63 protein-coding genes and 1 tRNA gene (2 of these 64 running past the window's edge) are annotated in these 52,843 nt (G+C 70.8%); 22 read left to right on the top strand and 42 right to left on the bottom strand.

Features of this window, described 5'->3' with window-relative positions; translation table 11 throughout:
• Positions 1–516: 516 nt before the first annotated feature.
• The 10 genes from AB0J53_RS40985 to AB0J53_RS41030 all read right to left on the bottom strand — a co-directional run bounded on the left by AB0J53_RS40985 (position 517) and on the right by AB0J53_RS41030 (position 6,456).
• Positions 517–1,014 (bottom strand): hypothetical protein, encoded by a 498-nt coding sequence (locus AB0J53_RS40985; protein WP_364182735.1) that lies wholly within the window; start codon positions 1,012–1,014, stop codon positions 517–519.
• Positions 1,011–1,490, bottom strand: a complete 480-nt coding sequence (locus AB0J53_RS40990; RefSeq protein WP_219508846.1) for a hypothetical protein — start codon at positions 1,488–1,490, stop codon at positions 1,011–1,013. Before AB0J53_RS40990 ends, AB0J53_RS40985 begins: the two co-directional genes overlap by 4 nt.
• Before the next feature lie 156 nt (positions 1,491–1,646).
• Positions 1,647–2,039 carry a 50S ribosomal protein L7/L12 gene (rplL, locus tag AB0J53_RS40995; protein WP_219508761.1) on the bottom strand — a complete coding sequence of 131 codons (393 nt, stop codon included), beginning with the start codon at positions 2,037–2,039 and terminating at the stop codon, positions 1,647–1,649.
• Positions 2,040–2,107: 68 nt separating this feature from the next.
• Positions 2,108–2,632, bottom strand: a complete 525-nt coding sequence (gene rplJ, locus AB0J53_RS41000) for a 50S ribosomal protein L10 (RefSeq protein WP_138689471.1) — start codon at positions 2,630–2,632, stop codon at positions 2,108–2,110.
• 246 nt (positions 2,633–2,878) lie between these two features.
• Complete coding sequence (locus tag AB0J53_RS41005; RefSeq protein ID WP_364182739.1) at positions 2,879–3,706, bottom strand: LppX_LprAFG lipoprotein; 828 nt, start codon at positions 3,704–3,706, stop codon at positions 2,879–2,881.
• A gap of 181 nt (positions 3,707–3,887) precedes the next feature.
• The gene (gene rplA / locus AB0J53_RS41010) at positions 3,888–4,607 is read right to left on the bottom strand and encodes a 50S ribosomal protein L1 (RefSeq protein WP_219508763.1); all 720 of its coding nucleotides are present in this window, start codon (positions 4,605–4,607) and stop codon (positions 3,888–3,890) included.
• Between the two features lie 58 nt (positions 4,608–4,665).
• The gene (gene rplK, locus AB0J53_RS41015) at positions 4,666–5,097 is read right to left on the bottom strand and encodes a 50S ribosomal protein L11 (RefSeq protein WP_219508764.1); all 432 of its coding nucleotides are present in this window, start codon (positions 5,095–5,097) and stop codon (positions 4,666–4,668) included.
• Positions 5,098–5,212: 115 nt separating this feature from the next.
• Positions 5,213–6,001 carry a transcription termination/antitermination protein NusG gene (gene nusG, locus AB0J53_RS41020; protein WP_219508766.1) on the bottom strand — a complete coding sequence of 263 codons (789 nt, stop codon included), beginning with the start codon at positions 5,999–6,001 and terminating at the stop codon, positions 5,213–5,215.
• Positions 6,002–6,066: 65 nt separating this feature from the next.
• On the bottom strand, positions 6,067–6,306 hold the full coding sequence (gene secE / locus AB0J53_RS41025; protein WP_219508767.1) for a preprotein translocase subunit SecE: 240 nt from the start codon (positions 6,304–6,306) through the stop codon (positions 6,067–6,069).
• Between the two features lie 77 nt (positions 6,307–6,383).
• Positions 6,384–6,456, bottom strand: a tRNA-Trp gene (locus tag AB0J53_RS41030).
• A 157-nt stretch (positions 6,457–6,613) separates the two neighbouring features.
• On the opposite strand from AB0J53_RS41030, the gene AB0J53_RS41035 reads away from it, so the two are divergent.
• Both AB0J53_RS41035 and AB0J53_RS41040 read left to right on the top strand, forming a co-directional pair.
• On the top strand, positions 6,614–7,822 hold the full coding sequence (locus AB0J53_RS41035; protein ID WP_219508769.1) for a pyridoxal phosphate-dependent aminotransferase: 1,209 nt from the start codon (positions 6,614–6,616) through the stop codon (positions 7,820–7,822).
• 40 nt (positions 7,823–7,862) lie between these two features.
• Complete coding sequence (locus AB0J53_RS41040) at positions 7,863–8,882, top strand: adenosine deaminase (RefSeq protein ID WP_357593909.1); 1,020 nt, start codon at positions 7,863–7,865, stop codon at positions 8,880–8,882.
• Here AB0J53_RS41040 and AB0J53_RS41045 read toward each other — a convergent pair.
• Positions 8,871–9,809 (bottom strand): hypothetical protein, encoded by a 939-nt coding sequence (locus tag AB0J53_RS41045; RefSeq protein ID WP_364182746.1) that lies wholly within the window; start codon positions 9,807–9,809, stop codon positions 8,871–8,873. The two genes, AB0J53_RS41040 and AB0J53_RS41045, sit on opposite strands and share 12 nt — an antisense overlap.
• Positions 9,796–10,335 (bottom strand): RNA polymerase sigma factor, encoded by a 540-nt coding sequence (locus AB0J53_RS41050; protein WP_364182749.1) that lies wholly within the window; start codon positions 10,333–10,335, stop codon positions 9,796–9,798. Before AB0J53_RS41050 ends, AB0J53_RS41045 begins: the two co-directional genes overlap by 14 nt.
• 114 nt (positions 10,336–10,449) lie before the next feature.
• Between AB0J53_RS41050 and AB0J53_RS41055 the strand changes: the two genes are divergently transcribed.
• Positions 10,450–11,160 (top strand): class I SAM-dependent methyltransferase, encoded by a 711-nt coding sequence (locus tag AB0J53_RS41055; protein ID WP_308125935.1) that lies wholly within the window; start codon positions 10,450–10,452, stop codon positions 11,158–11,160.
• Here the strand turns inward: AB0J53_RS41055 and AB0J53_RS41060 are convergent, their stop codons facing one another.
• The 5 genes from AB0J53_RS41060 to AB0J53_RS41080 form a co-directional block, all read right to left on the bottom strand.
• The gene (locus AB0J53_RS41060; RefSeq protein WP_364182752.1) at positions 11,161–12,048 is read right to left on the bottom strand and encodes a carbohydrate ABC transporter permease; all 888 of its coding nucleotides are present in this window, start codon (positions 12,046–12,048) and stop codon (positions 11,161–11,163) included.
• Positions 12,045–12,929, bottom strand: a complete 885-nt coding sequence (locus tag AB0J53_RS41065) for a sugar ABC transporter permease (RefSeq protein WP_246645798.1) — start codon at positions 12,927–12,929, stop codon at positions 12,045–12,047. Before AB0J53_RS41065 ends, AB0J53_RS41060 begins: the two co-directional genes overlap by 4 nt.
• A gap of 70 nt (positions 12,930–12,999) precedes the next feature.
• Complete coding sequence (locus tag AB0J53_RS41070; protein WP_308125936.1) at positions 13,000–14,349, bottom strand: extracellular solute-binding protein; 1,350 nt, start codon at positions 14,347–14,349, stop codon at positions 13,000–13,002.
• A 105-nt stretch (positions 14,350–14,454) separates the two neighbouring features.
• On the bottom strand, positions 14,455–16,317 hold the full coding sequence (locus AB0J53_RS41075; protein WP_357593904.1) for an acyl-CoA dehydrogenase family protein: 1,863 nt from the start codon (positions 16,315–16,317) through the stop codon (positions 14,455–14,457).
• Between the two features lie 84 nt (positions 16,318–16,401).
• On the bottom strand, positions 16,402–17,622 hold the full coding sequence (locus AB0J53_RS41080; RefSeq protein WP_364182757.1) for an amino acid permease: 1,221 nt from the start codon (positions 17,620–17,622) through the stop codon (positions 16,402–16,404).
• Between the two features lie 80 nt (positions 17,623–17,702).
• Here AB0J53_RS41080 and AB0J53_RS41085 point away from each other — a divergent pair, with 80 nt between their 5' ends.
• On the top strand, positions 17,703–18,167 hold the full coding sequence (locus tag AB0J53_RS41085) for an Lrp/AsnC family transcriptional regulator (protein WP_219508779.1): 465 nt from the start codon (positions 17,703–17,705) through the stop codon (positions 18,165–18,167).
• A 1-nt stretch (position 18,168) separates the two neighbouring features.
• Here the strand turns inward: AB0J53_RS41085 and AB0J53_RS41090 are convergent, their stop codons facing one another.
• Positions 18,169–18,495 (bottom strand): transcriptional regulator, encoded by a 327-nt coding sequence (locus tag AB0J53_RS41090; RefSeq protein WP_364182760.1) that lies wholly within the window; start codon positions 18,493–18,495, stop codon positions 18,169–18,171.
• Positions 18,476–18,919: a hypothetical protein gene (locus tag AB0J53_RS41095; RefSeq protein WP_364182763.1), complete on the bottom strand. Its 444-nt coding sequence runs from the start codon at positions 18,917–18,919 to the stop codon at positions 18,476–18,478. The genes AB0J53_RS41090 and AB0J53_RS41095 overlap by 20 nt, the downstream gene beginning before the upstream one ends.
• A 219-nt stretch (positions 18,920–19,138) precedes the next feature.
• Here AB0J53_RS41095 and AB0J53_RS41100 point away from each other — a divergent pair, with 219 nt between their 5' ends.
• The 6 genes from AB0J53_RS41100 to AB0J53_RS41125 all read left to right on the top strand — a co-directional run bounded on the left by AB0J53_RS41100 (position 19,139) and on the right by AB0J53_RS41125 (position 21,574).
• Entirely contained in the window at positions 19,139–19,273 is a 135-nt protein-coding gene (locus tag AB0J53_RS41100) for a hypothetical protein (protein WP_281427171.1), read from the top strand.
• A 103-nt stretch (positions 19,274–19,376) separates the two neighbouring features.
• Positions 19,377–19,772 carry a YbaB/EbfC family nucleoid-associated protein gene (locus tag AB0J53_RS41105; protein WP_364182766.1) on the top strand — a complete coding sequence of 132 codons (396 nt, stop codon included), beginning with the start codon at positions 19,377–19,379 and terminating at the stop codon, positions 19,770–19,772.
• Positions 19,772–20,158 carry a YbaB/EbfC family nucleoid-associated protein gene (locus AB0J53_RS41110; RefSeq protein ID WP_364182769.1) on the top strand — a complete coding sequence of 129 codons (387 nt, stop codon included), beginning with the start codon at positions 19,772–19,774 and terminating at the stop codon, positions 20,156–20,158. The genes AB0J53_RS41105 and AB0J53_RS41110 overlap by 1 nt, the downstream gene beginning before the upstream one ends.
• A gap of 59 nt (positions 20,159–20,217) precedes the next feature.
• Positions 20,218–20,523, top strand: a complete 306-nt coding sequence (locus AB0J53_RS41115; protein WP_219508784.1) for a hypothetical protein — start codon at positions 20,218–20,220, stop codon at positions 20,521–20,523.
• Positions 20,514–21,359 (top strand): hypothetical protein, encoded by an 846-nt coding sequence (locus AB0J53_RS41120; protein WP_364182771.1) that lies wholly within the window; start codon positions 20,514–20,516, stop codon positions 21,357–21,359. The genes AB0J53_RS41115 and AB0J53_RS41120 overlap by 10 nt, the downstream gene beginning before the upstream one ends.
• 2 nt (positions 21,360–21,361) lie before the next feature.
• Positions 21,362–21,574, top strand: a complete 213-nt coding sequence (locus AB0J53_RS41125; RefSeq protein ID WP_219508787.1) for a hypothetical protein — start codon at positions 21,362–21,364, stop codon at positions 21,572–21,574.
• Between the two features lie 25 nt (positions 21,575–21,599).
• On the opposite strand, the gene AB0J53_RS41130 is transcribed toward AB0J53_RS41125, so the two are convergent.
• The 4 genes from AB0J53_RS41130 to AB0J53_RS41145 are packed head-to-tail and all read right to left on the bottom strand — an operon-like array spanning position 21,600 to position 24,729.
• Entirely contained in the window at positions 21,600–22,745 is a 1,146-nt protein-coding gene (locus AB0J53_RS41130; RefSeq protein ID WP_219508789.1) for an acetyl-CoA C-acetyltransferase, read from the bottom strand.
• A gap of 57 nt (positions 22,746–22,802) precedes the next feature.
• Positions 22,803–23,480, bottom strand: a complete 678-nt coding sequence (locus AB0J53_RS41135; RefSeq protein ID WP_364182775.1) for a hypothetical protein — start codon at positions 23,478–23,480, stop codon at positions 22,803–22,805.
• 24 nt (positions 23,481–23,504) lie between these two features.
• A complete protein-coding gene (locus AB0J53_RS41140; protein WP_219508792.1) occupies positions 23,505–24,266 on the bottom strand; it encodes a class F sortase in 762 nt (253 codons plus the stop codon).
• Between the two features lie 7 nt (positions 24,267–24,273).
• On the bottom strand, positions 24,274–24,729 hold the full coding sequence (locus AB0J53_RS41145) for a hypothetical protein (RefSeq protein ID WP_364182778.1): 456 nt from the start codon (positions 24,727–24,729) through the stop codon (positions 24,274–24,276).
• On the opposite strand from AB0J53_RS41145, the gene AB0J53_RS41150 reads away from it, so the two are divergent.
• The gene (locus AB0J53_RS41150; RefSeq protein WP_364182781.1) at positions 24,722–25,015 is read left to right on the top strand and encodes a hypothetical protein; all 294 of its coding nucleotides are present in this window, start codon (positions 24,722–24,724) and stop codon (positions 25,013–25,015) included. The genes AB0J53_RS41145 and AB0J53_RS41150 overlap by 8 nt on opposite strands.
• Before the next feature lie 246 nt (positions 25,016–25,261).
• Here AB0J53_RS41150 and AB0J53_RS41155 read toward each other — a convergent pair whose 3' ends face one another.
• Together AB0J53_RS41155 and AB0J53_RS41160 are read right to left on the bottom strand one after the other, a co-directional pair.
• Positions 25,262–26,041 (bottom strand): class F sortase, encoded by a 780-nt coding sequence (locus tag AB0J53_RS41155; protein WP_357592686.1) that lies wholly within the window; start codon positions 26,039–26,041, stop codon positions 25,262–25,264.
• Positions 26,041–27,372, bottom strand: a complete 1,332-nt coding sequence (locus AB0J53_RS41160) for a hypothetical protein (RefSeq protein ID WP_364182784.1) — start codon at positions 27,370–27,372, stop codon at positions 26,041–26,043. The genes AB0J53_RS41155 and AB0J53_RS41160 overlap by 1 nt, the downstream gene beginning before the upstream one ends.
• 190 nt (positions 27,373–27,562) lie before the next feature.
• On the opposite strand from AB0J53_RS41160, the gene AB0J53_RS41165 reads away from it, so the two are divergent.
• Together AB0J53_RS41165 and AB0J53_RS41170 are read left to right on the top strand one after the other, a co-directional pair.
• Positions 27,563–28,708 carry an acyl-CoA dehydrogenase family protein gene (locus tag AB0J53_RS41165; RefSeq protein ID WP_219508797.1) on the top strand — a complete coding sequence of 382 codons (1,146 nt, stop codon included), beginning with the start codon at positions 27,563–27,565 and terminating at the stop codon, positions 28,706–28,708.
• A gap of 26 nt (positions 28,709–28,734) precedes the next feature.
• On the top strand, positions 28,735–28,896 hold the full coding sequence (locus AB0J53_RS41170; protein ID WP_219508798.1) for a hypothetical protein: 162 nt from the start codon (positions 28,735–28,737) through the stop codon (positions 28,894–28,896).
• Here the strand turns inward: AB0J53_RS41170 and AB0J53_RS41175 are convergent.
• From AB0J53_RS41175 to AB0J53_RS41185, 3 genes are all read right to left on the bottom strand, one after another.
• Positions 28,862–29,659 (bottom strand): alpha/beta fold hydrolase, encoded by a 798-nt coding sequence (locus AB0J53_RS41175; protein WP_364182786.1) that lies wholly within the window; start codon positions 29,657–29,659, stop codon positions 28,862–28,864. The genes AB0J53_RS41170 and AB0J53_RS41175 overlap by 35 nt on opposite strands.
• Before the next feature lie 16 nt (positions 29,660–29,675).
• Positions 29,676–31,892, bottom strand: coding sequence for a SpoIIE family protein phosphatase (locus AB0J53_RS41180; protein WP_219508800.1), 2,217 nt, complete (start codon positions 31,890–31,892; stop codon positions 29,676–29,678).
• Positions 31,893–32,015: 123 nt separating this feature from the next.
• Positions 32,016–32,720 (bottom strand): metal-dependent transcriptional regulator, encoded by a 705-nt coding sequence (locus tag AB0J53_RS41185; RefSeq protein ID WP_281427172.1) that lies wholly within the window; start codon positions 32,718–32,720, stop codon positions 32,016–32,018.
• A 104-nt stretch (positions 32,721–32,824) separates the two neighbouring features.
• Between AB0J53_RS41185 and AB0J53_RS41190 the strand changes: the two genes are divergently transcribed.
• A complete protein-coding gene (locus AB0J53_RS41190) occupies positions 32,825–33,448 on the top strand; it encodes a UdgX family uracil-DNA binding protein (protein ID WP_219508801.1) in 624 nt (207 codons plus the stop codon).
• Positions 33,449–33,470: 22 nt separating this feature from the next.
• On the opposite strand, the gene AB0J53_RS41195 is transcribed toward AB0J53_RS41190, so the two are convergent.
• Positions 33,471–34,706 (bottom strand): MFS transporter, encoded by a 1,236-nt coding sequence (locus AB0J53_RS41195; RefSeq protein WP_219508802.1) that lies wholly within the window; start codon positions 34,704–34,706, stop codon positions 33,471–33,473.
• A gap of 10 nt (positions 34,707–34,716) precedes the next feature.
• A complete protein-coding gene (pdxH, locus tag AB0J53_RS41200; protein WP_219508804.1) occupies positions 34,717–35,370 on the bottom strand; it encodes a pyridoxamine 5'-phosphate oxidase in 654 nt (217 codons plus the stop codon).
• A 176-nt stretch (positions 35,371–35,546) separates the two neighbouring features.
• On the opposite strand from pdxH, the gene AB0J53_RS41205 reads away from it, so the two are divergent.
• A complete protein-coding gene (locus tag AB0J53_RS41205; RefSeq protein WP_219508806.1) occupies positions 35,547–36,653 on the top strand; it encodes a citrate synthase 2 in 1,107 nt (368 codons plus the stop codon).
• Here AB0J53_RS41205 and AB0J53_RS41210 read toward each other — a convergent pair.
• Entirely contained in the window at positions 36,584–39,232 is a 2,649-nt protein-coding gene (locus AB0J53_RS41210; protein ID WP_364182791.1) for a hypothetical protein, read from the bottom strand. The two genes, AB0J53_RS41205 and AB0J53_RS41210, sit on opposite strands and share 70 nt — an antisense overlap.
• Before the next feature lie 189 nt (positions 39,233–39,421).
• Here AB0J53_RS41210 and serC point away from each other — a divergent pair, with 189 nt between their 5' ends.
• A complete protein-coding gene (gene serC / locus AB0J53_RS41215) occupies positions 39,422–40,531 on the top strand; it encodes a phosphoserine transaminase (RefSeq protein ID WP_364182794.1) in 1,110 nt (369 codons plus the stop codon).
• A 9-nt stretch (positions 40,532–40,540) separates the two neighbouring features.
• Here serC and AB0J53_RS41220 read toward each other — a convergent pair whose 3' ends face one another.
• The 4 genes from AB0J53_RS41220 to AB0J53_RS41235 form a co-directional block, all read right to left on the bottom strand.
• On the bottom strand, positions 40,541–41,158 hold the full coding sequence (locus tag AB0J53_RS41220; protein ID WP_364182796.1) for a rhomboid family intramembrane serine protease: 618 nt from the start codon (positions 41,156–41,158) through the stop codon (positions 40,541–40,543).
• Positions 41,159–41,261: 103 nt separating this feature from the next.
• Complete coding sequence (locus tag AB0J53_RS41225; RefSeq protein WP_219508813.1) at positions 41,262–42,026, bottom strand: crotonase/enoyl-CoA hydratase family protein; 765 nt, start codon at positions 42,024–42,026, stop codon at positions 41,262–41,264.
• Between the two features lie 8 nt (positions 42,027–42,034).
• Positions 42,035–42,808 carry an SDR family NAD(P)-dependent oxidoreductase gene (locus tag AB0J53_RS41230; protein WP_364182799.1) on the bottom strand — a complete coding sequence of 258 codons (774 nt, stop codon included), beginning with the start codon at positions 42,806–42,808 and terminating at the stop codon, positions 42,035–42,037.
• Between the two features lie 48 nt (positions 42,809–42,856).
• The gene (locus AB0J53_RS41235; protein ID WP_049563214.1) at positions 42,857–43,195 is read right to left on the bottom strand and encodes an STAS domain-containing protein; all 339 of its coding nucleotides are present in this window, start codon (positions 43,193–43,195) and stop codon (positions 42,857–42,859) included.
• 74 nt (positions 43,196–43,269) lie between these two features.
• On the opposite strand from AB0J53_RS41235, the gene AB0J53_RS41240 reads away from it, so the two are divergent.
• Complete coding sequence (locus tag AB0J53_RS41240; protein ID WP_364182802.1) at positions 43,270–44,304, top strand: potassium channel family protein; 1,035 nt, start codon at positions 43,270–43,272, stop codon at positions 44,302–44,304.
• Here the strand turns inward: AB0J53_RS41240 and AB0J53_RS41245 are convergent.
• The 4 genes from AB0J53_RS41245 to AB0J53_RS41260 all read right to left on the bottom strand — a co-directional run bounded on the left by AB0J53_RS41245 (position 44,280) and on the right by AB0J53_RS41260 (position 48,715).
• A complete protein-coding gene (locus AB0J53_RS41245; RefSeq protein WP_364182805.1) occupies positions 44,280–45,026 on the bottom strand; it encodes an ABC transporter ATP-binding protein in 747 nt (248 codons plus the stop codon). The two genes, AB0J53_RS41240 and AB0J53_RS41245, sit on opposite strands and share 25 nt — an antisense overlap.
• Positions 45,023–45,778, bottom strand: a complete 756-nt coding sequence (gene cbiQ / locus AB0J53_RS41250) for a cobalt ECF transporter T component CbiQ (protein WP_364182808.1) — start codon at positions 45,776–45,778, stop codon at positions 45,023–45,025. The genes AB0J53_RS41245 and cbiQ overlap by 4 nt, the downstream gene beginning before the upstream one ends.
• Before the next feature lie 20 nt (positions 45,779–45,798).
• Entirely contained in the window at positions 45,799–46,815 is a 1,017-nt protein-coding gene (locus AB0J53_RS41255) for an energy-coupling factor ABC transporter permease (RefSeq protein WP_364182810.1), read from the bottom strand.
• A gap of 73 nt (positions 46,816–46,888) precedes the next feature.
• A complete protein-coding gene (locus AB0J53_RS41260; protein WP_364182813.1) occupies positions 46,889–48,715 on the bottom strand; it encodes a glycosyltransferase in 1,827 nt (608 codons plus the stop codon).
• A gap of 439 nt (positions 48,716–49,154) precedes the next feature.
• On the opposite strand from AB0J53_RS41260, the gene AB0J53_RS41265 reads away from it, so the two are divergent.
• On the top strand, positions 49,155–49,409 hold the full coding sequence (locus AB0J53_RS41265) for a hypothetical protein (RefSeq protein WP_364182815.1): 255 nt from the start codon (positions 49,155–49,157) through the stop codon (positions 49,407–49,409).
• A gap of 125 nt (positions 49,410–49,534) precedes the next feature.
• On the opposite strand, the gene AB0J53_RS41270 is transcribed toward AB0J53_RS41265, so the two are convergent.
• The gene (locus tag AB0J53_RS41270) at positions 49,535–49,675 is read right to left on the bottom strand and encodes a hypothetical protein (protein WP_219508823.1); all 141 of its coding nucleotides are present in this window, start codon (positions 49,673–49,675) and stop codon (positions 49,535–49,537) included.
• 126 nt (positions 49,676–49,801) lie between these two features.
• Positions 49,802–50,371 (bottom strand): CGNR zinc finger domain-containing protein, encoded by a 570-nt coding sequence (locus tag AB0J53_RS41275; RefSeq protein ID WP_219508824.1) that lies wholly within the window; start codon positions 50,369–50,371, stop codon positions 49,802–49,804.
• A 73-nt stretch (positions 50,372–50,444) separates the two neighbouring features.
• Between AB0J53_RS41275 and AB0J53_RS41280 the strand changes: the two genes are divergently transcribed.
• The 4 genes from AB0J53_RS41280 to AB0J53_RS41295 form a co-directional block, all read left to right on the top strand.
• Positions 50,445–51,197 (top strand): class I SAM-dependent methyltransferase, encoded by a 753-nt coding sequence (locus tag AB0J53_RS41280; protein ID WP_357592696.1) that lies wholly within the window; start codon positions 50,445–50,447, stop codon positions 51,195–51,197.
• Positions 51,198–51,217: 20 nt separating this feature from the next.
• Positions 51,218–51,430, top strand: coding sequence for a PLDc N-terminal domain-containing protein (locus AB0J53_RS41285; protein ID WP_364182819.1), 213 nt, complete (start codon positions 51,218–51,220; stop codon positions 51,428–51,430).
• Positions 51,431–51,507: 77 nt separating this feature from the next.
• The gene (locus tag AB0J53_RS41290; RefSeq protein WP_364182822.1) at positions 51,508–52,560 is read left to right on the top strand and encodes a serine/threonine-protein kinase; all 1,053 of its coding nucleotides are present in this window, start codon (positions 51,508–51,510) and stop codon (positions 52,558–52,560) included.
• On the top strand, positions 52,561–52,843 hold the 5' portion of the coding sequence (locus AB0J53_RS41295; protein ID WP_364182825.1) for a hypothetical protein. The gene runs 77 nt beyond the window's last position; 283 of the gene's 360 nt are visible here — the first part of the coding sequence; it begins with the start codon at positions 52,561–52,563; its stop codon lies off the right edge, out of view.
• Positions 52,832–52,843, bottom strand: partial view of a DUF5708 family protein gene (locus AB0J53_RS41300; RefSeq protein WP_219508832.1) — the 3' end only. 174 nt of this gene lie beyond the right edge of the window; only the last 12 of its 186 coding nucleotides appear in the window; its start codon lies off the right edge, out of view; the stop codon is at positions 52,832–52,834. The genes AB0J53_RS41295 and AB0J53_RS41300 overlap by 89 nt on opposite strands.

A 52,843-nucleotide genomic window follows, 5' to 3' on the forward strand; every position in this document is an offset into this window, starting at 1 on the left:
TTCGAGGGGCTCCTGGATGCGCGAAAAAGAGACGCGACGGGGACCGGCGGGTACGGCGGAGGCGTTGCGCGAGGCTGCCAACAGATGTCCTTCCGAGGGCTCGCGGCGGACTGACTACACGCACGCCAGACAACCTCGCAACGTGAGCAGCGGAGCGGGTCGTCAAAGGGCAGCGCAAAGGGGCAGTGTAGCCGAACGGCACACGCCTGTCCACTTCGCTCTCGCTGCATGCTCCACGTTGGTCGCAGCATCGCCCGTCCGAGCGTAAACGTCAAGCCCGTTAGGCCGACTTTTAGCCGACTTAGGGCCCGGACGCTGGGTTTTCTCCCCTGTGTGATCGGTCGCCTACCGCCAGGCCCAAGACGATACCCGCGAACGGGGGCGGTTAACGCTCCGTCACACCGGGGGTCGAACCCATGCCGACAACCGGTGTAGCAGTGACGGGGATACCCATCCCCAAGGCTTCGCCAAACCTGAATTTTGATAACAATTGAAGGTCGCGCCACGCCCGAGCCCTCAGGCGCTGCCGATCAGCGTCGACAGGTCGGCCACCAGCCAGCGGGAATCTTGCCACACCATGACGAACCTGGCGCGGTTCTGGCTGACCTGTTGCTGCGGCTCGGCCTTCCCGGTGATCGCCTTGACCGTACCCGTGTTCACGAACAGAAGAACCTCGACGCGCCCGGGTTCGGCCCGTTCGACCGCCGCGGCCACGACCGAGGCGGTCTGCACCGTCTTCTGGGCCTTCGCCTTGGCCACCAGCGTGCCCGACAGCTCCCGGTAGTATCGGGTCAGCGCGCCGGTCGTGTGCCGGCCGGCCCGCGCCAGGTCCTGCTCCACCGTGCGATAGTCGTAGGAGAGCAGATCAGGCGCGACGGCCCGGGCGGCGGCCATCGCCTCGGCCCCCGCCCTCTCGCTGTCGTACAGCGCCTTGTAGTCGAGCAGCAGCATCGCGCACGCGACGCCGAGCGCGAGCGTCAGCACCGCCAGCAGCACGGTCGCGATCCGCCTCACACCTGCACCGCCTTCGACACCAGCCACACGCCGCCGGTCCTGGCCAGGTCCATCTCCCACCGGTAGAAGCGCTCCTGCGGCGCGTTGCGGGAGCCGTCCCAGCGGATCTGCACGTCGGCGACCACGAGCGCCTTGGCCGTGCGCGGGCCGATCGACACCAGCCCGGTGGCGCGCACGACGCCCTCCTGGACGACCTTGCCCGACTTCGTGGTGTCCTTGAGCTTGCCCGCCCCGGCCTCGTACTCGGCCCGCGCGGCGCCCGTCGAGGTGGCCAGGATGCGGGCCACGTCCGCGTCGATCGTGCGGTAGTCGAGCGAGAGCAGGTTGACCGCGTGGGTGCGGGCGGCCAGCAGCACCGCCTGCCGGTCGTCCCAGGCGGCCTGCGCGTCGCGGTCCTGGACGACGAGCCAGGTGGCGGCGGCGCCCAGCAGCGCCACCGCGGCGGCGAGCAGCCAGTTGAGGAGGCGGGCGGACATCGCAGCCACGTTCTGCCCCCTTCCGGACCGGTCGCCGGATCATAACCCGGCGCCTTCCCCCGGGTCTCTCAGACGGCCATACAGGCCCTTCTGGAGGCATGCGAAAGGGGCGGCACACCCGGCACCAGGGTGTGGCCGCCCCTCAGGCGAAACGAACTACTTGACGGTGACCGTGGCGCCGGCGCCCTCGAGGGCAGCCTTGGCCTTCTCCGCCTGCTCCTTGTTGACCTTGCCGTCGAAGACCGGCTTGGGAGCACCGTCCACCAGGTCCTTGGCCTCCTTCAGGCCGAGGGACGTGAGGGCGCGGATCTCCTTGATGACCTGGATCTTCTTGTCGCCGGCGGCCTCGAGGATGACGTCGAACTCGTCCTGCTCCTCGACGGCGGCGGCCTCGCCACCGCCACCGGCGGCGGGGGCGGCGGCAACCGCGACGGGGGCGGCGGCCTTGACGTCGAAGACCTCCTCGAACTGCTTCACGAACTCGGAGAGCTCAAGAAGGGTCATCTCCTTGAACGCGTCGAGCAGCTCGTCGGTGCTGAGCTTCGCCATGATGTTTCCTCCGTTTACGACTTGCGAAATTTAGGAACGGGACCGCGGGTGTTGCGGCAATCCCCGTGTTACTCGCCCGCCTCTTCGCGCTTGGCGCGAAGAGCGTCGGCCAGCTGGGCCATGTTGGTCGGCAGCGCGGCGAACATCGCGGCAGCAGCGCTCTGCTTCGCCTTCAGGGCACCGGCCAGCTTCGCGAGGAGAACCTCGCGGGACTCCAGGTCGGCGAGCTTGGTGATCTCGGTGGCGTCCAGCGTCTTGCCGTCGAGGACGCCGCCCTTGATCACCAGAAGGGGATTGGCCTTGGCGAAGTCACGCAGACCCTTGGCCGCCTCGACAACGTCGCCGTTGACGAAGGCGATCGCGGTCGGACCGGCGAGCAGGCTGTCGAGGCCCGCGAGACCGGCCTCGTTGGCCGCGATCTTGGTCAGGGTGTTCTTCGCCACGGCGAACTTCGCATTCTCACCGAGAGAGGTGCGCAGCTCCTTGAGCTGGGCAACGGTGAGACCGCGGTACTCGGTCAGAACGGCGGCAGCGCTGCCTTCGAACTCGCTCTTGAGCTCGGCAACCGCTGTCGCCTTATCCGCCCTCGCCATGGGCCTCCTTCCAGATGTGCCGCCGGCGAAGGGAGTCAGAAATGAGAACAGCCCCGGGCGCAGGGCGCACACGGGGCTCACGCACATGGATCACTCCATGCGGGGAAACTCGCATTCACACCTGCGCGGGCCGTCCACGAAGTCGTGGATCCTTCGGTCGCCAGGCATTTGAGGCACCTGACGACGACCGGCGGTCTTCGGCAACGACCAGAGTACGGCCTGGTCGCCGAGTTTCCAAATCGCTCTCTAGTTGGTCGTGCCCTTGGGCAGCTCACCCACCTGGTCGGCCGGGGGCGCCTGGATGTCGACGGGCTCGTTGAAGCCCTTGAACATCAGCGCGGCGTCCATCGTGCCGCCGTCCTTGGAGCCGCTCATCGTGAGCTTGCGGGGCAGCTCGTCGGCCGCCACCCAGATGTCGAACTTGACGTCCTTGAGCTCGGCGAGGCCCTTCCTGGCCTGCTCCTGCTCGTCGGCGGGCAGCTGCTGCACGGCGGCGTCCACGGGGAACGTGCCGCTGTAGTGGGTGGTGTCCTCGCCGCTGACGCTCTCGGTGCCGACGGCCTTGACGTTCTGGGAGGCGGTGACCATCTTCGTCACGTTGGCGAGGTCGAACTGCTGGATCTGGCCCAGCAGCTGGTCGACCTGGCCCTGCTCGCCCATCTCGGCCAGCGGCACCTTGATCCACGGCTTGGTCGCGCCGAGCATCTTGTTGAGCGCCTCGACCTTCACGTACACCGTGTCGCCCTGCAGCACCGCCCGCGCGCCGCCCGGCAGGCCCTTGCCGCCGACGTCCGCGCTGTCGAGCGTGAGGTCCACGGCCAGCTCCGGCTTGCTCTGGTAGAGCATGCGGCCCTGCACCTTGCCGGCGCCCTGGTCGGGATGCGAGACGTTGACGACGGCGTCGACCGTGTAGGAACTGACGTCCGCCGTCCGCTGGGCGGCCTGCGCCAGCACCTCGGAGGCGGCCAGATTGACGTGGAGGGGCTGCGCGTTCGTTCCGCAACCGGCCACAGCGACCGCGACGAGAGCGGCACCGGCCGCGGCGGTGGCGAGAGAAAACCTGCGCTTCAGCATGATTCGACCCTACGTGTCGGGAGTCTGCCCGTGGCGTCTTCCCGCGACATCTCCGGGAAAACCCAGGGGCGTCCCTGACCCGTACGCCCTGACCGCACGCCCTGACCGTACGCGCTGGGCCCGTACATGCGAAAGCGCGCCCGCCCCGAAGGGAGAGCGCGCTCTTCTACGCGGAGGAGGCTCAGGCCTCCAGCTCCGCGGCGAGGCCGCGGGTGGCGTTGGGGTCGACCGGGACGCCCGGGCCCATCGTCGTCGAGAAGGTGACCTTCTTGACGTAACGGCCCTTGGCGGCCGACGGCTTGAGACGCAGCACCTCGTCGAGGGCGGCGGCGTAGTTCTCGATGAGCTGAAGCTCGCCGAACGACGTCTTGCCGATGACGAAGTGCAGGTTGGCCTGCCGGTCGGTGCGGAACTCGATCTTGCCGCCCTTGATCTCCGTCACGGCCTTGGCGACGTCGGGGGTCACCGTGCCGGTCTTCGGGTTGGGCATGAGACCACGCGGGCCCAGGACGCGGCCCAGGCGGCCGACCTTGCCCATGAGGTCCGGCGTGGCGACCACGGCGTCGAACTCGTTGAGCCGGTTGCCCTTGGCGATCTCGTCGATCAGCTCGTCGGCGCCGATGATGTCGGCACCCGCCTCGCGGGCCGCCTCGGCACGGTCACCGGTCGCGAAGACCAGGACCCGGGCGGTCTTACCGGTGCCGTGCGGAAGGTTGACCGTGCCGCGCACGATCTGGTCGGCCTTGCGAGGGTCGACGCCCAGCCGCAGCGCGACCTCGACGGTCGCGTCGAACTTGGTGGTGGACGTCTCCTTGGCCAGCTTGGCGGCCTCGGCGGGGCTGTAGAGCTTGTCGCGGTCGACCTTGGCCGCCGCGTCCTTGTGCGCCTTGCTGCGCTTCATCTCGGTCTCCTTGTGGTCTGCGGGCCGGCGTGCGGCCCTCCCACGGTCAGGGAAAGGGTCAGTCGGCGACGGTGATGCCCATCGACCGGGCGGTGCCGGCGATGATCTTCTCGGCCGCCTCGATGTCGTTGGCGTTGAGGTCGGGCATCTTAGTCTCGGCGATGCTGCGCAGCTGGTCGCGGCTGAGCTTGCCGACCTTGTCCTTGTGCGGGACCGCGCTGCCCTTGTCGAGGCCCAGAGCCTTCTTGATCAGCTCGGGCGCCGGCGGCGTCTTGGTGACGAAGGTGAAGCTGCGGTCTTCGAAGATGGTGATCTCGACGGGGATGATGTTGCCCCGCTGGGCCTCCGTGGCAGCGTTGTACTGCTTGACGAAGTCCATGATGTTGACGCCGTGCGGACCGAGGGCGGTACCGACCGGCGGGGCGGGCGTGGCCTGGCCAGCGGGAAGCTGAACCTTGACCAGCGCCGCGATCTTCTTCTTCGGAGGCATGTGTCCTTCTCCGGGTCCTGATTGCGATGCCGTCCGGACGCGGATGCGCCCGGACATGTCGGAGGCCGCCCTCGCGACAGGCGGCCGACCGAACGTCTAAGTGTAGGTGATCGTCCTAGATCTTCGAGACCTGGTTGAACGAGAGCTCCACCGGGGTCTCCCGGCCGAAGATCGACACGAGCACCTTGAGCTTCTGCGACTCGGGGCTGATCTCGCTCACCGAGGCGGGCAGCGTGGCGAACGGGCCGTCCATGACCGTGACCGACTCGCCGATCTCGAACTCGACCGTGGGGCCGGTGGCGGTCTTGGTCGTGGCCTTCTTGCTCTCCTCGGTGGGCTCCGGGGCGAGCAGCTTGGCGACCTCGTCGAGGCTGAGCGGGCTGGGCTTGTTGGACAGGCCGACGAAGCCGGTGACGCCGGGGGTGTTGCGCACCGCGGCCCACGACTCGTCGGTCAGCTCCATGCGCACCAGCACGTAGCCCGGCAGCACGCGCTCCTTGACCGGGACCTTCTTGCCGCTCTTGAACTCCTGGACGGTGTGCGTCGGCACCTCGACCTGGTAGATGTAGTCCTCCATGTTGAGCGACACGTTGCGGCTCTCGATGTTGGACTTCACCCGGTTCTCGTAACCGGCGTAGGAGTGGATCACGTACCACTCGCCGGGGAGCCCGCGCAGGCCGCGCTTGAACTCCTCGACCGGGTCGACGTCGGGCTGAGCGTCACCCTCGTCGTCGACGGCGGGAGACTCGTCGGCGGCCACGGGGGACTCCTCGGTCTCCTCGGCGGCCTCGTCGTCGCTCTCCGCGACGTCGTCGACGGTCTCCTCAGCGGCCTCGAAGGCCTCTTCCGGCTCGCGGTCCCGCTCGTCGCGGGAGTCGTCCGCCGGCACTGAAGACTCGGACACGGTGGCTCTTCCTCTTTCGTTGAATCGAACGGCGACTGCGTCAGGCGGGCACCGGCGGAGTCAGATCAGCCGAAGATTTCCAGGACGGCCCAGCCGAGGCCGGCGTCCAGCCCGTAAACGATCGCCACCATGATCGCAACGAATATCAGAACGATCGTCGTGTAGGTGACGAGCTCCTTGCGTGTCGGCCAGATGACCTTACGCAGCTCGCTGATGATCTGACGGTAGAAGAGGGCAGGAGAAGTGCGCTTCTTCTTCTCACCGCTAGGCTTGCCTGCGGTCTCGCCGCGCGTGTCGATCGCCACAGTCCTCACCTGAATCAGTCGTATCCAACGCAGTTTTGCGGCGCGCTGACACGCCTTCGTTGCGCGGACCGCACTCGCAGGGCACGAGGGACTCGAACCCCCAACCGCCGGTTTTGGAGACCGGTGCGCTACCAATTGCGCCAGTGCCCTATGTCGTCAACCACACTACCCTGATTGACTCACTGCCTGGACCGAACCGCACCCACCATGCGGCGGCACGACCTGGCGAAAAGTGTACGGGTGAATCTCCGTCACGTCGAACCATAAGCGATCGCCCAGGTCACGGGCGGCATGCGAGCATGGACACATGTCCACCAGACCCCGTGTGTCCGCACGGATCTCCGCGATTTCCGAGTCCGCGACTCTCGCCGTGGACGCCAAGGCCAAGGCGATGAAGGCCGCCGGCCGCCCGGTCATCGGCTTCGGCGCGGGCGAGCCCGACTTCCCGACGCCTGATTACATCGTCGAGGCCGCCGTGGAGGCCGCCCGCGACCCGCGCTTCCACAAGTACACCCCGGCCGGCGGCCTGCCCGAGCTGAAGCAGGCCATCGCCGACAAGACGCGCCGCGACTCCGGCTACGCGACGGACGCCTCGCGGGTGCTGGTGACCAACGGCGGCAAGCAGGCCGTCTACCAGGCGTTCGCGACGCTGCTCGACCCGGGCGACGAGGTGCTCGTGGTCGCCCCCTACTGGACCACCTACCCCGAGGCGATCAAGCTGGCCGGGGGCGTCCAGGTCGACGTGGTGACCGACGAGACCACCGGCTACCTGGCGAGCGTCGAGCAGCTGGAGGCCGCCAGGACCGAGCGCACGAAGGTCCTGCTGTTCGTCTCGCCGTCCAACCCGACGGGCGCCGTCTACTCGCGCGAGCAGACCGAGGCGATCGGCCGCTGGGCGGCCGGGCACGGCCTGTGGGTGGTCACCGACGAGATCTACGAGCACCTGACGTACGGCGGCGCCGAGTTCACCAGCATCGCCACGGCCGTCCCCGAGCTGGGCGACCAGGTGGTCATCCTCAACGGCGTGGCCAAGACGTACGCGATGACGGGCTGGCGGGTCGGCTGGCTGATCGGCCCGCCCGACGTCGTCAAGGCGGCCGCCAACCTGCAGTCGCACGCGACCTCCAACGTCGCCAACGTGTCGCAGATGGCGGCCCTGGCGGCGGTCTCCGGCGACCTGTCGGCCGTGGCGCGGATGCGCGAGGCGTTCGACCGGCGCCGCCGGACGATGGTCCGGATGCTGAACGAGATCCCGGGCGTGTTCTGCCCTGAGCCGAAGGGGGCGTTCTACGCGTATCCGACGGTCAAGGAGCTGATCGGCAAGGAACTGCGCGGGCGGCGGCCCCAGACGTCGGCGGAGCTGGCCGAGCTGATCCTGGAAGAGGCCGAGGTCGCCGTGGTGCCCGGAGAGGCGTTCGGCACCCCCGGCTACTTCCGGCTGTCCTACGCGCTCGGCGACGACGATCTGGTCGAAGGCGTCAGCAGGCTGGGCAAGCTGCTGGCCGAGGCTCGCTGACCCGCCACCGGCCGGCGCCGGCCGGTGGCAAGATATGGCGATGGCACGGTCCCTGCAAACCCTTCCCAAGGCCCATCTCCACCTGCACTTCACCGGATCCATGCGGCACACCACGCTGCTGGAGCTGGCCAGGGAGCAGGGCCTGCACCTGCCCGACGCGCTGGAGCAGGACTGGCCGCCCAGACTGCGGGCGACCGACGAGCGCGGCTGGTTCCGCTTCCAGCGCCTGTACGACATCGCCCGCTCGGTGCTCACCCGCACCGAGCACGTCTACCGGCTGCTGCGCGAGACCGCCGAGGACGAGGCCGCCGCCGGATCGCGGTGGCTGGAGATCCAGGTCGACCCGTCCGGCTACGCGCAGCGCTTCGGCGGGCTGACCGCCACCCTGGAGCTGGTGCTCGACGCCGCCGGCCAGGCCGCCCGGTCCGCGGGCGTCGGCGTCGCCGTGGTCGTCGCCGCCAACCGCACCCGCCACCCGCTCGACGCCAACACCCTCGCCCGGCTAGCCACGCAGTACGCCGGCCAGGGCGTCGTCGGGTTCGGGCTGTCCAACGACGAGCGCCGCGCCCAGGCCCGCGACTTCGAACGCGCCTTCCGCATCGCCAAACGGGCCGACCTGCTGGCCGTCCCCCACGGCGGCGAACTGCTCGGGCCGCGCAGCGTGGCGCAGTGCGTCGACGACCTCGGCGCCGACCGGGTCGGCCACGGCGTGCGCGCCGCCGAGGACCCGTGGCTGATGCAGCGCCTGGCCGACCGGCAGATCTGCTGCGAGATCTGCCCCACCTCCAACGTCGGCCTCGGGGTCGCCGAGAGCGACGCCGACGTGCCGCTGCGGCGGCTGTTCGACGCCGGGGTGCCGATCGCGCTCGGGTCGGACGACCCGCTGCTGTTCGGGGCCCGGCTGCTGCGGCAGTACGAGCTCGCCCGCGACGTGCACGGGCTCAGCGACGCCGAGGTGGCCGAGCTGGCGCGCCAGTCGATCAGGTCGTCCGCAGCGCCCGAGTCCACGCGCAAGGAGCTGCTCAAGGAGATCGACGACTGGCTCGTGTCACCCGAGTGAACGGGCCAGTTCCACCGCCCGCTCCATCGAGCCCGCGCCTTCCAGCCTGTAACCGGTGCCCCCCGCCTGCCACACCAGCGTGGCCGCCGCCTGGCGCAACGGGATCTCCTCGCCGTCGTCACGCGTGAGGTGGCCCAGCGGGTGCTCGCCCGCCACCCACCAGCCGGTGACGCCGTTCACCTCGACATGCTCGGGGAAGGGCGGGGCCAGCTTCTTGAAGAAGTACGGGTCCACGGTCCCGTCGATGCGGTCGAAGCGGATGCCGCCCGGCCAGAACATCGACACCACCCTGCCGTCGTCGGCCGTCGTCACCCGCTCGGGGGCGCCGAGAGCCCTGGGGTAGCCGGTCCGCACGTCACCCGGGGGGACGGTGCGCTCGCCCGGCGGCGTGGCCGTGGTCCGTACCGGCTCCGGGGGCTCGCTCCCCAGGCGCAGCTCGATCCCCGCCTGGCGCAGCACCGCCACCACGACCTCCCGGCCCTGCGGCGTCGCCGCGCACACGGCCACCACGACCGCCACCACCGCGACGACCACCCACCTCCGCCGCCCCGTTCGCCTCCCACGAACAGAGCGCCCACCACCGGACGGAACGCGCCCGGGCGTGGACGGCCGGCCCTCCTGAGGGGAGGGGGCCGCTGGTGGTGGCTCCCCGCCGCCAGAGGCGCGCCCCTTTTCGGGCGGGACGCTCCCGCCCACCGGGGACGGCCGGCCCTCCTGAGGAGAGGGGGCGGCCGGACGCGGCTCCTCGTCGGGCGGGGCGTTCTCCGGCAGGGGGGCGGCCGGCGAGGAGGGGTGGTCGCCGGGGAGGGTGAGGCGGGCGCGGACGGTGGCGGCTACCTGGTCGGGGGGTGGGGACGGGATGGCGAGGGAGTCGCCGAGGGCGCGCAGTTCGGCCTCCAGGTCGCCGGGGTGTTCAGCCGAGGTCATCGCCCACCTCCCTCCTGAGCCGGGCCAGGCCGCGGTGGGTCCTGGACTTGACGGTGCCGATCGGCCAGCCGAGCACCTGGGCGGTCTCGGCCTCCGACAGCTGTAAGAAGTACCGGCACACGACGGCCCGGCGTTCCCGTTCGGGCAGGGCGCGGACGGCGTCCAGGAGCCGGGCCCGCCGGTCGGTGGCCACGGCGGCGCCTTCGGGGTCGTCGCCGCTGACCACGTCGGCCGTGGCGGCGAGCCGTACGGACAGCTCGGAGCGACGCCCGCGCGCCCGGGTCAGGTTGTGCGTCTCGTTGGCGACGATGCGCAGCAGCCAGGGCCGGAACGGCGAGCCGGGGCGGAAGGACGGCAGGTGCCGGTACGCCTTGACGAACGCCTCCTGGACGACGTCCTCGGCCTCGTCGCGGGCGCCGAGCAGGGCGGCGGTGCGGTGGGCGAGCGCGCTGTAGCGGGCGACCAGCGCCTCGTAGGCGGTCAGGTCGCCGCGCACGGAGCGGGCGATGGCCTCGTCGTCGTCCATGGGACAGTTCAGATTTCATCGCATGGGCGGCCCCGGGCGGAAGGGCACTAGACTCGGGCCATTCCGCGAGCCCCTTAAAGGAACGGGACTATGTCTTCTGGATATGACCGTGTAGTGCAACCGGCTGCCGGTGACGAGGCCCTGGAGAACCACCTGGGCGGCGACGAGGCGAAGAACTACCGGCAGTACGAGTTCGACATGGTCGCGCCGCACGTGGGCCGGTCGATGCTGGAGATCGGGTCCGGGCTGGGCCACTTCGCCGAGCAGTTCCTGCCTCGGCTCGACCGGCTGGTGGTCAGCGACTTCGACCCTTACTGCGTGGAGCAGCTCCGCAAGCGGTTCGCGGGCCGCGACGACATCGACGTGCTGCAGTTCGCGCTGCCGGACGAGGTGCCGATGGAGGACAAGGTCGACACGGTCGTCCTGATGAACGTGCTGGAGCACATCGAGGACGACGCGGAGGCGCTGCGGTCGCTGGCGCGGGTGACGCTGCCGGGCGGCCGGATCATCATCTGGGTGCCGGGTTACATGCAGCTGTACGGGGACTTCGACCGCAAGGTCGGTCACGTGCAGCGCTACACGCCCAAGACGCTGCGCGCGACCGTGGCGCGGGCCGGGCTCGACATCGACGTGCTCAAGCCGATCAACATGCTGGGCGGCATCGCCTGGTGGGCGGCGGTGCGCCGGGGTGGCGTCGGCTACCCGGACCCGCGGCTGGTCAAGATCTACGACCGCACGGTGGTGCCGGCCACCCGGCTGATCGAGCGGTTCATCCGCCCGCCGTTCGGCCAGACCGTGTTCTGCGTGGCCCGGGTGCCGCGCTAGTCACTTGATGGAGCCGGCCGTGAGGCCGCCGACGACCTTCCGCTCGATGAGCGCGAACAGGATGATGACGGGGATCGTGGCGATCACCGAGCCGGCGAACAGGTTCTGCCAGTCGACCTGATACTGGCCGATGAAGGAGTTCAGCGCCACGGTCAGCGGCTGCTTCTCGGGCGTGGTGGTGAGCGTGAGCGCCACCACGAACTCGTTCCAGGCGGCGATGAACGTGAAGATCAGCGCGGTGATGACGCCGGGCATGGCCAGCGGCAGCGTGACCCTGAACAGCGCGCCGAAGCGCCCGTTGCCGTCGAGGAACGCGGCCTCCTCCAGGTCGCGCGGGATCGAGGCGAAGTAGGCGTTGAGGATCCACACGGCGAAGGCCAGGTTGAAGCCGCCGTTGACCAGGATCAGCGACCAGACCGAGTCGACCAGCCCGAACTGGGAGAACTCCCGGTAGATGCCGACGAGCATGGCGGTGGGCTGGAACATCTGGGTGATCAGCACCAGGATCAGGAACATGGTGCGCCCGCGGAAGTTGTGCCGGGCCGTGTAGTAGGCGGCCGGCAGGGCCACCAGCAGCACCAGGACCGTGGATCCGGCCGCCACCTGGAGGGTGACGACGAGGTTGCCGGCCAGGCCGCTGCTCCAGAACGTGACCAGGTTCGACCATTCCCACTGGGTGGGCAGCAGCGTCGCGTCGCGCAGGGACTCCTGCGGGCGCAGCGAGGTCAGCACCATCACCAGGTAGGGGAACAGGAAGATGAAGGCGATCACGTACGCGGCCGCCGCGACCAGCGTCGTCTTGAGCCTGGGCATCGCGTGCCCGCCGCGCGGGGCGGTGCGGGCGTGGGAGCGCGGGCGCGCCGGGGGTGCGGTCTTGACGGCCATCATGCCACCGCCCTGTTCCAGCGGGAGATCTTGAGGAAGACGGCGGTGATCACGAGCACCATTCCGAAGTTGACCACCGACATCGCGGCGGACTCGCCGATGTCGGAGCTCTTGAGGATGAACATGAAGATGGTCGAGGTGGCCGTCGAGTAGCCCGGCTGCCCGTGGGTCATCGCCCAGATGATCGGGAAGCTGTTGAAGACGTTCATCACGTTGATCAGCGCGGCGACGGTCAGCGCCGGCCGCAGCAGGGGCAGCGTGATCGACCAGTAGGTACGCAGCCGCGAGGCCCCGTCCATCTTGGCCGCCTCGTACACGTCGGACGGGATCGTGGCGAGCCCGGCCAGCAGCGCGTACGTGGTGAAGGGCACCGACACGAACACGGCGACGAACACCAGCCACGGCATCGCGGTGGCGGCCACGCCGAGCTGGTCGGCGTCGGCGCCGCCGAGCGCGTCGATGAGGCCGAGCTTCAGCCGGATCTGGTTGATCACGCCGACCTCGGGGTCGAGCATCCAGCGGAAGACGATCGCGGTCATCAGGACCGAGGCGGCCCACGGCGCGATGAGCGCCCAGCGGGCCATCTTGCGGCCGGGGAAGCGCTGGTTGAACAGCTGGGCGAGGGCGAGCGAGATCAGCACGGTGAGCGCGACGACGGCCACGACCCAGATCACGCTGCGGACCATGATGTCCGCGAAGTCCTTCTCGGCGAACAGCTTGTCGTAGTTGTCGAAGCCGTTGTAGCCCCGGACGACGCCGACCCGGCTGATCTGCAGGAACGACGACCGGACCATCTCGATCACCGGCCAGATCACGACGACCGCGATCAGCAGCACGGCGGGCCCCACCCAGGCGAGGGGCTCCAGGGGGCGCAACCTTCTCATGACGAACCTTCCATGACGGTACGGCCAGCGTCCTGGACGGGGACGCCGGCCGTACGGACCCACTGATGGATCAGCTGGACTCGGCGGTCTTCTGCAGCTCGCCGAGGACCTTGGCGGGGTCGTCGGTGACGGCTCCGCCGATGGTCTGCTTGATCGCCGGGTTCAGGTCGGCCCACTTGGGGTCCTGGAAGGGGTAGAAGCTGGCGTTGGGCAGCGCGTCGAGGAACGGCTTGAGCTTCTCGTCGCCGGACAGCTTCTGGATGCCGCCGTTGGTGACGGGCAGCAGCTTGTAGGTGTCGCTGATCTTCTGCGCGGCGCTGCCGGTGTAGAAGAAGTCGAAGAACTTCTTGATCTCGGCGGCGTGGCCGTTCTTGTTGAACGCCATGATCCAGTCCATGACGCCGAGCGTGGTGTCGAGCGGGCCCGCCTTGCCGGGGATGGGCACGACGCCGTAGTCCTTCAGACCGGCCGCGTCGAAGATCGGGATGGACATGGGTCCGCCGTTGACCATGCCGACCTTGCCGGCGCCGAAGTCCTCCCAGACCGTCTTGCGGTCCTTGGTGCCGGGGTTGGGGGTGGTGAGGCCCTCGGCGACCATGCCCTTGAGGTAGGTGAAGGTCTCGACGTTCTGCGGGGAGTTGATCGCCCACTTGCCGGAGGCGTCCTTGTAGCCGCCGCCGTTGCCGAGCATCCACAGGAACGACTCGGCCTGGGCCTCCTCCTGGCCGAGCGGGAGGCCGAACGGCTGGCTGACGCCGGCGTCCTTGAGCTTCTTGGCGGCGGCCTTGATCTCGTCCCAGGTCTTGGGCGGCTCGGCGATGCCGGCCTTGGAGAACAGCTCCTTGTTGTAGAACAGGGCGCGGGCCGAGGACACGAACGGGATGCCGTACGCGGTGCCGTCGACCTTGCCGTAGTCGGCGAACTTCTGCAGCATGTCGCCGGAGACCTCGGGCGAGAGGACCTCGTCCACCTTGTAGAGGAGCTGGTCGGCGACGAAGCCGGAGTAGTCGCCGGTCTGCAGGATGTCGGGCACCTGACCGTTCTGGATCATGGTGGCGACCTGCTTGTCGATGTCGTTCCAGTTGATGACCTGGACGTCGACCTTGATGTTGGGGTTGGCGGCCTCGAACTCCTTGACCACGCCGTCCCAGAACGTCTGGCCGGAGTTGGGCTTGCCGGGGCCGTCGCCGTAGTCGGCGGCGACCATCTTCAGCGTCACCTGGCCACCTCCGGCCGCCTTGTCACCGCCTCCGGTCTCCGGCGTGCTGGAGCCGCAGCTGGACAGGACCAGCATGGTCGCCAGGCCGAGAGCGGCGCCGCCCACAAGTTTCATGTTCACCGTCAGTACCGCCTTCTCGTGGGACGGTGTCATGCTGGTCCGTACCAGCTTCAGGACGCCGTCCAGGGGTTGGGAAGCCACGTGTGCGCCAGAGTAAGCCCGGGTTCATCAACCGGTCTATACCGGTGGGTCTCGGTTTGAGAACACTCGGACCACGGGTTTCGCACAACCGGTCTAGACCACGCGTCAGAGGATTTTTCTCCGCACGCTCTCCCCGCCCTCGGGCGTCCCGATCCACGGCCCGTCGATCGACGGGTCCAGCACCCCCTCCTCCAGGAACGTGTAGCGCCCGTCGAGCACGTAGCCGGCCAGCCGCGTGTCATGCCCGTCGCTGTTGTCCCACAGCCGGTCGAACAGCGCGTCCACCCGCAATCTGGCCTGACGGCAGAACGTGTCGGCCAGCTCGTACGGCCGGCGGCCCAGGTCACGGGCGTCCTCCTCGGCCTTGACGCACACGGCCGTCATGGCGAACGTCTCCGCCCCGATGTCGACGATCCGGCCCAGGAACGACTGCTTGTGCTCCAGCTTGCCCTGCCAGCGCGACATGCCGTAGAAGGTGGCCCGGGCCAGCTTCCTGCTGGTCCGCTCCACGAAACGCAGGTGCGCGGCGAGCGGGCCGAAGCCGGCGAAGGCCGTGGGGAGCTGGCCCGCGCCGGTCACCAGCGACGGCAGCCAGCGGGCGTAGAACCGGCTCGCCCGCCTGAGCGCCTGGGCGCGTTCCTTGGGGCCCGCCTCCGGGTTGATCAGCTCACCGGCGGCCGTCAGGTGGGCGTCGACCGCCTCCCGGGTGATGAGCAGGCGCATGATCTCCGAGGAGCCCTCGAAGATCCGGTTGATGCGGGAGTCGCGCAGCATCTGCTCGGCGGGCACGCCGCGCTCGCCGCGCGCCGCCAGCGACTCCGCCGTCTCGAAGCCGCGCCCGCCGCGTAGCTGGACCAGCTCGTCGAGCACCCGGTACGACAGCTCCGAGGCGTACAGCTTGGCCAGCGCCGCCTCGATCCTGATGTCGTTGCGCCGGTCGTCGGCCATCCTGGCGGTCAGCTCGCAGACCGCCTCCAGGGCGTAGGCGCTCGCCGCGATGAAGGCGATCTTGGTGGCGACGGCCTCGTGCTCGCCGATCTTGCGGCCCCACTGGACGCGGGCGTTGCCCCACTCCCGGGCGATCTTGACGGCCCACTTGGCGCTGCCCGCGCAGGTGGCGGGCAGCGACAGGCGGCCGGTGTTGAGCGTGGTGAGCGCGATCTTCAGGCCCTGGCCCTCCCGCCCGATGAGGTTTCGCGCCGGGACTCTGACCTGGGAGAACTCGGTCACGCCGTTCTCGATGCCGCGCAGGCCCATGAACGTGTTGCGCCGCCTGACCGTGATGCCCGGCGAGTCGCCCTCGACGACGAACGCGCTGATCTTCTCGCCGGTCCTGGCCATGACGACGAGCAGATCGGCGATCACCCCGTTGGTGGTCCACAGCTTGACGCCGTCGATGACGTAGTCGTCGCCGTCGCGGACCGCGGTGGTGGACAGGCGGGCCGGGTCGGAGCCCACGTCGGGCTCGGTCAGCAGGAACGCCGAGATCTCGCCCCGCGCGCACCTGGGCAGGAACTCCCGCTTCTGCTCCTCGGTGCCGAACTGCTTGAGCGGCTGCGGCACGCCGATCGACTGGTGCGCCGACAGCAGCGTGGCCAGCGCCGGGCTGTAGGACCCGACGAGCATGAGCGCGCGGCAGTAGTACAGGTACGGCAGGCCGAGCCCGCCGTAGTCCTCCCCGATCGTGATCCCGAACGCGCCGAGCCCGGCCAGCCCCTTGACCACCTCGTCCGGCACCAGCGCCGTCCGTTCGATCTGCGCCGGGTCCACGTGCGTCTCCAGGAAGCGGCGCAGCCGCCTGACGAACTCCTCGCCCCGCTTGGCGTCCTCGTCGGGCAACGCCGGCACCGGGTGCACCAGGTCCAGCCGGAGATCTCCGAGGAACAGCTGCTTGGCGAAGCTCGGCCGGGCCCATTCCCGCTCGCGGGCCTGCTCGCCCAGCTCCCTTGCCTTGGCGTACTCGCTCATGGCACCTCCCGCCGACGCTACGCCTGTCATGCGCTGGTGTGTACTGCCCCGGCGGGGGCGCTTTGCGCTCTCCGGTGGGAGATTTCACCGCGGCAGTGGCCGCCGCTCCCCCGCCTTCAGCGCGATCAGGGCCACCCCGGCCAGCACGGCCGGCACCAGCAGGTAGGCGCCGCAGGCGGCGAGCGCGACCAGCGACAGCGCGCTCGCCGCCCGCGCGGTCGCCCGGTGCCTCCCGGCGGGCAGCACCCGTACGGCGGCCGTCACCCCGGCGAGCGTGACGGCGGCCAGGCACGCGGACGTGGCCCGCATCAGCAGGTCCAGGTCCACGGCCCACACCAGCACCGGAACGGTGATCACGGCCAGCAGCCCGAGGCTGCGCAGCGGCGTGCCGCCCCCGGCGAACCAGCCCGGCAGCGCGCCGTCCCTAGCCAGGGCCACGCCGAGGCGGGCGGCCCCGGCGACGTAGGCGTTGATCGCGCCGAAGGTGAGCAGGACCGCGAGCACGCCGGTCAGCGGCCGGGCCGCCGGGCCGATGCCGGCCTCCAGCAGCGCGGCGAGCGGCGCCTGCGTGGTGGCCGCGGCCGGCCCGAGCACGCCGATCGTGATCAGGCAGACGCCGAGGTAGAGCACGCTGATCACAGCCAGCGTGACGACCGTGGCCCGGAGCAGCCCGCCTCTGGCGGCGAACTCGGCCGACAGGTGGCTGGCCGCCTCCCAGCCGACGAACGCGAACAGCAGCACCCCGGCCGCGCTCACCACCCCCGCGGCGCCGTACGGGGCGAAAGGGGTGAAGGCGGCGGCCTCGGCGTGCGGCGCGGCGGTGATCACGGCGACGGCCAGCAGCGCGACGAGCAGGCCGACGAGCACCACCTGCACCCGCCCGGAGGTCCGCAGCCCGGCGGCGTTGACCAGGAACGCGCCGCCCAGCAGCACCGCGGCGGCGAGCGGCGCGGGCACGCCGGACGACGCGGCGACGTACTGGCCGCCGACCAGCGCACCGGCGACGATCCCGAGCGGGACCGACCCGTAGAACCACCAACCGGCCACCGCCGCCGCCCGCCTGCCGAACGCCAGCCCGGTGAACGCCGCCACTCCCCCGCCGCCGGGATGGCGGCTGCCCAGCGCCGCGAACGTCAGCGCCACCGGCACGCTCAGCACGAGCAGCGCCGCCCACGCCAGCACCGACGCCGGCCCCGCTGCCGCCGCCGCGAGGTGCGGCAGCGCGAGCATCCCCGGCCCGAGCACCGCCCCCACGAGCAACGCCGTCCCCTGACCCACTCCCAGTCTTGCCGTTTGCTCCGTCATGGGTCCAGAAAGTAGCCATCCGGACGGCCCCGATGCCCGCCGGCCGAACGTATGGCCGATCTGGGCGGCAGAATGTCGGCATGGATGAACTTGATTCGGCGATCGTCCGCCTTCTCCAAACGGATGCGCGGCAGTCCAACCGCGAGCTCGCCCGTCAGCTCGGCGTGGCCCCGTCGACCTGCCTGGAGCGGGTACGGGCGCTGACCCGGCGCGGGGTGATCCGGGGCTACCACGCCGACATCGACCCCGTGGCGCTCAACCGCGGGGTGCAGGCCATGGTATCGATCCAGGTGCGGCCGCTCAGCCGCGCGGTCATCGACGCCTTCGTGCGGTCGGCCGGCGAGCTGCCGGAGGTGCTGAGCGTGTTCGTGCTGGCGGGCGGTGACGACTTCCTGCTGCACGTGGCCGTCCAGGACCTCGACCACCTGCACGCGTTCCTGCTGGACCGCCTCAGCAAGCGGCGCGAGATCGCCGGGTTCCGCACCTCGGTGATCTTCCAGCAGGTGCACAACGCGGTGCCGGAACGGCTGCCCGCTCCCGGGTGAGTCAGCCTTCCGGCCCGGTCGGCCCGGTCGGCCCGGTCGGCCCGGTCAGCTCCGCGAGGGCGGCGATGCGGCGCAGCTCGGCCAGGTGACCGGCCAGGGCGGCCCGGCCCGGGGCCGTCAGGGAGAGCCAGGTGGTGCGGCGGGCCTTGACCAGGTCGAGGTAGCCGGCCGTCTGGAGCACCTTGGCGTGCTTGCTCAGCACGGAGTCGCTGATGCCGATGCTGTCGCGGACGACGGAGAACTCGGCCGACTCCACGGCGGCGAGCATCGCGCAGATCCGCAGCCGGATCGGCGCGTGGATGGTCTCGTCAAAGGCCGGCTGGGTCATGACCGTCCCGCAGCTCGCTGCGCAGCGCCCGGTCGGACCGGCGGCCGGCGACCACGGCGATCGCGGCCACGGCCACGCCCGCCACCGCGACCGCGCCCTTCACCCCGCCGCCCCACTCCAGCGCCATCGCCCCGGCTGTCAGTGCCAGCGCCACCAGGCTCCAGGTCACGACCGCCGGGGTGGCGCGCGGGGCACGCGGCGCGATCCCGGTCACGCGCTTCAGCGCCATCATGAGCCCGACGGCGGCGACGGCCAGGAACGGGACCCCGTACGAGGCGAATCTGAAGCTGATCGAGACGTAGGCGAGCAGGATCGCGGCGGCCAGTCCGTAGTGATACCACCACGGGCTGACGAGGCGGTCGGCCACGCGGGCGCGGACCTCGGCGACGCCTTCCAGGGCGAGGCGGGCAGATTCACTTTCCATGATGGAAAGTTAAGCACACTCTTTCCATCATGGAAAGTCCAGAAATAATCGGTTGCGGCGCCGCCGGAGCGGCTCTTACCTTGGGGACATGCGCCTTTACCTGTGAAGCGCCCGGGCCCATCGGCCCCGGCCACTCAGCCCATCCGCCCATCAGACGCGGCTAGCTGAGCTCGCGTACCCGGCCACGGCCGCGTCGCCCTCACGTAAAGGAGCCCTTTCATGCGTGTTCGTTCCTCGGGCCAGCAGGCCTCGGGCAAGAAGAACGTCCCCGGCCACCCGCAGCCCCGGCCCATGCCGAAGCTGCCGCAGCGGCCGATCGCGCCGCCGCGGCGCATCCCGCCCAAGGGCCGCTAGGTCCCCTAGCGCCCAGGCTGCCCCGTCCCTCCGGCTGAGGGACGGGGCATTCGCATGTCAAGATGTGGGGCCAACTTTTCGACCCAGACAAAGGGGATTTCGCATGCCAGACCCCCGAGAGGATCGCCTCTACCTGGACCAGGTCGTCGACCAGACGCGGTCGGCGATGCGGCACCTGCGCGAGGCCCAGCGTCAGATCGCCGCCGTCGAGGGGACCGGCGAGGCCGCGCAGGGCATGATCCGGGCCGTCGCCGACGGGCGCGGCACGCTGACCGGCGTCAAGATCGACCCGCGCGCCCTGCGGCTCGACGTGGCGCGGCTGGGCGCCGAGGTGACCGCCGCGGTCCAGGCCGCGCAGGAGGAGGCCGCGCGCCGCACCGGCGACATCGTGGCGGACGCCGCCGGCCGGGCCGGGACGCTGCCCGAGCCGCTGGACGAGCGGTTCGTGCGCGACCACGTGGAGTCCGCGGCCCGCGAGCTGTACACGGGAGGGCTGTGATGTTCGGCTTCGACCTCGACCCCGGCGACATCCGTCCCCAGGACGTGGACCGCGCCGACGAGCAGAACGCCCGGGTCCTGGAGCTGCTGGCCGAGGGCGAGGAGCGGCTCGGCGAGATCGTCGGCACGGGCGGCGGCGACCGGGGCCACGTACACGCCACGGCGGCGGCCGACGGGCGCGTGCTCAAGATCACGCTCGACGCGCGCGCGGTGCGCGAGGGCAGCCAGGCGCTCGCCGACGACATCCTGCTGGCCGTGCGCCAGGCCCAGCAGGACGCCCAGCGGCAGGCCGACGACCTGCTGCGATCGGCGTTCGAGCAGGCGTTCCCCGGCCGGGCCGTCGACCCGGTCGCCGTACGTGAACGACTGGTGAACCTGCTCGACTGACAAGCGACATTACTCACACTGGTCACACTGGTCACAGGTGACCCATTAATGTCGGATTCATGACTACGGGGATGGAAGTCGCGAAGGGCGCGCTGCGACAGCAGGCGGTCCGGGTGCGCGTCCACGGGGAAGAGTACGAGGCCGCGGTGGAGCGGCTACGCGCCAGAACGGGCGGCTGGGGCGACAACGGGCTTTTCAGCGAGTTCGAGAAGGCCTGGGTGGAGTGCCGCCACACCATGCTGACCACCGTGCCGGCCCTGTCGGGGACGATCGGCGGCGTGGGTGCCGGCATGGCCCTGGTGCCCGACAACGTCGAGGCCGCCGAGCAGGCCAGCGCGCTGCCGGAGCTGGATCCATGGGCATAGTCCTGCCGCCCGAGCTGCACGGCGTGCTGGAGCTGGCCGGGCTGCCCTTCCCCAACATCGACGAGGACGAGGTCCGTCTCGACGCCGACGCGGCCCGCGTGGTGCAGGCACACGCCGCGCAGTCGGGCGCCGAGGCGGACGCCGCCGTGCTCGGCTCGGCCGCCGTCTACCGGGGCGGCTCGGCCACCGAGCTGCAGAGCCTCTGGCAGGAGACCGGCAACAGCAACGGCCATCTCGCCCAGGCCGCCGCGGCCACCCGGATGGCGCCCGTCGCGCTGGACGGCATGGCCACGGTGGTGACCGCCACCAAGATCGCCGTGGGCACGGTCGCGGCGGTCGGCACCGTACGGCTGGCGATGGCCCTGCTGAGCGGCGGCCCGTTCGCCAGTCTCACCGCGACGGCGTCACTGCTCGCCACCAGGAGGGCGGGCATGAAGATCTACCGGGAGGCCGCCGAGGGCACCGGCCGGGTGCTGGCGCCCGGCCTGGCCCGCCGCGTCACCGACCCGATGCGCCGCATCCTGGACAGCCTGCGCCGCCCCGGCGGCCCCGGCGGCCCGGCGCTGGCAGGCGCCGGACCCGGCCGGATGCCGCTGCGCCCGCAGGGCAACCTGATGGACCGCTCCCCCGGCATCCTCCAGCGCGGCGGGCGCAAGGGCGGGCGCGGCCGTAGCGAGAGCCAGGCCAACCTCAGCCCCGAGGAACAGGCGGCCGTCGACGCCAAGAACGCCGGCAAGAAGTTCGACAACAAGCTGTTCAACAGCGCGAAGGCCAAGGAGCGCAAGGCCGAGAAGTTCTCCGGGGACCGCAACAAGCAGAAGAGAGGGAGAAAGTAGGGATGGCCGAGCTTCAGACGCGGCACTTCTCGCTGAACAACCCGGCGGGCGAGGAGCAGGGCGACGTGCCGATGCTGCTGCGCCGGCTGGCCGGCACCCTGGAGGAGATGGGGCCGATCGACATCCGCGACGTGGTCTTCCACAACGACATGGACGACGACGGCGCATCGTGGCCGTTCGTGACCGTCTACTACGACGAGGCCGCCCCGGCCTGACCCGGCCGGGGCGCCTGGGTTCGCGTCAGAGCCGCTCGATGATGGTGACGTTGGCCTGGCCGCCGCCCTCGCACATCGTCTGGAGGCCGTAACGGCCGCCGGTGCGCTCCAGCTCGTGCAGCAGCTTGGTCATCAGGATCGCGCCCGTGCCGCCCAGCGGGTGGCCCAGGGCGATGGCGCCGCCGTTCGGGTTGACCTTGGCCGGGTCGGCGCCCAGCTCCTTGATCCACGCGAGCGGCACCGGCGCGAACGCCTCGTTGATCTCCGTCACGTCGATGTCGTCGATCGACAGGCCCGACTTGGCCAGCGCCTTCTGCGTCGCCGGGATGGGCGCGGTCAGCATGTACACCGGGTCGTCGCCCATGAGCGCGAGCTGGTGGATGCGGGCGCGCGGGGTGAGCCCGTGGTCCTTGACCGCCTGCTCGGAGGCGATCAGCAGCGCGCCGGAGCCGTCGGAGATCTGCGACGACGTGGCGGCGGTGATCTGGCCGCCCTCCTTGAGGGTCTTCAAGGTGGCCAGCTTCTCCAGCGTGGAGTCGGGGCGCGGGCCCTCGTCGTCCTCGACGCCGTTGATCGGCTCGATCTGGTCCTTGAAATAGCCGTTGGCGATGGCCTTGGCGGCCCGCTGGTGCGACTCGAACGCGAACCGCTCCAGCTCGTCGCGCTTGAGGCCCCACTTCTCGCACATCAGCTCCGCGCCGCGGAACTGCGAGATCTCCTGCTTGCCGTAACGCTCGACCCACTTGTCGCCGAACGGGAACGGCATGCCCTTCTCCAGCGCGGCGGTGATCGACGAGCCCATCGGCACGATGCTCATCGACTCGACGCCGGCCGCCACCACGAGGTCCTGGGTGCCCGACAGCACTCCCTGGGCCGCGAAGTGGATCGACTGCTGGGACGAGCCGCACTGCCGGTCGATCGTGACGCCGGCCGTGGTCTCCGGCAGCCCGGCCGACAGCCAGGCGTTGCGCGCGATGTCCATGCTCTGGGGGCCGAACTGCATGACGCACCCCATGATGACGTCCTCGACCGCCGCGGGGTCCACGCCGGTGCGGTCGATCAGCGCCTTCAGCGTGTGCGCCGCCAGGTCAGTGGGGTGGACGGTGGACAGGCCGCCCTTCTTCTTGCCGACCGGGGTGCGGACCGCCCCGACGATGTACGCCTCTGCCACAGTGCCTCCTGTAAACCGAGCAATATTCGGTTCTTAGGCAGAGGGTACAACAGAACGTCACTCGGTTTCTGCCCTCGCCGGGGGAAGCAGTTCCTCCGCCCGATCCACCCGGAACCGCCACCGGTCCACGACCAGGCCGTTCAGCGCCTCCGACAACGACAACGCCAGCGTGCCCAGCTTGAGCCGGTCATCACCGCGCAACTCGATCGCCGTCAGCTCCGTGGCGAACGGCAGCAGCTCCTTCACCGCAGGCGGCTGCCCCTTCTGCGGCACCACCAGCGCCCGCACCCCGCCCGCCGAGAAGACGAACTCCTCCTCCTGCTCGACCTCGCCCTCCAGCAGCTCGATCAGCTCCTCCGCCGACGGCCGCACCGGCAGGATCACCGCCGGACCACCCGGAGCCGCCTCATCGGCCGGATCGTCCACCTCGCCCCGGCACACGGCCAACCCGCCCAGCCGGAACGCCAGCCCCTCCGCCAGGAAACGGTCGAAGAAGTCGAACGGCAGCGGGCCCTCCGCCGCCACCCGGCACGCCCAGACCTGCTCCAGCTCCCCGCCGACCAGCTCCGGCTCCGCCTCCACCGGGGCATGCACCCGTACGTCCACCGCCACGATGTCGTCGCCGTCCTCGCGCGCCCCCGGATCGGCCAGCCGCACCAGCCTCAGCAACTCGGCGCGATCCGGCTTGGCGGGCAGAGCCGCCGTGGGGCCAGTTCGCAGTCTCCGCTTCGCCATCCAGCCCATTGCGCGCCTCCGCGATCAGCTTCGATAGGAGCTCGTCATCGTCGCGTAGACGATGACGTTGTCGGTGTAGTGACCCGTGCTGCGGTTGTAGATGCCGCCGCACGTGATGAGGTGGAGCTGGGCGTTCTCCTGCGGGCCGTACACGCGCTCGGAGGGGAACGTCTTCTTGCTCGCCTGCTCGATGCCGCCGACCGTGAACACCGCCGTGATGCCGTCTTGGCGCTTGATCTCGATCTGGTCGCCGTTGAGCAGCTCCGGCAACCGGTTGAAGACGGCCGCCCGCGTCCGCGTGTCCTTGTGCCCCAGCAGCACCGCCGGACCCGCCTCACCAGGAGTCGACATGTTGCGGTACCAGCCCGCCAGGTTGGGATTGTCGGCCGGCGGCACCTGGATCGTGCCGTCCTTGGCCAGGCCCACGGATTTGATCGGCGCGTTCACGCCCAGCTTCTTGATGATGATGCGCACCGGGGTCGACGGCAGCATCGCCGGAGCCGGCTTGATCTGCGGCAGCGGCGGCGGCGCGTCCGGCCCCGCCTGGAACAGCGCCTGCTCCGGCTGCCCCGACGCCTGACCGTCCGGCAGCGCCGTCAGGCCCAGCGAATCACGCTGGCTCGCCAGGCCGTACTCCTCCGGCGAGCCCAGCACGATCAGCATCCCCGCCACCACCGTCACCACGCCCGCCACGGCGGCGAGCAGCAACGTCGTCCTCAGGACCCTGCTGCCGCCATCGTCCTGCGGAGGCTGCGGGCCGGCGCCGTAGGGGTACTGGTTCGCCACGGGTCCATCATCCCTTGGATACGCCGCGACGCCGCATCAGCAGCCCCCCGGCCCCGGCCGCCAGGATCAGCGCCGACCCGGCCGCCAGGAACATCCGCCCGTCGGGCCCCATCGTCCCCCCGGCCCCGGTGTCGGCCCCGTCCTTGGGGGTCTCGGAGCTACGAGGAGAGGTGGTCGTCTCGCTGGGCGTGGGCGTCACGGTCTCGTACACCGTGGTGGTCTTGGTGGGGGTGGGCGTGGAGGTCGTGGGCGTCGTCGTGGGGGTTGTCGTGGGCGTCCCGGTCGAGGTCGACGTGGCAGTGCTCGTGCCGACGACGAGGTTGACGGAAGGTCCGCCGGACGCACCCGGCACGCAGCTGTACCAGACGGTCCCGTTGACCTTGAGGCTGAAGGCGCCCGCCTTGATGGCGGCCGTGCCCGTGGCGGTGGGCCGGACCACGATGCCCATGGTCGGGATGGGCATCGGAGCCCCGGCGGTCACCTCGGTCGCAGGGGTGGCGGTCGCCGCCGCCGGGACCGGAGCGCTGGGCAACGGGCTGCCGGTCGGGGTGACGGTGGCTTCCGCGACGACGGTGCTGCTGGGCGTGATCGCCGCGGTCGCCTCCAACTGGCTGGCCGTGTTCGTCGGCTGCTTGATGTCCCACGTGACCGTCACGGTGGCGCTGGGGGTCGGCGCCGCGGCCGGGGTCCTCAGCTCCATCATGAACGGGATGTTCGTCGCCTGCCCGCCGGTGGGCGTACACGAGTAGGTCACTTCCACCGGCGCCGCTAGAGCGGCCACTGCCGGGATGACACCGAAGACACCTGCACCGAGAAGGGCGAAAGCGGATGTCTTGAGGGCGAGGCGGCGCCGCGCCTTGGACGTCAGCACTGTCCTTCTCCGTTTCAGCACAGTCACAACAGGGCGTACCACGATTCCAGCCGTTGGTTACGGTTGGGTTGAGATCATACGGACTAATCCTGTCAATCTCCTGTAAAAGACCAAAAAGACGGTATCAGCCCTTCTTCTTGGACAGGGTGGCGTAGACGATGATGTTGTCCGTGTAGCTGTGGGCCGCCTTGTTGTAGATCCCGCCACACGTGATGAGCCTGAGCTGGGCTTCCTTCGTGTCGCCGTACACGCGCTTGGTGGGGAACGTCTTCTTGCCGACCTGCTCGATGCCGCTGACCGTGAAGCGCGTCACCTTGCCGTCGGAGCGGTACACGTAGATGTGGTCACCCTTGGACAGCTCGCTCAGACGCTTGAAAACAGCGGCGCCCTTTTTCGTGGCGACGTGGCCGTTGATCACCGAGGGGCCGAGCTCGCCCGGCAGCGGGCTCTTGCCGTACCACCCGGTCAGGTTGGGCTTGCTGAGCGGCGGGGTGGCGAGGGCGCCCTGCTTGGTGAGGCCGACCGTGTTGATCGGGGCGTTGACCTTGATGTCCGGGATGCGGATACGGGTGGGCCTGACCTTGGTGGTCTTCGACTTGACCGGCTTGATGGCCGGGACCACGACCTCGGCGGGCAGCGGCGGGGGCGCGTCCAGGCGGGCCGGGGTCAGGGGGACGTTCTCGCCGCCGGGGCCGACGCTGGGCGGCAGCTCGAACGCGCCCGCGTTCTGATACTGCAGCGTCGCCGGGTCCTGCTGGGCCGCCATCGGGACCGGGCCGGAGCCGTCGTCCACCGGTGGCGCCAGCGACAGCAGGCCGACCATGATGGCGCCCACGCCGGCCAGCGACCCGGCGATCAGCAGCGCCGGGGTGGCCTTGGACATCGTCGACTTCAGCTCGCTCATCAGTCAGTCCCTCCGGCGTGTCCGGCGCGGCGGCGCCGCACCAGGAGCCCTCCGGCTGCGCTGCCCATCAGCAGCAGCGACCCGCCGGCGATCAGCGCGTACGAGCCGCCCGCGACCTGCTCGGGAGCCTCACCGGTGTCCACGCCGCCCAGCGGGGTGGTGTCGACCTGGGCGGCCTTGTAGTTGGTGGCGGTGGGGCCCGGCGTGGTCTTGGCCGTGGGCGTGGGGGTCTTGCTGCTGCCCGGGACCACGACGACCACGTGACTGGTGCTGGGCCAGGGGACGTGCCGGTTCGGGGGCGTGGGCGTCGGCCCGTCGGTGGGGCCGCCGGTCGGTCCGTTGGTGGGACCGTTCGTCGGCCCGTTCGTGTTCGTGACGGTGGGGCTCGCGGTCGAGGTCGGGGACTGGGAGGCGCCGCCCACGGTGATCTCAACGGTGCCCGGGTTGTTGGTGACCTCGCAGGTGGACTTGTGCTCGGTCGGCGGGTCGATCAGCTCGCGCGTGTGCAGCTTGAACGCGTCGAGGTAGGCAGGCTTGTCGTGCTCCATGCTGCGGACCCGAAGGGTGTGCTGGCCGTAAGGGAGGTCCAGGCGCTCCCAGAGCGAGACGTTGCCCCGGATGGCGTTGGTGGGGTTGCCGTTGCCGTCCTTGGTCGGGTCGACGATCGCGGACTCGTCGTCGTCGATGACCACCCGCACCTGGCCGGCACCCGGCATCTCGCGACCGAGGTACTCGAACCCGGTGCCGCGGAAGCGGATGACGGCCTCACCCTCGCGGGTGGTGGTCACGTGGACGTCCCGGCCGTGGTCGCCGTACTCGAAGGGGGTCGAGCCCTCGTGCGACCAGTCCTTCTTGTAGATGATCCGGGGGTCGTCGTCGTTGACGGTGACCTCGCCCGCCGGGGGCACGAAGTCGACCGTCATCGCCTGCGGGGTGAGCTTGATGACGCCGGCGTCGGTCATGTGCGCCTCGGAGGAGAGTCCCTCGGGGGCGACGAGCGGCTGGTTGGGCTTGAGCGCGCTCTGGTCCTTGCTGCCGTGGGCTTCGAGGGTGCCGTTCCAGGCGCCGTCGAGCTTGACGTTGCCGACGAGGGAGACGCGGGCGCCTTCGGCGTAGTAGTCGGGCGACTTGAAGCGGGGCGCGCCGACGTGCTCGATCGACCAGCCGAGCTTGAGCATGCTGCCGACCTGGACGGCCGTCGGGATCTGGACCCGGGCTTTCAGCTTGACCTCGGACGAGCCGGCGATACCGTTCGTACACGTGTAGTCGACGACGAGGTTGAACGTACTCGCCTTCGCGGGTATCGCGACGAACGCGGCTGAGGCCGCCATTCCGATCGATGCGGCGATCCACGCATTGCGCCACCGACTCACGGCTAACTCCGATCGCACAGTAAACCGAAGGTAGATCTTAGAGCCGTCAAGCCCCGCAACACGCCCATGTTCCACCACTTGTGATGAACCCGTGTCCGCCCGCCAGAATCGTATTCTGGAACGCACACACCCCCTGCTAGGAGGCGACATGCGGCGAGACCTCTTCGACGAGGAGCACCTGCTTTTCCGGGAGACCGTGCGGGAGTTCATGGCCCGCGAGGTGGTGCCCCATCACGCCCGGTGGGAGAAGGACGGCATCGTGCCCCGCGAGGTCTGGAAGAAGGCCGGGGAGGTCGGCATGTTCGGCTTCTCGGTGCCGGAGGAGTACGGCGGGGCGGGCATCACGGACTTCCGGTACAACGCGGTGATCGTCGAGGAGATCATCCGCAATGGAGCATCCGGCCTGGGCTTCTCGCTGCACAACGACGTCGTGGCCCCGTACCTGGTGGATCTGACGGACGAGGAGCAGAAGCGGCGGTGGCTGCCGGGGTTCGCGAGCGGTGAGCTGATCACGGCGATCGCGATGACGGAGCCGGGCGCGGGCAGCGACCTTCAGGGGATCAGGACGACGGCGGTGCGCGAGGGCGACCACTACGTGCTGAACGGGCAGAAGACGTTCATCACGAACGGCGTCAACGCCGATCTCGTCATCGTGGTGGCCAAGACCGATCCTGCCGCCGGGGCCAGGGGGACGACGCTGCTGGTGGTCGAGCGGGGCATGGACGGGTTCGGGCACGGCCGCAACCTGGACAAGGTCGGCATGAAGGCGCAGGACACGGCGGAGCTGTTCTTCGAGAACGTCCGGGTGCCGGTCGCCAACCGGCTCGGCCCGGAGGACGGCCGGGGCTTCTTCCAGCTCATGGACAACCTGCCGCAGGAGCGCCTGTCGATCGCGGTGGCGGCCGTGGCGGCGGCGGAGACGGTGCTGGAGCAGACGATCGAGTACTGCAAGGGCCGTCAGGCGTTCGGCCGGAACATCGGCTCCTTCCAGAACACCCGGTTCGTGCTGGCGGAGCTGGCCACCGAGACGGAGATCGCCCGCCACTACGTGGACAAGTGCATCGTGGCGCTGAACGCCGGCGAGCTCACGGTGGTCGACGCCGCCAAGGCCAAGTGGTGGACCACCGAGCTGCAGACCAAGCTCATCGACCGCTGCCTGCAACTGCACGGCGGCTACGGCTACATGAACGAGTATCCGGTGGCCAAGGCGTGGCTCGACAGCCGCGTGCAGACGATCTACGGCGGCACCACCGAGATCATGAAGGAGATCATCGGCCGCTCCTTCGGTTTTTAGCGGTCCGGCGACGCATACTGGAGACCATGGACAGCGGCCTGATCCTCCTGGTTTTCCTGGCTTTGCTGTTCGCCTGGGGCCTCAACCGGGTGCGCCGGGCGTTCAGGCTCGGCGCCGTGGGCTACGCCGGCATCATGATCGTCTTCGTGATCGTCATGCTTCTGCTGTGGGGTCAGACGTTCCGCTAGCCTCCAGCAGCACCCGCGCCACCAGCGCCGGGTCGTCGCTCATGGGTACGTGACCGCACCCCTTGAGCAGCTTGACCCGCTGGCCCGACCAGCGGGCGGCGCGCACGGCCTGGCGGCGCGGCAGCAGCCGGTCGTGCTCGCCCCAGGCGATGGTGATCGGTGACTTGGGCGGCGCGGGCGGCATCAGCCCGGAGAACGACGCGAGCGTCTCGTCGAACCCTGCGGAGTCGGCGAGCGCCTGCGACGCGGCGGTCAGCGCGGTGGGCGTGAGCCTCGACGGGTGGGCCACCAGGAGCCCGGCCGACAGCGTCCGGCCGAGCGCGCTCTCGGCGGTCCGGCCCGCCTGCTCGGGCGGCAGCGCGCGGGCCGACGCCCGGGCGGCGCGCAGCACCGCCTGGCAGTAGAGCAGCTCGGCGCGTGACCAGAACCCGGCCGGCGACAGCGCGGTGGCGGTGCGGACGGTGCCGCGCGAGGCCAGCTCCAGCGCGATGTAGCCGCCCAGCGAGTTGCCGGCGATGTGCGGCTCACGCAGCCCGAGCAGCGCGCAGAAGGACTCGACGGCGTCGGCGAGCGACTCGGCCGTGTAGGGGACGCCGTCGGGCAGCCCGCGCGAGCGACCGAACCCGGGCAGGTCGACGGCGATGACGGTGCGCGCGGCGGCCAGCCGGTCCAGGACCGGCAACCAGGCCTGCCAGTGGTGCCCGATGCCGTGGACCAGGATCAGCGGCTCGCCGGAGCCCCGGCGTTCGAAGGCCAGCTCCATGCGCGTAAGTGAACCATCAGCGGCTGCGCGTGGGAATCTCGAACCAGACCGCTTTGCCTTCCCTGGTGGGCCGCGAGCCCCACCGCTTGGCGAGCTGGTCGACCAGGTAGAGGCCGCGGCCGCCCTCGTCGTTCTCGCCGGCGCTGCGGATGCGCGGCAGCCGCAGGTCCTGGTCGAACACCTCGACCCAGACCGACTCGCCGCCACGCCGCAGCCGCAGCGTGAACTCCTTGTCGCCGACCACCTCGTCCTCGAAGCCCGGCATGTCCCAGGAGTCCTCGAACGGCAGCGGCGGCCCGTCGACGATCAGCTCGCGGCGCGGCACGCTGGCCGTGGAGGCGTGCAGCACCACGTTGGTGACGACCTCGGAGACGAGCAGGCAGGCCAGCTCGGCGCGCTCTTCCGGCACGTTCCAGCCTTCGAACGCCTCCGACGCCATCCGGCGGGCCTCGCCCACCATGATCGGCTGGGCCGGGAACGTGCGCTCCTCGACGTCGAGATCGGCGTCGCTGGAGCGGACCACGAGGATCGCCATGTCGTCGTCGATCTCGCCGGGCACCGCGACGGTGGCGGCGTCGGCGATGCGCTCGACCTCGGCGTCGGCCATCTTGGCGAGCTTCTCGCAGAGCACCCCGAGCGTCTCGGCCTCGGTGGGCATCTCGCCGAGCCGGGCGGGGCGGCGGTCGACCAGGCCGTCGGTGTAGAGGAGCAGCGCCGCGCCGGGCGGCAGCGTGCGCGTCTCCTCCTTGTAGACGAGGTCGGCGTGCAGCCCCTTGGCGCGTACGCCGAGCGGCTGGCCGACCTCCTCGATGTCGAGCTCGACGCACTGGCCGTCGTGCAGCAGCAGCGGCGGGGCGTGTCCGGCGTTGGCGAAGGACAGCTGGCGCGACCAGGCGTCGTAGACCAGGTACTGGCAGGTGACGATGGGCGGGATGCTGACGTCGGCGCCGTTGTCGTCGCGCTCGGGGGTGGCGATGATGCGGGTCCACTCGTCGAGCCTGGCCAGGATGTCGGCGGGCGACTTGTCGTCCTGGGCGAAGGCGCGCAGCGCGGCCCGGAGCTGGCCCATGATGGCGGCGGCCTTGGCGCCCCGGCCCTCCACGTCGCCGATGACGATGCCGACCCGGCCGGCCGACAGCGGGATCACGTCGTACCAGTCGCCGCCGACCTGGGTCTGGATGCCCTGGCCGTGGGAGACGAGCGGGGCGGCCGGGTAGTAGCGGACGGCGATCTGGAGGCCGTCGAGCTGCGGCAGCGCCCGGGGCAGCAGGTGCTTCTGGAAGGACTCGGCGGTGTGCCGCTCCTCCTCGAACAGCAGCGCGTTGTCGATGGCGAGCGCGACCCGGGTGGCGATGGCCCCGACGAAGTCACGGTCGAAGGCGTCGTAGTGGGGGCTGCGGCGGTCGGTCAGGTTGGACAGCCCGAGGTACATCAGGCCCAGCGTCTCGCCGCGCACGCTCAGCGGGGCGACGATCGCGGAGTTCATGCCGACCTCGCCGCACAGCCGGGCGCTGCCCTCGGACGGGGCCGGGAAGCTGTTGCCGGCGAAGTCGTCGACCAGGATCGTCTCCTGGCGGCGCATGGCCGCCTCGGCGTAGTGGCCGGACGGGTAGCGGATCTCGGCGCCGACGGGCTTCCAGGTGCCGGGCGGCGGCGACCAGCCCTGCACGTGCTGGGAGATCCGGCGCACCAGCCGGTCGCCCTCCATCAGCTCGATGAAGCAGTGGTCGGCGAACTGCGGGACCAGCATCTCGGCGACCCGCTTGAGCGTCTCCTCGACGTACAGCGAGCCGGCCAGCCGCTCGCCGATGCGCTCCAGCAGGCCGAAGCGGTCCTTCTCACGCTCGTTGCTGCGCAGCGCCTCGCGGGCGGTGATGACGATGCCCGTCACCGAGCCTGAGGTGTGGCGCAGCGGCACCGCCTGGGCGCGCACGTACAGGACAGAGCCGTCGGCGCGCCGCACGTCGAACGTGCCCTCCCAGACGCCGCCCTTGAGCACGTGCTTGCTCAGCTCGATGGCCTGCGGGTGGTCCTTGTCCATGATCCCGAAGGACTGTGCCGAGGGGTCGCGGCCCGACGCCCGTGGCCGCCCGAACAACCGCTCGGCGAACGGGTTCCAGTAAAGGAGATTGCTGAACCGGTCGGTGACGACCACCGCCATCTCGGCATGGTCGAGCACCGACGACGCGGCCAGGTGATCGGCGTCGGGTGACACGTCCCCCCATCGCTTCATCCGGAGACCACTCCTAGGGGACGCATGCGCGAAAAGCGAACCACGGGCGCTCCTGCAACAGTCTTGGCCGGGGGGGAGTGGAGGGGCTCCCAGTTGGGATTCAACCAAGCAGCCGCGCGTGCGTCAGCGCCTGGTGACGAAAACGTGCGCGGCAACGTCACGCGGGATCTCCGCGAGAGAGTCGTTCGCGTCACCGTCACCTGTCACCCGCACACCGTCGTCGCTCGCCGCGAGCGTCACCTCGCGTCCGGGTTGTATCCCAACTTGCTTGAGTTTAAGCATCAGAGCGGGATCACTTTGCACTTGTTCGCTAATTCGACGCACTACCACGGGCACTCCTTGGGCCCCGGCGACCTCCGTCATGGTCGGCAGCATGCTCCCGGACGGTTCGGCGCTCTCCTGCGCGCCGAGCTCGGCCAGGCCGGGGATGGGGTTGCCGTGCGGGCACACCGTGGGGTTGTCGAGCAGCTTGACCAGGCGGGTCTCGACCGACTCCGACATGACGTGCTCCCAGCGGCAGGCCTCGATGTGCACCTCCTCCCAGGGCAGCCCGATGACGTCGGTCAGCAGGCATTCGGCGAGCCGGTGCTTGCGCATGACCCTGGTCGCCAGGGTGCGGCCGAGCTCGGTCATGGACAGGTGGCGGTCACCCTCGACGCGGACGAGGCCGTCGCGCTCCATGCGGGCGACGGTCTGGCTCACCGTGGGGCCGCTCTGCTGCAGGCGCTCGGCGATGCGCGCCCGGAGGGGGACGATGCCCTCCTCCTCGAGCTCGTAAATCGTCCGGAGATACATCTCCGTCGTGTCGATCAGGCCGTGTGCGGTCAAGGCTCCTCCCAACTGCATGCTACGCCGGTCGTGGCGGGGACTGAGCCCGTCCGCTTCGGGCACAGGAGTCAGAGGCAAAGCCTATGGGGGAGAAACGACCGACGATGTCAAAGGACGGAAACAACTCAGCGGCCGAGTTCCTTCCCGATCGCCTGGACCTGACGTCGCTGCGGGAGGCGGCGGCCGGCTGCGAGGGCTGCGACCTCTACCGGGCGGCGACGCGCACGGTGTTCGGCGAGGGACCCGCCGGGGCCGCGTTCATGCTCGTCGGGGAGCAGCCCGGCGACCAGGAGGACCTGCAGGGGCACCCGTTCGTCGGACCGGCCGGGCGGGTGCTGGACCGGGGGCTGGCCGAGGCCGGGATCGAGCGGGAGGACGTCTATCTGACGAACGCGGTCAAGCACTTCTCGTTCACCCGGCAGGGCAGGCGGCGCATCCACCAGAAGCCGACGGCGGCCGAGATCGGGGCCTGCCAGCCGTGGCTGAACGCCGAGCTGGCCGTGGTGGAGCCGCAGGTGGTCGTGGTGCTGGGGGCGACGGCCGCGCGGGCGCTGCTGGGGCGGGCGTTCCGGGTGACGCGGCAGCGGGGGGCGCCGGTGCCGCTGGGCGAGGCCACGGCGGTGGCGACGATCCACCCGTCCGCGGTCCTGCGCGCCCCTGACCGGGACGCGGCGTACGAGGGCTTCCTCGCCGACCTCAAGGTGGCGGCCGGTCAGCGAGGGCGGTAGTGCCCCAAGGCGGCGCGGCCGGTCAGCGGGCGCGGTAGTTCCTGAAGCCGGCCACCGACAGGCCGGCGACGAGTACGGCCAGCGCGCAGGCGATGCCGCCGCCCACCCACGCGGTGGTGAGGCCGAAGGCGGTGGCCGTGGCCCCGGCCCGGACGTCGCCGAGCCGGGGCCCGCCCGCGACGACGACCATGAAGACGCCCTGCATCCGCCCCCGCATCTCGTCCGGCGCGTACAGCTGGAGTATGGACTGCCGCCACACCGAGGAGACCACGTCGGCGGCTCCCCCGACGGCCATGAACAGCAGCACGAGCCAGAGCTGCTGGGCGAGCCCGGCGGCGGCGACCGCGAGCCCCCACACGGCGATGACGGCCGTGAGCGCCAGGCCCTGGCGGGTGACCCGGGTGACCCAGCCGGAGAACAGCCCGCCGATGACCGATCCGGCCGCCATGGAGGCCACCAGCCAGCCGAGGACGTTCAGGTCGCCGCCGAAGCGCAGGTCGACGAGCTCCGGGAACAGGGCTCTGGGCAGCGCGAACACCATGGCGATGATGTCGACGACGAACGACATGAGCAGCACCGGGCTGGTGGCGATGAAGCGGAGCCCTTCGGCCACGGACCGCCAGCCGGGCCGGGACACCTCGCCCTGGGGTGCCAGTGCGGGCAGCCGGAAGGCGGCGTAGAGGCTGGCGGTGAACAGCAGGGCGTCCACGGCGTAGGCGGCCGCGTAGCCGCCCTCGGTGAGCAGGATGCCGCCGATCATCGGCCCGGCGACGGCGCCGATGCTGTAGACGAGCGAGTTGAGCGCGTTGGCCGAAGGCACCAGCTCGGCCGGGAGCAGCCTGGGGATGATGGCGCCCCGCGTGGAGGAGCTGACGGCGAAGCCGGCGGCGCCCACGGCCACGGTCGCCAGCAGCACGTACACGTTGGGGACGCCGACCAGCGCCTGGATCAGGATGAGCATCGTGCTCACCCAGGCGACGGCGGAGCCGGCGACGAGGAGCTTGCGCCGGTCGACGGCGTCGGCGACGGCCCCGCCCCACAGCCCGAAGATCACCAGGGGGATCAGGTTGGCCAGGCCCAGCATGCCGACCCAGAACGACGAGCCGGTCAGGTCGTAGACCTGCTGGCTGACGGCCACGACGGTGGCGCCGAGGCCGACGTGGGAGACGGCCTGGCCGATCCAGAGGCGCCGGTAGGCGGGCACGGACAGCGGCCGGGTGTCGACCAGGTGACGCTTGACGAAATCCCCGAATGTCACTTAAGGCACATTAAGGGGCAAGTCTTTCCAACTCCCACCCCGGCCGCGTACGCCGGTAACGCAGCCGGTCGTGCATCCGGTCGAGCTGCCCCTGCCAGAACTCCACCTCCACCGGCGTCACCCGGAAGCCGCCCCAGAAGTCGGGCACCGGCGGATCGTCCGGCCAGCGCGCCGCCAGCTCCTCGTAGCGGGCGTCCAGCTCCTCCCGCGACCGCACCACCGCCGACTGGCGCGACGCCCACGCCCCGATGCGCGAGCCGTACGGCCTGGCGTTGAAATAGGCGGCCGACTCCTCGGCCGACAGCCTCTTCACCGAGCCCTCCACCCGCACCTGGCGGCGCAGCGGATGCCACGGGAACAGCAGCGACGCCCTCGGGTTCTCCGCCAGGTCGCGGCCCTTGCGGGACTCGTAGTTGGTGTAGAAGACGAAACCGCGCTCGTCGTAGCCCTTGAGCAGCACGGTCCTGGCGCTCGGCCGCCCCCCCGCGGACGCGGTGGCGAGCACCATGGCGTTGGGCTCGGGCAGGCCGGCGTCGAGCGCGTCCTGGAACCAGACGGTGAACTGCGCGATCGGATCGGCGGCGACGGCGGCTTCGAGCAACGGTTCGCCCTCATAGGTCCGGCGAAGCCCCGCCAAGGAGGGCGGGCGCGAGGTGGCATCCACGAGACGGTATTCTCGCGTGCTTGGTGGCAGATCCCACACAGCGCCCCCTACCAGCGGTTATGGCCTACCGGCGGGTCCCGAGACCGAGCACGACCTGGGAGGGGGTTAAATTGACTGGCCGGTATCTCGACATCAAGGCATTGCCGGAACATGGCAAGAAAGGGAGGCGGCCGAGAATGTCCGACTTCAAACCCGGCCTCGAAGGCGTCGTAGCTTTCGAGACCGAGATCGCGGAACCGGACAAAGAAGGGGGCGCCCTTCGATACCGGGGCGTCGACATCGAGGAGCTGGTCGGCCGTGTGCCCTTCGGGCATGTGTGGGGCCTGCTGGTCGACAACAAGTTCCAGCCGGGCCTGCCCCCGGCGGAGCCGTACCCCATCCCTGTCCATTCCGGTGACATCCGAGTCGACGTGCAGAGCGCGCTGGCCATGCTGGCCCCCGCCTACGGCTTCAAGCCGCTGCTCGACATCAGCGACGAGGAGGCGCGCGACCAGCTCGCCCGCGCCTCCGTGATGGCCCTGTCCTTCGTGGCGCAGTCGGCGCGTGGCCTCGGCCTGCCGATGGTGCCGCAGAGCCGGGTCGACGAGGCCAAGACCATCGTCGAGCGTTTCATGGTCCGCTGGCGCGGTGAGCCTGACCCCAAGCATGTCAAGGCCATCGACGCGTACTGGACCTCCGCCGCCGAGCACGGCATGAACGCCTCCACCTTCACCGCCCGCGTCATCGCCTCCACCGGCGCGGACGTGGCCGCGGCGCTGTCCGGTGCGGTCGGCGCCATGTCGGGCCCGCTCCACGGCGGCGCCCCGGCGCGCGTGCTGCACATGATCGAGGGCGTCGAGCAGCTCGGCGACGCCAAGAAGTACGTGCAGAGCGAGCTCGACAAGGGCAACAGGCTCATGGGCTTCGGACACCGCGTCTACCGCGCCGAGGACCCGCGGGCCCGCGTTCTCCGCCGCACCGCCAAGGAGCTCGACGCGCCTCGCTACGAGGTCGCCGCGGCCCTTGAGCAGGCGGCCCTGGAGGAGCTGCACGCCCGCAAGCCCGACCGGGTGCTGGCCACCAACGTCGAATACTGGGCCGCCGTGGTCCTGGACTTCGCCGAGGTGCCCTCGCACATGTTCACCTCGATGTTCACCTGCGCCCGCACGGCCGGCTGGGCCGCGCACATCCTGGAGCAGAAGCTCACGGGCAGGCTGGTGCGCCCGAGCGCCAACTACATCGGCCCCGCGTCGCGTCCGCTCAGCGACGTGCCCGGTGCCGCCGAGGTCGCCGGCACCATCTGACGCCCTCCCTGACGGCCCGCCGGTCCGACCGGCGGGCCGTTCGCGTCGTCAGCCCCGCGCAGCGCGCGGTCGGGGCAGTCGGCCAGGCTCGGCCCGACCTCGGTGAGCCTGCCGCACACGCCGACGAGCTTCGGCTCCTGGCCCACCTGGATGAGCATGACCGGCTTGCCGGCCGACTCGTGCAGCTCCCTGCCGCCGGTGAACTCGATCACCCCGGTGGTCCCGTACTGCGTGCCCATCGTGCTCAGCCCGAACAGGACCGTGCCCTTGTCCGGCACCGGGCCGGGGGCGGCGGAGATCGCGAGCCCGAGGGCGAGCGCGGCGTCGTGGGCGAGCATCGCGTGCAGCCGCGACGGCTGCGCGTCCTTGCCGATCAGCCGCTGGATGCGCCCGATCTGGGCTTTTCCGCCCTGGCCCTCGCCGCCCGTGACATGGTCCCAGACCTTCTCCCACGCCAGCGTGACGTAGTGCAGGCGCAGGTTGGGGTGGTCCTTGAGCCTCTGGTGGTTGTCCTGGACGTACTTGGTGACGTCGTCGGAGGCCAGCACGTGGTGGATGCGGGACTGGCTGCACCCCTCGTCGACGCCCTGGACGAAGGTGACGAAGTCGTCGCCCCTGCCGGTGTAGTAGATGAGGTCGGGCTTGCCCGCGCACGCCTTCTTCACCTGGGCCTTGAGCTGACGCCCGCCCGTGTACGACAGGCTGGTGACGTCCGCCTCGCCGAAGGCGTCGCGGAAGCCGGCGGCCAGGTCGGCGCTGTAGAGGTCGCCCTCGGTGACGTCCTCCAGCAGCGTCACCTTCTTGGCGGCGGGCAGCCCGCCGGTGCCCGCCCTGACCCACGCCGCCGACGCCCTGGCCTCGCGGCCGTTGTTGGCGGCCATGCGGAAGAAGTACGGCGACGGCACCCGCTCGTGCTGGCCGAGCTCGTCGGCGGTGCCGACGGTGACCATGACGGGCAGCCCGGCGGTGTTGAGCACCGCGATGGCCTCCTGGTTGACCGCGCGGCTCTGCGCCATGCCGATCACGCCGACGATCGGCGCGCCCGACTCCAGCCGGTCGACGACCTGCCGGGCGAGCGTCACGGACTTCCTGAACGCCTTGCCGGGGTTGCCGAGCAGGACGCGCATCTTGGGCCGGTCGCCGCTCTGGGCGTTGTAGTCCTGCTGGTAGGCGGCGATCCCGTACAGCTCGCCGTGGGAGCCCGCCAGCAGGGCGTCCGGCGCGCCGGTCATCGGGCCGATGTAGACGATCTCCACGTAGCGGCCGCTGTCGACGGCCTTGACGTTCTCGGCCGCGATGCGGTCGATGGGGGTCTTCAGCCGGTCGTGGAAGACGTAGCCGCCGTCGCTGATGCCGACGCACTCGCCGAGCTCGTCCCGCAGCACGTCGGGGGCCTGGCAGTAGGTCATGGCGGAGTTCCACACGTACAGGCCGGACGCGATCAGCGGCACGACCAGCAGCGCCACCATGATCGTCCAGTAGGCGCGCACCCGCTTGTGTCCCGCCACCGGCGCGAGCGGGGCCGCGCGCCGGTCGTCCCCGGCCGTCAGGTCGACGCCCTCGATCACCAGGTACGCGGGCCCGTGCCGGTGGCTGACCCGGCGCAGCCACTCGTGGTGCGCCTCCTCGTCGCCGTCCGCGCCCGTGACGCGCACCGTGCGCACGTCGCGCACCAGCCCGGGCGACTCGGGGCCGGAGGTGACGACGAGCAGCGGGTCCCACTGCGCGTTGCGCTCGCGCACCTCGTGCAGGCGGCCGAGGAACGCCGCCGCGGCCGTGTCGGCGGCCGTGACGCCCTTCAGGTAGAGCACGCAGTGGTAGGCACGCGCCCAGGCGGGCCACAGGAACAGCCTGCGGCGCCTGTACGCCTGCCTGAGGTCCTCCAGGAAGGCGCCGACCAGCAGACGCTCCAGCTCCTCGTCCGACGCCCTGGCGGCCAGCCTGCTCGCGTACGCGGGCAGCCGCTCCCACGGGGTGCGCTGCTGCGCCGCCTGCTTGCGGAACCACGAGCTGCGCACGTGGGTGCGGGCCAGCACGGCCGCGTGCCCGACGGCCACCACGACGCCGGCCGCGACGCTCACCCCCCACGCCAGCAGCGTGGTCGCCTGGCCGAGCCAGGTGCCGATCACCGACGCCGCCGGGATCCAGCCGGTCAGCGACCTGCCCAGGTAGTCGAGCATGACCACCCTCGGGCGGTCGTCAGGGGGCCCGCCCCGGCCCGGCCGGTCCTCGGCCAGCGCCCGCTCCATGTCGGGGATGGCCACCTCACCGAGCTCCCGCCGGCGCAGCACCAGCAGCACGAAGCCGGTGAGCTGGAACCTGATCCTCGGCAGCCCGCGCGGTCCGGTGCGCTCGCCGAGCTTGGCCACCGCCTGCTTCACCAGGTCGGGCACGCCCGAGTAGGCGGCCGGCGAGAAGTACGGCACCGGCTGCCCGTCGGGCACGATGAGCGGCTCCAGGTCGCCCTCGCCCTTCAGGAACACCGACACCTGCGGCAGCGACCGGTCGCGCCGCCAGGGGGCGGGTCGCCGGATGAGCCTGCCGAACAGGTGCCGGAGGAACGTGCGGACATCGGCCATGCGTCGCTCCCTGGCGGTCGCCCCCCGACGATCCACTCCTTTGTCGACATACTGCCGTAAATCTCATGGAGTGATGTGTCGAGCCGCCCCCGCCGGAGCTCTCCCACGCTCCGAGGGGCGGTCGTTTCACCATTTCTCAGCATCCGGACCCGGGACCAGGGAATCTCGGCGGCTGGATACCCTTGTCTGGTGGCTGACATCGTGATTCCCGCTGACATCAAGCCCGCCGACGGCCGCTTCGGCTGCGGGCCCTCGAAGGTGCGCACCGAGCAACTGGCCGCCCTCGCCGCCTCCGGGGCGAGCCTCATGGGCACCTCGCACCGCCAGAAGCCGGTCAAGAACCTCGTCGGCCGCGTGCGCTCCGGCCTGGCCGACCTGTTCTCGCTGCCCGAGGGCTACCAGGTCGTGCTCGGCAACGGCGGCACCACCGCCTTCTGGGACATCGCCGCCTTCGGGCTGATCCGCGACCGGTCGCAGCACCTGTCGTTCGGCGAGTTCTCCTCGAAGTTCGCGACCGTGGCCAAGAAGGCCCCGTGGCTGGGCGAGCCCTCGATCATCAAGTCCGAGGTCGGCACCCACCCCGAGGCGGTCGCCGAGGACGGGATCGACGTCTACGCCCTCACCCACAACGAGACCTCCACCGGCGTGGCCATGCCGATCCAGCGGGTCGGCGGCGACGACGCGCTCGTGCTGGTCGACGCCACCTCCGGCGCCGGCGGCCTGCCCGTCGACGTGTCAGAGACCGACGTCTACTACTTCGCCCCGCAGAAGAGCTTCGCCTCCGACGGCGGCCTGTGGATCGCGATCATGTCGCCGCGCGCCCTGGCCAGGGTCGAGGAGATCGCGGGCTCGGGCCGCTACGTGCCGGAGTTCTTCAGCCTGCCGATCGCCATCGACAACTCGGCCAAGGACCAGACCTACAACACCCCGGCCGTGGCCACGCTGTTCCTGCTGGCCGACCAGCTCGACTGGATGAACGGCAACGGCGGCCTGGCCTGGACCACGTCCCGCACGGCCGACTCGGCGCAGCGCCTCTACACCTGGGCCGACAAGTCGTCCTTCGCGACGCCGTTCGCGGCCCCCGAGTTCCGCTCGCAGGTGGTCGGCACCATCGACTTCGCCGACTCCGTCGACGCCGCCGAGGTGGCCAAGGTGCTGCGCGCCAACGGCATCGTCGACACCGAGCCCTACCGCAAGCTGGGCCGCAACCAGCTGCGGGTGGCGATGTTCCCGGCGATCGACCCGGCCGACGTCGAGGCCCTGACGGCCTGCATCGACCACGTGGTCGAGCGCCTCTAGCCCACGACGTCAGACGAGTGGCCTGGGCTGCTGCCTGCGCAGCACCCAGGCCGCCACCACACCGCCGACCAGCCCGAACAGGTGGCCCTGCCAGGAGATTCCCGGCTGGTTGGGCAGCACGCCCGCGAGGATCGACCAGTAGGCGATGCCGACGCCGACCGCGATGACGATGTCGAGCAGGAGCCGGTCGAACAGGCCCCGGGCCAGGATGTAGCCGAAGTAGCCGAACACCAGCCCGCTGGCGCCCACGGTGACCACGTCGGGGCTGGTGAACCAGGTGCCCACGCCGCCGATGACGATGATCAGCAGGCTGGCCAGCAGAAACTTGCCGATGCCGCGCAGCGCGGCCAGGAACCCGAGGACCAGCAGCGGCAGCGAGTTGGCGATCAGGTGCCCGAAGCCGATGTGCAGGAACGGCGCGAAGAAGATCCCCGACAGTCCCGCCGGCTCCCAGCCGACGATGCCGAAGCCGTCCAGGGCGCCGAACATGAAGTAGTCGACGATCTCCACCGCCCACATGACCGCGAGCAGGCCCACCATCAGGAGGAACGCGGCCAGCGCGCCCGACAGCAGCGCCCCCGCGCCGCGCTTGGCCGACTCGAACGGGGACCTCGAATAGTCGCTCATGCGCTCTCCCAGGTGGACGACTCCCTTTTTACCGTACGTACGAACCGGCCCGAGTGCGTGAAAAGCCCCCTCCCGGGCGGGAGGGGGCGGAGTCGTCCGCGGGCTATTCGCCCTTCCACTGCGGAGCGCGCTTCTCGGCGAAGGCCGCCGCGCCCTCCATCGCGTCCTTGGAGCCGAACACCGGGTTGATGATCGCGCCCTGCCGCTTGAACATCTCGTCGAGCGGCCAGTCCTGCGACTCGATGATCACCTTCTTGGTCGCGGCGAGCGCCAGCGGCGCGTTCGCGGCGATCTTGCGAGCCAGCTCCAGCGCGCCTTCCAGCGCCTGTCCCGGCTCGGTGATCCGGTTGACCAGGCCCAGCTCGTACAGCCGCGAGGCCGGGTAGTGGTCGCCGGTCAGCGCCATCTCCATCGCCACGTGGTACGCGATCCGCCTCGGCAGGCGCATGATGCCGCCCGCCCCGGCCACCAGGCCGCGCTTGGGCTCCGGCAGGCCGAACGTGGACTCCGACGAGGCCACGATCACGTCGCACGACAGGGCCAGCTCGAAGCCGCCCGCCAGCGCGTAGCCCTCGACGGCCGCGACGATCGGCTTCTTCGGCGGCGACTCGGTCAGGCCGCCGAAGCCGCGTCCCTCCACGACCGGCATGTCGCCCGTCAGGAACCCCTTCAGGTCCATGCCCGCGCAGAAGGTGCCGCCCGCGCCGGTCAGCACGTACGCGGAGACGTCGGGGCGGGCGTCGAGCGCGTCCAGCGCCTCGGCGATGCCCCGGGCCACCGCGCCGTTGACGGCGTTGCGCGCCTTGGGGCGGTTGATGGTGAGCACGGCGACGCCGCCGGACTCCTCGACGAGCACTTCGTCGGACACGGGCCCTCCTACTTGGGCTGGAAGCGGATGCCGCCGTCGAAGCGGATGACCTCGGCGTTCATGTAGTCGTTCTCCACCAGGGAGCGCACCAGGTGGGCGAACTCGCCGGCGCGGCCCATGCGCTTGGGGAACACGACCGGCGCCACCAGCTTGGCCTTGAACTCCTCGGCGTTGCCCGAGAAGCCGTAGATGGGGGTGTCGATGATGCCGGGGCAGATCGTGTTCACCCGGACGCCGATGGCGGCCAGGTCGCGGGCGGCGGGCACGGTCATGCCGACGATGCCGCCCTTGGAGGCGCTGTAGGCGAGCTGACCGGTCTGTCCCTCCAGCGCGGCCACGGACGCGGTGTTGATCACCACGCCGCGCTGGCCGTCCTCGTCGACCGGCTCGGTCTTGGCGATGGCCGCCGCGCCGATGCGCATGAGGTTGAACGTGCCGATCAGGTTGACCTCGATGACCTTGCGGTAGGTCGCCGGGTTGTGCGGCTCGCCGTTGCGGTTGACGGTGCGCTCGGCCCAGCCGATGCCGGCGCTGTTGACCAGCACGCGCAGCGGCTTGCCGGTGGCGACGGCCGCGTCCACGGCGGCCTGCACCTGCTCGTCGTCCGACACGTCGGTCTTGACGAAGACCCCGCCGAGCTCGTCGGCCAGGGCCTTGCCGCGCTCCTCGTTGAGGTCGGCGATGACCACGGTGGCGCCGGCGCGGGCCAGCTCGCGGGCGGTGGCCTCGCCGAGGCCGCTCGCACCGCCGGAGATGATTGCTGCGGATCCGTTCACGTCCATAGCACGGACCCTAACCCGGCTACCGAATGAAGTTCTACTCGGGGGCGGTTAAATTCCCCCCACGGCGCTGTCCACATCCGAATAGACCTTGATCCGCCGGTCGAGCCCGGTCGTGCGCAGGATGCGCGCCACGGGCGCCTGAGGGGCCGCCAGCGACACCCCGCCGCCCTCGCCGGTGGCCAGCCGCCAGGCCTCGATGAGCACCGAGAGCCCGCTGGAGTCCATGAACGACAGCTGCTGGAGGTCGAGCACGAGCCGGGCGCTGTCCTGCTTGATCGCGTCGCGCACCTCGTCACGGAGGAACGGTGCGGTGAACAGATCGAGCTCCCCCGCAACGGCCACCACCACGGCGTCACCGAGGGCGTGTCGCGCAAGCCGCAGCTTCATTTGGCCCCTCCTCGATGAGCCACTGTACTTCCCCTTGCCCTGATACCGGGCACGCACAAACTACGATCACCGGTATGCATGAGGATGAGCCGGCACGGGGTGTCCGCCTGCCCGAGGCCCGTCTCAGCCCGCTGCGCGCCGTGCTGCGCCGGATGGCGATCGCCCTGGCGATGCTGCTCGCCATGTTCGTGCTGGTAGCGGTGGATCTCGACGGCTACCGCGACAGCGCCGACGGCGACGTCAGCCTGCTCGACGCCCTCTACTACGTGACCGTGTCGATCTCCACGACCGGCTACGGTGACATCACCCCGGTCAGCACGGCGGCCCGGGTCGTCAACATCGTCGCCGTCACGCCGCTGCGGATCGCCTTTCTGGTCGTGCTCGTGGGCACCACGCTGGAGGTGCTCACCCGGCGCACCCGCGAGGCCATACTCATCGAACGCTGGAGGGGCAGGTTGCGCGACCACACGGTGATCGTCGGCTACGGCACCAAGGGCCGCGCCGCGAGCCGCACGCTGCTGGAGAACGGCTGCCCCAAGGAGTCGATCGTCGTGGTCGACCCCGATCCGGGCGTCGTGGCCGAGGCGTCGGCCCACGGCTTCGCCGGGATCACCGGCGACGGCAGCCGCAGCCACATCCTCGACCTCGCCGGGATCAGGCAGGCGCGCGAGGTGATCATCGCCACCCGGCGCGACGACACGACCGCCCTGGTCACGCTCACCGCCCGCAGCCTCAACCCGGGCGCGACGATCGTGGCCGCCGTCCGCGAGGCCGAGAACGACCCCCTGGTCCGGCAGAGCGGCGCCGACGTGGTGATCACCTCCTCGGAGGCGGCCGGCCGCATGCTCGGCGTCGCCACTCAGAGTCCCGCCGTCAGCGCGCTGATCGAGGACCTGCTCGTGTACGGCAAGGGCCTGGACCTGTACGAGCGGCCGGTGCGCGCCGACGAGGTGGGCGGCCCGCCGGCCCGCGGCGAGGAGATCGCGGTGGCCGTGGTGCGCGACGGCCGGATGCTCAACTACACCGATCCTGAGGTCGCCGAGCTGCGGGCGGGCGACCGCCTGGTGCTCATCCACGTGCCGCCTCAGCCCGGGACGGCGAACCCGTAGGGCAGCTCCAGCCGGTGGCGGGCCAGCAGCGCCTCGTCGGCCAGCAGCTCGCGGGTGGCCCCGTCGGCGGCGATCACCCCGTCCGACAGGATGAGCGAGCGCTCGCACAGCTCCAGCGCGTACGGCAGGTCGTGGGTGACCATGAGCACGGTCACGTCCAGCGAGCGCAGGATCTCGGCCAGCTCCCTGCGGGCCGCCGGGTCGAGGTTGGACGACGGCTCGTCGAGCACCAGGATCTCCGGCTCCATCGCCAGCACGGTCGCCACCGCGACCCGGCGGCGCTGGCCGAACGACAGGTGGTGCGGCGGCCGGTCGGCGGCCTCCAGCATGCCGACGCGCTCCAGCGCGCTCTTGACCACGGCCTCCAGCTCCTCGCCGCGCAGCCCCGAGTTGGCCGGGCCGAACGCCACGTCGTCGCGCACGGTGGGCATGAAGAGCTGGTCGTCGGGGTCCTGGAAGACCAGGCCGACGCGCTGCCTGATCTCCTTGAGCGTGTCGCGGCGCACCGGCGTGCCGGCGACCGTCACCGTGCCGTGCCCGGCCGCCAGGATGCCGTTGAGGTGCATGACGAGCGTGGTCTTGCCGGCGCCGTTGGGGCCGAGCAGCGCCACCCGCTCGCCGCGCCGGATCGTCAGGTCCACGCCGTAGAGGGCCTGCGTGCCGTCGGGGTAGGCGTAGGCGAGGCGGCTGACTTCGAGGGAGTTGAGCGTGGGTCGCGTCATAGGGAGAGCCCCAGAACTGCCAGGGCCGCGGCGGGGAGGGCGAGCGCGGCCCCCCACTGCACGGCAGATGCCGAAATATCGTCAATTATCGGCATCTGGCCGCTGTAGCCGCGGCTGAGCATCGCCAGATGCACCCGCTCGCCGCGCTCGTACGACCGGATGAACAGCGCCCCCGCCGACCGCGCGATCACCGGGGCCTGCCGCAGGTTGCGCGCCTCGAACCCGCGCGACTCACGGGCGACCCGCATCCGCCGCATCTCATCCATGATCACGTCCAGGTAGCGCAGCATGAACATGGCGATCTGCACCAGCAGCCCAGGCACCCGCAGCCGCTGCGCACCGAGCAGCAGCGCCCTCGGCTCGGTCGTCGCCGCCAGCAGGATCGAGGCGACCACGCCGAGCGTCGCCTTGGCCAGGATGTTCCAGGCCGCCCAGAGCCCCGGCACGCTCAGCGACATCCCGAGCACCACGGTCCGCTCCCCCAGCCCGATGACCGGGATCAGGAACGCGAACAGCACGAACGGCAGCTCGACCACCATGCGCCTCGGCACGTACGCGACGGGGAGCCTGGCCACGGCCGCCACCCCGGCCAGCAGCAGCGCGTACGCGGCGAAGGCCCAGAACCGCTCGCGCGGCGTGGCCACCACCACCAGCGCGAAGCACAGGACGGCGAGCAGCTTGCACTGCGCGGGCAGCCGGTGCACCGGCGAGCCGCCCGGCAGGTAGAGCCGGTGCGCGTGCCCCGATCCCACCGGCTCCACCGCCTCCCGACTCAGACCCGTGTGCGGTCGCGCCCGCGCGCGGCCCAGGCCACGACCCCGGCGACGAGCAGGGTGATGCCGACGCCGATGATTCCCGCGACGCCCACGGGGATGCCGCCGACCTCACCGTAGTCGGCCAGCGCCCAGGTGCCGAACAGGTGGTCGGCCGCCTGGCCCAGGAAGCCCTTCTCCTCGGCCACCGACTCCAGCCCGTCGGGGTCGGCGGAGGCGTAGGACGACACCAGCCCGGCCAGCACCAGCGTGACGCCGAGCGCGCCGAGCACGAACGGCCTGCCACCCCTGGCGGGCGCCGGCCGCCCGGCGCTCTCGGGCTCCTGGCTCACGACGGTCGTGCCGTCGGCGCCGCGCAGCTCCAGCGGTCTGGCCAGGCCCCGCGCGCCGTACACCAGGTCGGGCCGGACCGCGAGGACGGCGCCGACGGTGAGCGCGGTGATCAGGCCCTCGCCGATGCCGATGAGCACGTGCACGCCGCCCATCGCGGCCGCGACCGTGCCGAGCTCGATCGGCGCGGTGCCGCCGACCCAGAACAGCACGGTGAACACCAGCGCGGAGGCCGGCACCGACAGCAGCGAGGCGACGAACGCGGCGGCGGTCACCCCGCCCCGGCCCGGCGCGACCCTGGTGATCGCCCGGAAGACGCCCCAGCCGACGAGCACGGTCACCAGGCCCATGAGCGTGATGTTGACGCCCAGCGCGGTGAGCCCGCCGTCGGCGAAGAACAGCGCCTGCACGATCAGCACCACGGCCATGCACAGCACGCCTGTGTAGGGTCCGACGAGTATCGCCGCCAGCGCCCCGCCGAGCAGGTGGCCGCTGGTCCCGGCCGCGACCGGGAAGTTGAGCATCTGGACGGCGAAGATGAAGGCGGCCACCAGCCCCGCCATGGGCGCGGTGCGGTCGTCGAGCTCGCGCCGGGCGCCGCGTAGGCAGACCGCCACTCCCGCGGCGGCCACCACCCCGGCCGACACGGACACTGCTGCGTTGAAGAAGCCATCGGGGACGTGCACGACCAGCCTCCGGATGCAGGTGAACAAACGTACCTACTTTAGGTCATCGTCTTGCACCTGCATATGGATGGCATTAGCGCATGATTCTTCGGATCACCGCCCGCGCGCTGAGCTGCCGCACCACCGTGCTCAACCGGCCCTTGCCGGACGTCGCGTACGGGCGGACGCTCAGCAGCGCGCTCCCGCCCAGCCAGCGGCGCGGCGCGGCGACCGTCGCGGCCTCGGTCTCGATCCGGAACCGCGCGGGCGGGCCGCCCAGGTCCAGCTCCAGGTAGGCGTCCCAGGTGCCGGGCGGCAGCCTGCCCACCGCCGGCCGGGCCACGAACCCGCCTCCGGGCAGCGCCGCCACCACGTCGGCGCGCTCGCGCCCGCTGCCGCGCTCGCGCCACACCAGCCGCCGCACGGCCTCCTCCGGCGGCACACCGCCGGCGACCGTGATCTCCCCGTCGATCACCAGCCGCCGCCCGAGCGACCACCTGGTCCTGGTGATGCGCACGCTCCCCGGCACCCCCACCACGTAGCCGCCGACGTCGACGCTGAGGTTGCCGTTGTCGCGCGTGAAGTACGGCAGCACCGCCGCCGCACCGATCAGCCGGGGCGCCGGGAGCACCAGGGCGCCGTCACGGTCGGCGCCCAGCCTGCCGGTGCGCAGCACGCCCTCGCGCTCGGCCGACACGCGCACGTCCCAGATCCCGGAGCCGAGCGCCCGCGCGTCGACCCGGGCGGTGTAGCGGCGGCCTGGCTCGGCGCTCTCGCCCGGGTCGCCCGGCCGGGCGCGCACCACCAGCTCGCGCCGGGGGTCGTCCCGGGTGCGCAGCACCAGCGACACCGCGTCGGGCACGCCGATGCCCTCCAGGTCGACCGCCACCGTGACCGCCAGCCGGTCGCCGTCCCAGCACAGTCCGGTCAGCTTCCGGCGCACGGTGGCGCCCTCCAGGTCGGCCAGCCGCGCCAGCCGGTCCACGTCGCCGAGCGCCGCGAGCCGCTGCTGGTCAGTGCCGGTCAGCCCCCGGTAGACGCCCGGCGTGAGCCACTGGTCGCACAGCCCGGCCACGGCCTGCGCGATCTCCTTGCGCCGCACCTCCCCCGCCTCCAGGAAGGGTGCGCCGAGCTGCGCGAACACGTCGAGCCTGAAGTGGCGCAGCAGCAGATGGTCGCGCAGCGGCCCCGGCGGGACGTGGTCGGTCATGAGCCCGATCGGCCCGCGGATCATGTGCAGCCAGGCCAGCGGGTCGCGGCTGTCGGGCTGCTGCATGATGCTGCTGCCGTCGGCCCTGGCCACCAGGTGGTAGCAGTCGTAGTCGGCGACCACCGAGATCGTGCCCGCGTGGCAGTAGGCGTGCACGGTGAAGTAGATGTCCTCGCCGACCAGCAGCCCCTCGCGGAACCTGATCCGGTGGCGCTCCAGCATCTCCCTGCGGAACAGCTTGAAGCAGCTCAGGCTGTTGTAGACGGCGCTGGCGCCCAGCTCGGCGCGGTCGGCGTTGTGGTGGAACATCGACGCCGGGGCCCGCCGGCCGTGCCCGACGATCTTGCCGAGCACGATGTCGGAGCCGTTGGCGTCGGCCACGGCCACCATGCGCTCCAGCGCCTCGGGGCCGAGGTAGTCGTCGGCGTCGCAGAAGAACACGTAGCGGCCCGCCGCGTGGTCGAGCCCGACGTTGCGGGGGCGGCCCGCGCCGCCCGAGCCTTCGAGCCGGACCACCTTGAAGCGGTCGCGGTGGTATTCGGCGTAGAGGCCGAGCAGCTCGGCGGTGCCGTCGGTGGAGCCGTCGTCGACCACGACGATCTCCGCGGCCACCCGCTGCACGAGCGCCGAGGTGAGGCACCGGTCCAGGTACGGCCTGCAGTTGCGGGCGGGGATGACGATGCTCACGTCCACCGTGTCGTCCTTCACCATGGCCACCACCAACCCGCACCCCGGAGCGTCACGATCCGCATCCGCCTCGTATCAGTATGTGACCGCCGGCCCCGGCGGCGTGGGCGATCGCCAGTCTTGGTGCCCCGGATTTACTCAGCCGGACGATTGCCGCATTCACTCGATAAACCCAGGTAAGACGACTAAGCGCCGTATTTAACCCCCACCGAATCGGCTTCAGGGGCGCTGTTTTCCCCCTCGGGAGAAGAGAAGTCCTCCGGGGGCACAGACCCGTACCTCCAGAATCCGAGCGTGATCCACGGATCGCGATTGCGCGTCTACAGTGAGGCAACCTTTGACGGTGGAGGTGGCGGGTATGGAAACAGATCTCCGGCGGACGGCAGGCAACGGGTCGGCCGTGCACACGGCAGAGTTCATCGTTTCCTCAGCGCGACTGGGAGAGCTCTTCGAGTGCTCCGAAGTGTTGCGCCGGACCCGGCAACGGGCCGAGCAGATCGTCGACGACGCGGGGGCCATGCTGGCCGAGGCCCGGCGCGAGGGCGATGCCGACCGGGCGCTCATGCTGGCCGAACAGCTCGACGAGGCGCGGCGGTCCTACGCCAAGGTGCTGAAGGCGTACATGATCCTGACGCGCAGGATCAGCGACGAGCGGCAGGAGATCCTCCAGGCCCAGATAGAACGCGACAAGCATGCGGACTTGTCGGGTGCCGCCTGATTTCTCAGTGGAGATGGCCATTTATAGACTTGTGTGAACCTTTGTGACGTGGGGGACGTCAATACATCACAAAGCGGGCTCCAGCTCCCCGGGCCGCCCCCGGGGAGCTGGAGCAGGGGGATCCGTCACGGATCGACACCCAGCTCTTCGGTCTCGGCGTCGAGCAGCCGCTCCACGAGCTGGCGCCGCTGCTCGGGAGTGAGGCGCACCGGCCACACGGCAGGCAGCATCAGCACGTCGCCGTTCGACATGCCGACCAGGTTCACGGGGAATGGTGGGGAGGGGGTCACAGTGGCGCCATTCTGGCACGTCAGAAGGGCGCACGAGCCTTATTCGCGTCCTCTTTCCTGGCTGGCACTCCAGGCCGGGATGATATTTCCGGATGTGTCGGGCTAGACAGTCTTGCTGCGCGCTCTGAATGCCGCAGTCTTGACCCGGTTCTGGCAAGGAGTTGAACAGAACCGGCGCGTTCCGTTACGCGAGACGTCCACGTAGACCCGATCGCAGTGCGGCGCGGTGCACACCCCGAGCCGGTCGTGAAACTCGCTCCCCAGCACCAGCGCCAGCCCGGTGGCGCAGCTCGCCGCCCAGTCGCCCGCCATCGTGCCGCCGGTGCCGTGGAAGTGCAGGTGCCACGGCTCGCCGTCGTGCCGCTGCAGCATCGGCCTGGCCCGCGACTCCTCCAGCAGCGCGTTGACCCGCAGCGCCGCCGTGTCCACGTCGTCCGCCGCCACGGCCTCGAAGACCTCCCGCAGCCGCAGCGCGACGGCGACCAGCTCGGCCGCCTCGGCCTCGGTCGCCGGGCGGTGGCTCGGATAGCCGACGCGCAGCCCCTCGGTGGCCGCCGCGGCGGTGTCGGCGGGCGGCGGCGCGGGCCGGCCACGCCGCTCGCCCGGGGTCAGGCTGTTGACCAGCCCGACGGCGACCCGGACCACTCCGTCCGTGTGACTGTTGAAGTTCAATTGACCAGTTACACCTTTGCGCTCTAGTCTGTGACTGCTGAAAGCATAAACGACAGTCACAAGGAGACCTACTGTGCTCACCCACGATGCCGCACTCGCCTGGCTCGCGCGCTGGGACCGCCAGCAGGCGGGCTACCTGCCCGACCGCGAGGAGCGCTTCACCGCCCTGATCGACGCCGTGGAGGCGCTCGACCGGCCCGACCCTCTGGTGATCGACCTCGGCTGCGGCCCCGGCTCGCTGTCCGCCCGCCTCGTCGAGCGGCTGCCCAAGGCCCGGGTGATCGCCGTGGACGCCGACCCGCTGCTGCTAGGCCTCGGCCGCGCCGCCTACCCGCACCTGACGTTCGTGGCCGCCGACCTGCGCACCCCCGGCTGGACCGCCACGCTCGGCCTCGACCGCCCCGCCGACGCCGCCGTGAGCACCACCGCCCTGCACTGGATCTCCCCGCCCGACCTGCGCGCGATGTACGGCGAGCTCGCGAGCGTGCTGCGGCCCGGCGGTCTCCTGCTCAACGGCGACCACCTCGACTCCGACGACGTCACCCCCGGCCTGGCCCGCCTCGAACGCGCCATCCACGACACCCAGACCGAGCGCGTCTTCGCCGGCGACCACCCCGAGGACTGGCGCGCCTGGTGGGACGCGGTCGCCGCCGACCCCGACCTCAGCGCGCTCAACGCCGAGCGGACCACCGCCGGCGCCGACCACCGCGGCTCGGAGTCCAACCTGCTCTCCCACCACGTCACGGCGCTGCGCGAGGCCGGCTTCAGCGAGACCGGCACGCTGTGGCAGCGCGGCAACAACCGCCTGCTCTGCGCCATCCGATAGCGTGATTTATCATCACGTTCATGGCGAAACAGTGGCGTGAGCTGAGCAAAGGGCAGCGGACGGCGATCGGCGCGCTCACGGGCGCGCAGCTCGGCCTCCTGGGCGCGGCGCTGATCGACCTCCAGCGCCGGCCCGCCGCCGAGATCAAGGGCTCCAAGCGGGCCTGGCGCGCGGCGGTCTTCGTCAACTTCGCCGGCCCGCTCGCCTACTTCGCCTTCGGCCGCAAGCGCTGACCACCGCCCGCCGCGACGCGGGTATCCCTTCTCCGATTGCCCTGCCCACGCCGGGGGGATCTTGATATAAGAGCTGGATGGTCTCCGCCCCCCGGCCCCTGAGCCAGTCCGACCCGGCGCGCGTCGGCGCCTACCAGGTGGAGGCCCTGCTCGGCGAGGGCGGCCAGGGCGCCGTCTACCTCGGCCGCGACCCGTCAGGCCGGCCGGTGGCGATCAAGGTGCTGCACGCCCGGCTCGTCGCCGAGCACCGCCGCCAGTTCGTCCGCGAGCTCGACGCCGCCCGCAGCGTCGGCTCGTTCGGCACGGCACGGGTGCTCGAAGCCGACGTCGACGGCGACCGGCCCTACATCGTCAGCGAGTACATCCCCGGCGAGTCGCTGCAGCAGCTCATCAGCCGCGACGGCCCCCGCGACGCGGGCGGGCTGCGCCGTCTCATGCTCGCCACCGCCGCCGCGCTGCAGGCCATCCACCAGGCCGGGATAGTGCACCGCGACTTCAAGCCGGGCAACGTGCTGCTCGGCCCCGACGGCCCCCGGGTGGTCGACTTCGGCATCGCCCGCGTGCTGGAGGCGACGGCGACCCAGACCAGCTCCGTCGTCGGCACCCCGCCGTACATGTCGCCCGAGCAGCTCGGCGGCGAGCCCGTGGGGCCGGAGTCGGACGTGTTCTCCTGGGCCGTGTCGATGGTGTTCGCGGCGACGGGCCGGCCGGCGTTCGGTCAGGACAGCATCCCGGCGGTGTTCAACCGCATCCTGACCCAGCCGCCCGACCTCACCGGGGTCCCGCAGGACGTACGGGACGTGCTGGCCGACTGCCTGGCCAAGTCGCCGGCCGACCGCCCGACGGCCGGCGAGCTGCTGCGCCGCATCCTGGGCCAGGACGAGGAGGCCGCGCCCGCCCGCCGCGCCGGCCGGCCGGTGACGTGGGCGTTCGTCATGCAGATGGCCGCCGTCGTCGTCACGCTCGTGGTGGCGCTCGCCGCCGACTACGGCTACGAGCCCGATCCCGGGGGCGGCTTCTCGCCGGCGCCGTTCCCGTGGGTGGCGAGCGGGGTGCCGTTCTGGCCGATCATGTTCGTCTGGATCGCCGGCGGGGTGGCGGCAGTCCTCTTCCTGAGGAGGCGCGGCTAGATGGAGGTGACGACGCTCGTCCTGATCCTGGCCGTGTGCGCGGTCCTGGCCTGGATCGTCCTCGCGCGCGGGCGTGACTTCCTGGCCCGCAACCGGCTCCTGACGGCGGTGGCGGTGCTGCCGCTGCAACCCCTGCTGGGCCTCGGCCTGGTGGCGCTGGTCGTCACCCGGTGGGACGTGCTGGAGATCAGGGGGATCGCGCTGGGCCTGGTGGCCTACGTCAACGGGCTGGTCGCCTTCGCCCTGACCACGGCGGTGCAGGACCGGCGGCTCAGGACTCGGC

The sequence above is a fragment of the Nonomuraea sp. NPDC049725 genome (assembly GCF_040674795.1).
Lineage (GTDB): Bacteria > Actinomycetota > Actinomycetes > Streptosporangiales > Streptosporangiaceae > Nonomuraea > Nonomuraea ceibae.

What these genes read in the sequence shown, in the direction of transcription:
- AB0J53_RS41115 (WP_219508784.1), top strand. Translation starts at nt 20,218, where the DNA reads ATGACTACGGGGATGGAAGTCGCGAAGGGCGCGCTGCGACAGCAGGCG.
- AB0J53_RS41110 (WP_364182769.1), top strand. Translation starts at nt 19,772, where the DNA reads ATGTTCGGCTTCGACCTCGACCCCGGCGACATCCGTCCCCAGGACGTG.
- AB0J53_RS41160 (WP_364182784.1), bottom strand. Translation starts at nt 27,372, where the DNA reads ATGGCGGCCTCAGCCGCGTTCGTCGCGATACCCGCGAAGGCGAGTACG.
- AB0J53_RS41240 (WP_364182802.1), top strand. Translation starts at nt 43,270, where the DNA reads ATGCATGAGGATGAGCCGGCACGGGGTGTCCGCCTGCCCGAGGCCCGT.
- AB0J53_RS41040 (WP_357593909.1), top strand. Translation starts at nt 7,863, where the DNA reads ATGGCACGGTCCCTGCAAACCCTTCCCAAGGCCCATCTCCACCTGCAC.
- AB0J53_RS41210 (WP_364182791.1), bottom strand. Translation starts at nt 39,232, where the DNA reads ATGGCCGATGTCCGCACGTTCCTCCGGCACCTGTTCGGCAGGCTCATC.
- AB0J53_RS41050 (WP_364182749.1), bottom strand. Translation starts at nt 10,335, where the DNA reads ATGGACGACGACGAGGCCATCGCCCGCTCCGTGCGCGGCGACCTGACC.
- AB0J53_RS41075 (WP_357593904.1), bottom strand. Translation starts at nt 16,317, where the DNA reads ATGAGCGAGTACGCCAAGGCAAGGGAGCTGGGCGAGCAGGCCCGCGAG.
- rplK (WP_219508764.1), bottom strand. Translation starts at nt 5,097, where the DNA reads ATGCCTCCGAAGAAGAAGATCGCGGCGCTGGTCAAGGTTCAGCTTCCC.
- AB0J53_RS41045 (WP_364182746.1), bottom strand. Translation starts at nt 9,809, where the DNA reads ATGACCTCGGCTGAACACCCCGGCGACCTGGAGGCCGAACTGCGCGCC.
- AB0J53_RS41035 (WP_219508769.1), top strand. Translation starts at nt 6,614, where the DNA reads ATGTCCACCAGACCCCGTGTGTCCGCACGGATCTCCGCGATTTCCGAG.
- AB0J53_RS41135 (WP_364182775.1), bottom strand. Translation starts at nt 23,480, where the DNA reads ATGGCGAAGCGGAGACTGCGAACTGGCCCCACGGCGGCTCTGCCCGCC.
- AB0J53_RS41290 (WP_364182822.1), top strand. Translation starts at nt 51,508, where the DNA reads ATGGTCTCCGCCCCCCGGCCCCTGAGCCAGTCCGACCCGGCGCGCGTC.
- AB0J53_RS41235 (WP_049563214.1), bottom strand. Translation starts at nt 43,195, where the DNA reads ATGAAGCTGCGGCTTGCGCGACACGCCCTCGGTGACGCCGTGGTGGTG.
- AB0J53_RS41005 (WP_364182739.1), bottom strand. Translation starts at nt 3,706, where the DNA reads ATGCTGAAGCGCAGGTTTTCTCTCGCCACCGCCGCGGCCGGTGCCGCT.
- AB0J53_RS41085 (WP_219508779.1), top strand. Translation starts at nt 17,703, where the DNA reads ATGGATGAACTTGATTCGGCGATCGTCCGCCTTCTCCAAACGGATGCG.
- AB0J53_RS41170 (WP_219508798.1), top strand. Translation starts at nt 28,735, where the DNA reads ATGGACAGCGGCCTGATCCTCCTGGTTTTCCTGGCTTTGCTGTTCGCC.
- AB0J53_RS41175 (WP_364182786.1), bottom strand. Translation starts at nt 29,659, where the DNA reads ATGGAGCTGGCCTTCGAACGCCGGGGCTCCGGCGAGCCGCTGATCCTG.
- AB0J53_RS40990 (WP_219508846.1), bottom strand. Translation starts at nt 1,490, where the DNA reads ATGTCCGCCCGCCTCCTCAACTGGCTGCTCGCCGCCGCGGTGGCGCTG.
- AB0J53_RS41100 (WP_281427171.1), top strand. Translation starts at nt 19,139, where the DNA reads ATGCGTGTTCGTTCCTCGGGCCAGCAGGCCTCGGGCAAGAAGAACGTC.
- AB0J53_RS41165 (WP_219508797.1), top strand. Translation starts at nt 27,563, where the DNA reads ATGCGGCGAGACCTCTTCGACGAGGAGCACCTGCTTTTCCGGGAGACC.
- AB0J53_RS41060 (WP_364182752.1), bottom strand. Translation starts at nt 12,048, where the DNA reads ATGATGGCCGTCAAGACCGCACCCCCGGCGCGCCCGCGCTCCCACGCC.
- AB0J53_RS41285 (WP_364182819.1), top strand. Translation starts at nt 51,218, where the DNA reads ATGGCGAAACAGTGGCGTGAGCTGAGCAAAGGGCAGCGGACGGCGATC.
- AB0J53_RS41125 (WP_219508787.1), top strand. Translation starts at nt 21,362, where the DNA reads ATGGCCGAGCTTCAGACGCGGCACTTCTCGCTGAACAACCCGGCGGGC.
- AB0J53_RS41205 (WP_219508806.1), top strand. Translation starts at nt 35,547, where the DNA reads ATGTCCGACTTCAAACCCGGCCTCGAAGGCGTCGTAGCTTTCGAGACC.
- AB0J53_RS41150 (WP_364182781.1), top strand. Translation starts at nt 24,722, where the DNA reads ATGGGCATCGGAGCCCCGGCGGTCACCTCGGTCGCAGGGGTGGCGGTC.
- AB0J53_RS41065 (WP_246645798.1), bottom strand. Translation starts at nt 12,929, where the DNA reads ATGAGAAGGTTGCGCCCCCTGGAGCCCCTCGCCTGGGTGGGGCCCGCC.
- AB0J53_RS41145 (WP_364182778.1), bottom strand. Translation starts at nt 24,729, where the DNA reads ATGCCCATCCCGACCATGGGCATCGTGGTCCGGCCCACCGCCACGGGC.
- rplA (WP_219508763.1), bottom strand. Translation starts at nt 4,607, where the DNA reads ATGAAGCGCAGCAAGGCGCACAAGGACGCGGCGGCCAAGGTCGACCGC.
- AB0J53_RS41120 (WP_364182771.1), top strand. Translation starts at nt 20,514, where the DNA reads ATGGGCATAGTCCTGCCGCCCGAGCTGCACGGCGTGCTGGAGCTGGCC.
- AB0J53_RS41245 (WP_364182805.1), bottom strand. Translation starts at nt 45,026, where the DNA reads ATGACGCGACCCACGCTCAACTCCCTCGAAGTCAGCCGCCTCGCCTAC.
- AB0J53_RS41155 (WP_357592686.1), bottom strand. Translation starts at nt 26,041, where the DNA reads ATGAGCGAGCTGAAGTCGACGATGTCCAAGGCCACCCCGGCGCTGCTG.
- AB0J53_RS41230 (WP_364182799.1), bottom strand. Translation starts at nt 42,808, where the DNA reads ATGGACGTGAACGGATCCGCAGCAATCATCTCCGGCGGTGCGAGCGGC.
- AB0J53_RS41095 (WP_364182763.1), bottom strand. Translation starts at nt 18,919, where the DNA reads ATGGAAAGTGAATCTGCCCGCCTCGCCCTGGAAGGCGTCGCCGAGGTC.
- AB0J53_RS41190 (WP_219508801.1), top strand. Translation starts at nt 32,825, where the DNA reads ATGTCAAAGGACGGAAACAACTCAGCGGCCGAGTTCCTTCCCGATCGC.
- AB0J53_RS41090 (WP_364182760.1), bottom strand. Translation starts at nt 18,495, where the DNA reads ATGACCCAGCCGGCCTTTGACGAGACCATCCACGCGCCGATCCGGCTG.
- AB0J53_RS41260 (WP_364182813.1), bottom strand. Translation starts at nt 48,715, where the DNA reads ATGGTGAAGGACGACACGGTGGACGTGAGCATCGTCATCCCCGCCCGC.
- rplL (WP_219508761.1), bottom strand. Translation starts at nt 2,039, where the DNA reads ATGGCGAAGCTCAGCACCGACGAGCTGCTCGACGCGTTCAAGGAGATG.
- AB0J53_RS41080 (WP_364182757.1), bottom strand. Translation starts at nt 17,622, where the DNA reads ATGACGGAGCAAACGGCAAGACTGGGAGTGGGTCAGGGGACGGCGTTG.
- AB0J53_RS41180 (WP_219508800.1), bottom strand. Translation starts at nt 31,892, where the DNA reads ATGAAGCGATGGGGGGACGTGTCACCCGACGCCGATCACCTGGCCGCG.
- AB0J53_RS41220 (WP_364182796.1), bottom strand. Translation starts at nt 41,158, where the DNA reads ATGAGCGACTATTCGAGGTCCCCGTTCGAGTCGGCCAAGCGCGGCGCG.
- AB0J53_RS41105 (WP_364182766.1), top strand. Translation starts at nt 19,377, where the DNA reads ATGCCAGACCCCCGAGAGGATCGCCTCTACCTGGACCAGGTCGTCGAC.
- rplJ (WP_138689471.1), bottom strand. Translation starts at nt 2,632, where the DNA reads ATGGCGAGGGCGGATAAGGCGACAGCGGTTGCCGAGCTCAAGAGCGAG.